Here is a 49423-nt window from a genome sequence, read left to right as displayed (position 1 = left end):
AAAGCCGCGATGAACCAAAAGTTTTGCTACTTCACCGTATAGCTTCTGCCCTAAGTTATTTTAGCCGTTCAAATTATGATCATAGAGATCTGCATCCAGAGAACATACTCCTGCGTCAAGGCTACGATATGGATACCAACCCCGAACAGCCAGATCCTAGAGTTGTGATATTGGACTTGGGGAATTGCCAAGTTCAGTCTACGACTCGTTGGTATATACGAGATGACTGTGATGAAGACGCTGTAATCCAAGACAACAATAGACGATTACTAACTTCCTTTGTATCTATGCCACCCGACTTTCTTGTAGAAGGTAAGAATATCCAAAACTATGATACATGGGCATTTGGTATTTTCGCATATAACGTTTTATTTGATGAACTACCATTTGAGATAAAAGATATTAGTGACCTTACTAAGCTACTCATAAATGCATACTATCGTTCCAAATTTGCCAAAAACATACATACTCTTCCAGTATCATTACGAAAGATCTTGGAACGGATATTATCACTGGAAGGGAAAAATAGACCGCCTTTATGGGCGATAGTAAAATTACTATACTGGGTTAGAATCGAAGAACCTAAAAATGAACATCCATCAGGTTTCATTGAACAACTATTAAACAATGATGGAAATGATCCAAGACACAACCCGATAGATGAGTGCTACTAATTGAGAACAATGAAAAAACGGCAAGCAGATAATACTGCCTACCGTTTGTAATAAACTCAGTTACCTAGTTAATCAACCCATAGCCATCAACCAATTCACGATCAACTAGTTTAAAGTTTGAAAGCTCTAGATTGAGCCAATGAGTTTCAGGGATGTGTTCCATTAAAATAACTTGAATACCTCCCTTATCTTTCATTGCTTCGACATACATATCAATTTCTTTCAATGCTAGATCTAGACTGGCGATGTCATCAGAGTTCTCCAACGTATAAGGAGTACTTACCTGATCAAAAATTAAGAAATGTGCAAGCCAAGGAACAGAGTTCTCTCTCGCTACTTTATGCAGAGCCATAAAGTAAGATAAATGCAAGTACAAGTAATTGGATGCACTGCCAATATCAATCATCTTCTCGACCGCTTCCCCTTCATTCAGAACCAGATTAATAGCACGTTCTTTCTCTAAAAACACAGCTTGGCTGTTCTCATATCCTTTTAGTTTCAGTCGGCTTAAATGCAGGTTGATATACATATTAAGCTTACCCATAACAAATTCACGTTTAGACTCGATATCTTGAACATAACCACTAAGATCTTCAATTTTCTTGTCAATTTTGGAAAGCTTCTCTTTGTAATCAATTGGAATCGAGCGTTCAGAGAAAAGCTCTACTTTCACAGATAGCTTCCCCTGATATCTATATATCTCTTTAGGGGAAGATAGTACCTTGTTAGTAGCCTTAAGCTTACTTATCTTTACCTTTAGTTCGTCCAGTTCTTTCTTCAATACTTTAGCTTTAGCATTTACATCAACATATAGCGGTGACTTCTTCCTTGTTTCCCAACTGTGTTTCACTCCTGATAGCTGTTCTTCTAACGCAAGCAAAAGATCGCTTGTGTGAGTTCCCGGGAGTGTCTCACTATACCTATCAAGAATGTAATCAATCGGAAGGATAGAATCGCCACTTTCCTTTAAAAGAGATTGGTACTTGCTAAAATCTTCATTGAATCGCTTAAACTGCTGTAGTTTCCGATTTAGCTCTAACTGTTTAGATTCAAGATCTTTGAGTTTGATACCCGCCTCGCTAAATTGTTCTATATTCGATTCGGCTATCGACTTTAAACTGCTCAAAGTTTCTTTCATATCTTCGTTAGGTTTTTCGAGAAGCCCAAGAGAAATTGCTTCTTCTTCTAATTGCTCTACATCTTCCTGAAAATGAAGCTGCTTTTTCTGCATCACTTCCGAGCGTTGCTCTAAGCTTGAGCGATTCCGTTTGAGCTTCTCAAGACGTTCAGTGATAATTGCACCTTCACTATCCACAACGCCTAACGCCATACGAAATGTTCGCTCTATACGTTCGATAGTTTTTAGATCTCCAGGCCTATTATATAAATAGTCAGGTGCAACTAGTGCATTTTGATCTTGATAGCAATAGCTCAAAAAATTACGGAAAGATACTTTAGAACCAGCCTTTACGGTCCTACCACCATAGGGAACTTTCAGCTCACCATCCAAGCCAAAAGACTTATCTAGCACTTTCTTTAGCGTATCAACTTTCATATTGTTATAAGGAAGTTCTGGTATTTGGCCTTGATCTGAAAAATAAGCTTCCTTTGTCTCACCTGCATGGTAGGCAGGTCTCGCAATAGTTATATCACCATCACTTGTTTGTAATTTCAGTCCATACCACGAGGACTTATCATCAATATTATGCTTGGATATACCGTCCGCCTTCGAGGAAAGCAAACAGTAGTCAATAATATGGAGAATTGAAGACTTACCCTTGCCTGACTCACCAGTAATTACGTTAACTGAATTAGTTGATAACTCAAGGTTACGGAGATTACCATTTTTCTGCCAGATTAATATATTTTTTATTTGAATAGTCATATTTTCAATCTTAATAAAGAGTATAATTCTTCAGGTTCTGAATGTAGAAACGTTGACAAATTTTCCGATGCCAAAGCAATATCATCAAGCTTCTTACCTAAATAGTTATCCGAACTAATCGTGTCGTTTGTGGATGTCAGGACGCCATCTTCAATAGAGAACAAACCAAGCTCTATCCCCATCGAAATAGCATTTGTAGTAATTATTAGATAGTCAGTAAACTTTTCATTAAACCCAATAAAGTAATCACTTTTCGAAGTTACTAATTCTTGAGCAGATAGAACCGATGTTCCTTTTCGTTTTAGATAGTTTCTTATTTTTTTATCAAAAGCCAAAGGTATTACTAAATAGGCATTGGCTACATTTAACGAGCCAAGATAAGATAGCACTGACTGTATAGCTAACAACCCAATAGCTTCATTATTTAACACCCTATTCATTTAGTGCCACCGTAGACTTTTTTCCAATCCTTTCGCCAACCAATCCAACGCAGATCAGATAACTCCATACCTTTTCCAATAACCATCGGCTGCGCTAAGATGGAGTTAGACACAACCAAATTTGTATCTTCCAAGTTATATAAACAGTTTCTAGCAAGAGTCATGTGATCTTGCTCATTACTAATATCTTTCCCGTTATAATTCCGTTTATGTAGAGTTCGCCAAGATGAATATAACTCTTCATTTATCGCCTCATCTTCTGTCGTGCTAAATTCACCATCAGAAATCATTTTCTGAATGAACATAGATGTAGCTGCATATTCCATTGCATATACAATAACATCATCACTATCTATATTTATCTCTTCCAACTGCTTAGAAAACACACCATCTTTAGGATTGATATTATTTACATTTTTAAAACCATGGTAACTCGAAAAATCAACTTTTCTGTCTTGGGATAGTTTAACAATTCGGTCAAACTGAAATTCCTTTCTAAACATATCAAAGTCAATGTTCAGTTTATTGCCACCTTTAATTAATTCATATTTCTTTTTTCTATAGACACCAATCAAATGACAGACGACATCTAATGACTTATTATTGTCAATTGAGAAGTATTCTATTTTCCTTCTTAACCTTTCAAATATATCTGCTTCAGAAAAGATAAAAGTTATCTTATTAAAGAGATTTTCTTTTTCTTCTGATGTTAAGCTATGAATATAATCTACATACTTCTTTATCGGATTCACTGCTGCTTCTTTATCTTTACTAGCCTCTTTTTTATCTATATCTTCCTTAATCAACGAAATAGTGCCTTCGATATCCGATAAATTTATGGTTGTTTCATTTATTTTTTTAACAAAACCTTCTCTTACAGTTATTTTTTTATTAGTAAAGAAGATAAGTTGAACATCACCTTCAGGAAGGTGTTTCAGCGCATTACTCCAGTTATAAAGAGTTTTCCATAAGTCTACATCTCTATTTGTCACAGAGTCAGTATCATCCACCGAGTGCTTAACTTGGATTAATGCTTTTTCTCCACAAATTCTCTCTTGATGTACATCATCGAGAACTTCAAGCCCAACAAACTCACCTTGTTTCATATCAATAAGATATTCTAAACATACAAGATCTTGGTAATCAAAACCCAGCTGATTTTTATCAGCCGCTACCTGTTCAAAAAAATCACCTGCCATCAAAGCCTCAATAGAATCAATTCATAGGATGAGGTACGTCTATCGTACTTTCTATACAAAAAAATCATTCACATCATACTATCAAAGATGCATATTACCTATAAAAGAGCCCATAAAATCTGAGACTTATCATAAAATGTATGACACTAATAAAAAGGCGAGAAGCAGAAGTTAAAAATGTTTCTCTCTAAGGTAATTCAAACACTGAGATAAAGGTTAACATGGTATAGTTCGCACATGTGATTTTGGAACCTACAAAAGATGTACGACAAACAATTATTAGAACCAATCAATAACTTCCTAAAATGCTCAACCCCTGACTCTTGGATTGAAGAAGCTCGTAAGCCAGAAAACTTATCCGTGATTTTGCGGGATCATTTACTATGCGAATTAAAAGCTTCACAGAGTGCGGTTTTCCTGCTTAAACGCTATGTCTTAACCGAAGAAGGTAAAGAGCAGATCACTCAATTGGTTGAGCCATATGAGCACTTTGCTTACAAAGGCATTGGCAGCCTTGAAACACTCAAAGGCAAAAGCAACATTTCTAAATCAATCAAACCCAAAGATGACTGTGCCTACGGGCAGGATATGATTGATAAGATGGTTCTACTGATTAGAGAAGAGCTACACCACTTCTACCAAGTGTTAGAAATCATCGAAGAACAAGGTTTAGAGTACCGCCCAATTACAGCAAGCCGTTACGCTAAGGGAATGATTAAACATGTTCGCACTTTTGAACCAGCAGCTCTTATCGACAAGCTGATTATTGGTGCATTCATTGAAGCTCGCTCTTGTGAACGATTTGCCAAGCTTGCGCCGTTCCTTGATGAGCCAATTCAGAAATTCTACATCTCATTGCTACGCTCAGAAGCAAGACATTATCAAGACTATTTGGAACTCGCAGAGCAGATTTCAGGTGAAGATATTTCAGAACGTATAGAACACTTCGCTAATGTTGAAGCTGAATTAATTACCTCTGACGACTCAGAATTTCGCTTCCACTCTGGTACACCCAAACTGACTGCGTAGCATAAAAAAACAACAAAACAGGTAGCAATATGCACGGTGACTCTTCTAAAGGCCGAGTCGTGCATATTGCTTTTTTGCCAAAACTTGACTTTTCCAAAAATTAAATATCACCATGTTTTAATTGAAGAATTCAGGTGATAGCAGTGCATTTTGGTCAGGTTTCTATCGATTTTTTAGTAATTTCAATATTCCCAAGATTTGCGTGAACTTAAAGCAGCTCAAAGTGCTTTGTTCCTTATCCGTAAATATGCGGTAGATAAAGAAAGCGCGAAGCAACTGAATGAGTGGATTTTGCCCTACGAGCAATTTGCTTACCGTCGTATTGGAGACTTGGAGTCTCTACGTGGTAAAAGCAATGTATCAAAGCAAATTACAGCGAAAGAAGGCTGTAAGTACGGTGCTGACTTGATTGATAAAATGGTATTGCTGATCAAAGAAGAACTGCATCACTTCTACCAAGTGATGGAATTGATGGTAAAAAAAGGCGTGACTTATCAACCGATCGAGGCGGGCCGCTACGCTAAGGGTTTAATCAAGCAAGTTAAAACTTACGAGCCTGATGCTCTGGTTGATAAGCTTATTATCGGTGCATTTATTGAAGCTCGCTCTTGTGAACGCTTTGCTAAGCTGGCGCCTTTCTTAGAAGAAGACATGGAAAAGTTTTACGTATCTCTACTTCGTTCAGAAGCTCGTCACTATCAAGACTATCTTGAACTAGCGGAACAAATCGCAGGCAAAGATATCTCTGAGCGTATTGCTCATTTTGCGCAAGTTGAAGCAGAACTTATCACTTCAGAAGACAGCGACTTTAAGTTTCATAGTGGCGCTCCGGTTTAAGTTAAGCCAAACTAGCTCTGCTTCTCGCAAACAAACAAGAAGGCCAGCAATTTGCTGGCCTTCTTCATTCGTGTCGCTGTATCGCTATCTAAAAATAGACTTAAACTTAAGCTAGCGTGCCGTTGATTTCAGCAAGTACTGCTGCTGGGTCTGCTGCTTGAGTAATAGGACGACCAATAACAAGGTAGTCTGAGCCGGATTGAATCGCTTGAACTGGCGTCATGATACGCTTCTGGTCACCAACATCAGCGCCTACAGGACGAATACCTGGAGTCACTAGTTTGAACTCCTGACCAAGTGCACCTTTAAGCAAAGAAGCTTCTTGTGCAGAACATACAACACCGTCTAGGCCTGAGTTTTTAGTCAAAGACGCTAAGCGCATCACTTGTTGCTGTGGCTCTAGATCCAGACCGATACCCGCTAAGTCAGATTGCTCCATACTGGTTAGTACCGTCACACCGATTAGCAATGGACGATCTTTACCATATGGTTCCAAAATTTCACGAGAAGCCGTCATCATACGCTCGCCACCGCTCGCGTGTACGTTCACCATCCACACGCCCATTTCAGCGGCAGCACGTACCGCTTTTGAACATGTGTTCGGGATATCGTGGAACTTAAGGTCCAAAAACACAGAGAAACCACGTTTATGTAATTCACGAACAAATTCAGGGCCAAACAGAGTAAACATCTCTTTGCCAACTTTTAGGCGGCAAGATGCAGGGTCAATACGATCGACAAAGGCTAACGCATCCGCTTGGTTATCATAATCCAATGCTACAATAATTTTTTGGTCGTTCATTTCATCTCCTAACGCAGTTAACTTTCTACAAAATATTTATACCAATCAGGCCATAAATAACAGTCATAAAAATGCAGCCCGAAAGCTGCAATTAATAATTTGGTCTTAAAATGACCACAAATCTATTCACCATCAAGCCCACGAATAGGCTTGATCGTTCCCCACCCCTTACATGAAGGGCAGTGCCAATACATTGAGTGAGTTGAGAAACCACACTGACGGCATCGGTAATGAGGCTTAACTTTGAGTTGTTCACCAACCATAGATTGAAGCGTTGTTAAGCTGTCTTTGGCTCTACCTTCTTCCGCTTCCTCTAGGTGATAATCAATTAATCGATAAAAACCTTTCATGGTTGGGTTTTTAACAAGTTGCTTTGTCAGTAGCTCTTGAGCAGAGCCAACATCTTCATGGTCGGCAACGAGTTGAGCCAGCATCAACTCAGCGGAAACACCGGCTTTCTTCTGAATACACGCTTTAAGGAACTCGACCAACTGCGCTTCTTGTCCAAGTTTGTGGTAACACTCAGCAAGCGTTGGCAGGACTTCACTAATGAAGTCGATATCTTGCTCGAGAACTGACTCTAAATAAGTAATTGTCTTGTGATAATCTTCATTGGCTAAATGGAATTTTCCTAAAGCAATACTGGCTCGAACGCATTTAGGGTCTTCTGAAAGGGCCTTCTTGAAGTGCTGAAGCGCTTTGGGGCGGTTGCCGTCGGCTTGTTCTTGCATCGCAAGCTCACACCAGAAGTGTGCAACCATCGCACGCGTCTTCATTTTCTTCTTGCTCAGCTTAACTAAGATATTCCCGTAATGAATCGCTTTATTCCACTCACGCGTTTGCTGATAAATGGCAACCAACTGCTGTAAAGCGCCTTCTTTATGGTCAGGCTCTTCTACAAGCTGTTCGAAAATTTTCTCTGCGCGATCAAGAAAGCCTGAGACCGTATAGTCTTTAGCTAATTGTTGCAATGCGAGGTTTTTTTGATCTAGGGTAAGCCCAGACCGAGAGATAAGATTTTGGTGAATACGAATAGCGCGGTCGACTTCGCCTCTTGAGCGGAACAAGTTGCCCAAAGCCAAGTGAGTATCGATGGTTTCATTGTCTACTTGAAGTAACTCAATGAAGTGATCAACCGCTTTGTCAGATTGGTCTGACAGTAATAGGTTCAAACCCGTCACGTATTGGCGGGAGATCTGGTGTGATTGCTTTTGTTTTTCTTGCTGAGCATTACGATTACCCATATACCAACCATAAGCGGCTGCGATGGGCAAAAGTAAGAACAGTAACTCTAACATCAAATATGGCCTTTAAGCTTTAGTTTCAGCAGCGACCTGCTTTGATTGCTTATTGAGTTGCTTCTTCAAGCGATGAATTTTTAGTTGAGATCGCATGTGCATATTTCCAAAGACTAACCAAGCAAGAGCAAAACCTGAAACGAATACAACACCTAGCAAGCTTGACAGGTGGAAGTCACCTTGCGCTAGCAAATAATTGAAATTCACAATGGTTTGGTTTTGAGAGCCTAAAGCCAGTGCCATTAGGAAAAGTGCGATAACAGCGACTATTTTTATAATTTTCATAGTTCATCACTCATTGATTAGTTAGCTGTACGATTATGCAGGAAAATTACTAATCAGACCACCATATTATGGTCATAAAAAAGCGGCATACATTATAGTATGCCGCTTTTCTTAATTCCGATAAGTAGCCTACAACCCTGAGTTTACTCGTTCGCGTAGCTCTTTACCTGGTTTGAAGTGAGGAACGTATTTACCTTCCAACTCAACCTTGTCACCAGTTTTAGGATTACGTCCAACACGAGGTTCACGGTAATGCAGAGAAAAGCTGCCAAAGCCGCGAATTTCGATTCGATCACCACTTTCTAGTGTTGAAGCCATGTGCTCTAAAATGTCTTTTACAGCGTCTTCAATTTCTTTTGCAGAAAGATGCGTTTGCTCAGCGCACAGTCTTTCAATCAATTCAGACTTAGTCATAGTTACCCTCGTTGGTTTTCTTTTTAGAAATTATAGACCTATAGGAAAAATAAGCAAAAAAAAAGGAGCCTTACGGCTCCTTTCTTGGCTAGATAGCTATAATTCTCTTAACGAGAAGCTATTATTCGCCTTTAGCAGCTTTGAATGCGTCTGCCATTGCGTTACCGAACGCGCCTTCATCAGACTTGTTCAGTGAAGCCATTGCTTCTTGCTCATCAGCTTCATCTTTAGCTTTGATAGATAGGTTGATTACGCGGTTCTTACGGTCTACACCAGTGAACTTCGCTTCAACGCTGTCGCCAACGCTTAGGATTAGAGATGCATCTTCGATACGGTCACGAGAAACTTCAGAAGCACGTAGGTAGCCTTCAACGCCTTCGATTAGCTCGATAGTAGCGCCTTTAGCGTCAACTGCAGTTACAGTACCGTTTACAAGAACACCTTTCTTGTTGTCAGCAACGTATGCGTTGAACGGGTCGTTTTCCATTTGCTTAACGCCAAGAGAAATACGCTCACGCTCTGCATCTACTGCTAGAACAACAGCAGAGATTTCGTCGCCTTTCTTGTATTCACGTACAGCTTCTTCGCCGGCAGCGTTCCAAGAAATGTCAGATAGGTGTACAAGACCGTCGATACCGCCTTCTAGACCGATGAAGATACCAAAGTCAGTGATAGACTTGATCTTACCAGTAACTTTGTCGCCCTTAGCTTGCATTTCTGCAAATGACTGCCATGGGTTAGCTTTACACTGTTTCAGACCTAGAGAGATACGACGACGTTCTTCGTCGATATCAAGAACCATAACCTCAACTTCGTCGCCAACATTAACAACTTTAGAAGGGTGGATGTTCTTGTTAGTCCAATCCATTTCAGAAACGTGTACTAGACCTTCAACGCCTTCTTCGATTTCAACGAAGCAGCCGTAGTCAGTTAGGTTTGTAACACGACCAGAAAGCTTGTGACCTTCTGGGTAACGCTTAGCGATTGCTACCCATGGATCTTCGCCTAGTTGCTTAAGACCTAGTGAAACACGAGTGCGCTCACGATCGAACTTAAGAACTTTAACTAGGATTTCGTCACCAACGTTAACGATCTCTGATGGGTGCTTAACGCGCTTCCAAGCCATATCTGTGATATGTAGAAGACCGTCAACACCGCCAAGATCAACGAATGCACCGTAGTCAGTAAGGTTCTTAACGATACCTTTAACTTCAGTACCTTCTTGTAGAGTTTCAAGAAGTTCGTCACGCTCAACACTGTTTTCAGATTCGATAACAGCACGACGAGAAACAACAACGTTGTTACGCTTCTGGTCTAGCTTGATTACTTTGAACTCTAGCTCTTTGTTTTCTAGGTGAGCAGTGTCACGGATAGGACGTACGTCTACTAGAGAACCTGGAAGGAAAGCACGGATACCGTTAAGTTCAACAGTGAAACCGCCTTTAACTTTACCGTTGATGATACCAACAACAGTTTCAGCTTCTTCGCAAGCTTTCTCAAGTACGATCCAAGCTTCGTGACGCTTAGCTTTCTCACGAGAAAGTTGAGTTTCACCGAAACCATCTTCAACAGCGTCTAGAGCTACGTCTACTTCAGCACCAACTTCAACTTCAAGTTCGCCAGCAGCGTTCTTGAATTGTTCAGCAGGGATAGCAGATTCAGACTTAAGACCAGCGTCTACAAGAACGTAACCGTTCTCGATAGCTACTACAGTACCTTTAACGATGCTGCCTTGTTGGAATTCAGTTTCAGATAGAAACTCTTCAAAGAGTTGAGCAAAAGATTCAGTCATTATTTAATCTTCAATAATTAAACGTCCATGGGTATCCTACCGCATGGGGTTGATAAATTCGCCGGTCATCATCCTTGCGACCAACGTTCGTACTAGCTCGGCGAAATTACCCAGCCAGTTTCGATTCAATATAGTGTAGTGCTTTTTCGACTACCTGCTCAATATTCATTGAGGTGGAATCAAGCACTAGAGCATCCTCTGCAGGGCGAAGTGGCGCCACTGGGCGATTACGATCTCGATCGTCTCGCTCTTGGATCTCGCTCAAAAGGTCGTCAAATTTAACATCTAACCCCTTCTGTTGCAACTGTTTAAGGCGACGACTCGCGCGCTCTTCAGCACTTGCATCTAAAAATATTTTCGCTTCAGCTTCAACAAATACAACGGTTCCCATGTCACGACCGTCTGCAACTAAACCAGGAGCTGCGCTAAAAGCACGTTGACGACGAAGCAGTGCTTCACGAACGCGAGGTAAAGCAGCGACTTTTGAAGCCGCCATGCCCGTCTCTTCTTTACGAAGTTCACCAGACACATCTTCGCCTTCTAAGATAACCTTCACTAGCTCACCTTCAGCGATAAACTGAACATCTAAGTGAGTTGCAAGCGGTACTAAAGCATCTTCTGATTCAGTATCCACGCCATGGTGAATTGCCGCTAAAGCCAATACGCGATAGATCGCGCCTGAGTCTAGAAGATGAAAGCCTAGCTTATCTGCTAGTAACATACACAGGGTACCTTTACCTGCACCACTTGGTCCATCAACCGTAATCACTGGGCTTTGAGAAGGCATCTTTTACTCCACGTTTTGTCGTAAGTTTTATTCTGTACTAGCGATTCGCCGCTACTTTATAGGCGGCATATTATAGAGAAAATTTGCAAGTCGAGCGAGGTAAATCTCAGATAATTCTGAGGTGATGATGCAGAAACCCATGCAACCAACTCAATATCCGTTAACTTAGATAAATAAGGCTGTCACTCGCTTCTCTTTAGGCATAAAAAAGCCTCGCGATAAGCAAGGCTCATGATTTTGCATTTTTGTAGAGCAAAGAAGTAGTCGCTAAAAGGCGCTTAGCCAATAATAGCTCGAACCGCTTCTAGGTCTTCTGGCGTATCAACACCAGCCGCAGGTGCTTCTGCCGCAACGTCTACATGGATTTTTTCACCGTACCAAAGTACACGTAGCTGCTCTAGGCACTCAATACGCTCAAGGGTACTTGGTTCCCAATTGATGTAAGTATTGATAAAACCCGCACGGTAAGCGTAAATGCCAATGTGACGAAGCAGTGGAGATTCAGCAGTTGTACCATTGTTCGCGTAAGCATCGCGATCCCAAGGAATAGTAGCTCGGCTAAAGTACAGGGCATACCCATCTTTGTCGGTCACAACTTTTACGGCGTTAGGATTAAACACTTCGTCAGCATGAGTAATTTCCACACCGAGTGTTGCCATCGGAGCTGTACTGTTCGCAAGGTTGTTCGCTACCTGATTAATGATCGCAGGTGGGATAAGTGGCTCATCACCTTGAACATTCACGATAATATGATCATCTGGAATCTTCATAACTTCAATCACTTCAGCGAGGCGCTCAGTGCCTGATTCATGATTAGGTGATGTCATACAAACGGTCGCGCCAAATGCTTTGGCCGCTTTTTCAACTCGAGCGTCGTCGGTAGCGATAATAACGTTATCGGCACCCGCCTTCATTGACTGTTCGTATACCCATTGAATCATCGGCTTTCCACCAATGTCAGCCAGTGGCTTCCCTGGTAAACGGCTCGATTGGTATCTTGCAGGTATAACAACCGTATAAGACATTACTTACCCTCATCCATTGAAACGGTACGAGCTTCAGGTTCCAAAAGAACAGGAATACCCTCTTTGATTCGGTAAGCAAGGCGATCAATTTTACAAACAAGCTCTTGCTTATCTTTGTCAAAAGTTAGTTTACCTTTACATACAGGGCAAGCAACGATCTCAAGCAGACGGTGATCCATAGTATTCCATAACCTCTTTTATTCTTTTTAAAATTTGCTGTTGCGAATCTTCATTGAACTGCGCAGAAACTGGAAGATACCACCAGTTGTCTTGCGCATAGTCTTCGCATTTAACAGCGTCTTTTTCTGTCATAATCATGTTCATACCTTTTTTTGCTAAGGCATGAAGTTCATCTTTATCAAAATCTTGATGGTCGGCGAAGCCCTGCGTGTAGACCACATCACCATCAAGATCTTCCAATGTTTTAAAAAAGCGTGGCGGGTGGCCGATACCAGCAAAAGCCACCAGCTTCTGTAATTCTGCCACAGACCTTTTCTGACCCGTTTTCAGGTTAACCGCTTGGCTTGGAAGTAAAGACATCGAGAACTCTCGCCCGTGCGCTTCACCGCCATTGTTAACCAAAAAGTCTACGTCATCTAAACGAGATACAGGCTCTCTTAATGGCCCCAAAGGAATTAGGCACTCACTGCCAAAGCGTCTCGCACCATCGATAACAGCAAACTCAATATCACGCTCTAGCGCATAATGCTGAAGGCCGTCATCTGTAATAATGACATTCACCCCTTCGTTCAGCAAAGCCTTCACCGCGTTGGCACGCACAGGGTCAACCGCTACAGGCGCACCAGTTCGCTTACGGATCAAACGAGGCTCATCACCAGAATGTTCTGCTGGCGTGCTTTCATCCAACACTAACGGATAGTTTGGTGCTTTCGCCCCATAACCTCGAGAAACAACACCTGGCTTAAAACCGTGAGCCTGAAGCATCTCTACCAACCAAATCACAACCGGTGTTTTGCCATTGCCGCCAGCGGTAATATTACCAACAACAATCACGGGTAAAGGCGGACGATAGGTCTCTTTCTTCCCCGATAGATAAGCGTTACGACGTTGACCGCTGATCATTTTGAACAACAGACTCAATGGCCACAATAGCGGCCAGAGAAAGTATTTTAATGGGTGATTGTTAAACCAAATTTTTTCGATCACAACAAGACCTAATCTTATCCGCTGAACTGAATTCGGTGTAGTTGTGCATAAGCGCCATCAAGGGCAATGAGCTCGGCATGTGCACCTCTTTCTACAATATGCCCATCATCAACCACTAGAATCTCATCAGCTTGCTCGATAGTAGAAAGTCGGTGTGCGATAACAAGTACTGTTTTGTCTTTCTGCAGCTCTTCTAACGCAGATTGAATCGCTCTTTCTGACTCGGTATCCAATGCAGATGTCGCCTCATCAAGGATCAGAACAGGTGCATCTCTCAATAGAGCACGTGCAATCGCGATACGCTGTCTTTGACCGCCAGAAAGACTCGCGCCATTTTCGCCAACAACCGTATCGATGCCATTTTCCATGCCTTCGATAAACTCGCTTGCATGCGCAAGTTTAGCCGCGTGTTCGATCTGTTCACGTGAATACTGTTCTTCAGCTGCGTAAGCGATGTTGTTCGCAACCGTATCGTTAAATAGGTGCACATTCTGGGAAACAAGAGCGAAGTGCTCACGTAGATTTCTTAATTCATAATCACGAATGTCGTGACCATCAAGTTCGATAGAGCCAGAGTCTACGTCATAAAAACGAGTAAACAGGTTTGCAATGGTACTCTTACCCGAACCTGAACGGCCGACAAGTGCGACTGTCTTACCTTTCGGTATATTAAAACTGACCTTATCAAGCGCTGCTTTCTCTGCACCTTGGTAAGTAAATGTCACATCTTTTACGGCAACTTCACCCGCTACGGTTTCAGGCTTCAAGGTACCCTTGTTTTGCTCCGTATCTAAATCCATCAAACCAAATAGAGTTGTACTCGCCGCCATACCACGTTGGAATTCAGACGTTACGTTAGTCAGAGCTTTTAGTGGGCGTAGTAAACCAAACATCGCCGAGAACACAACGGTAAACGTACCTGGAGTAAGCTCTGCTTTAATTGAATCAACACTAGCAAGGAATAGAACAACTACGATTGCAAGTGATGCAATCATCTGAATGATTGGGTTAGCGGCCGCTTGCGCAGTGATTAGCTTCATACTTTGTTGACGCATTTGGTTACTAACTTCATCAAAGCGGTGTCTTTCTAGATCTTGTCCACCGTACGTTAGAACCACTTTGTGCCCTTTCAGCATTTGTTCTGCCGAAGAAGCGACGTGACCCATACTGGTTTGCATGTTCTTAGAGATCTTTCTGAATCGCTTCGATACGATACTGATTGCCCATGCAACAAGAGGGGCGACAGCGAACAACACCAAAGACAACTGCCAGCTATTCCAGAACATCAGCGTCAACAGGCCAATAATACTTGCGCCTTCACGGACAATACTGACTAATGCTTTACTGGTTGCCGCAGAGACTTGCTCTGAATCGTAAGTAATTCGAGATAGCAGCGCACCAGTCTGTTCTTTATCAAAAAAAGAAACTGGCATATGCATAAAATGGCTGAAGATTTTACGTCGAATTTCCATGACCACATTGCCTGAAACCCAGCTCAAACAATAGGTTGAAACAAAGCCACTGATGCCACGAACGAACATCATGACAAAGATAATGAGAGGGAGCGTACGTAAAAAGTCAGATTCTGCATTACCAAAGCCTTCATCGAGTAACGGCTTTAGTAAAGAAATCATATAGGTATCAGTGACAGCATTTATAATAAGCGCAATAACCGCAACACCAAGGCCGGCCTTATATAGTCGAATATAAGTCCAAAGTCTTTTAAATGTGACCCAGGTAGTTTCATCTGTTTGTGTTGACATAGAATCGCTTAATTTTCTCACAATAATCTTCCTATTCTACTCCCTTACGAAGCATCTGCCTATACCACTGTCTGCCTTGTTGTTCTCTAATCTCATGATATTGCCAACCTTCTTGACCAATACTGATGGTTATTTGGCCGCTTTCTCCAGTATCAAGCCAAGCACTCCCTGCGTCGTGATAACGTTCAATAACGGATTCACTCGGCATCCCCCATTGATTGCCTTTGGCCAAAGAAGCGATCGCTAACTGAGGTGAAACTGCCTCAATAAAACGAGCGAGCGAAGACGTATTGCTGCCATGATGCGGAACAAGCATAACTTCACTTCGAAGCCGTTCGCCTTCGCGTGCAAGTAACCACTCACTGACCAATTCAATATCACCAGTAAGTAACATCGAGAACTCTAGAGCGGGGTCAAAAAGCCTGACCACGCACGAATGTGGGTTATACGCCCTCTTCACTTGTTTGGGAGGCCACAAGACCTCAAAAGCAACCCCTTGCCAAGTCCATACTTCTCCTAAAATACATGCTTGAATATTTGACGACTCTTGAATCGTAGATTGTCCTTGTTGACTGATATTCTGACTGGCTCTTACCCACTTAGGGTTGTAATTTTCAAGTAACGCCGGATAGCCACCAGCGTGGTCAGAATCGAAATGACTCACTATCACACCCTCCAACTCATGAATTCCCCTCTGATTCAAAGTAGGAATAAGTAAGGATTCGACAATGGAACCTCCCAGCCATGCGTTACCAAGATCGTAAACAACAATCTGATTGTTCTTTTCTAAGAGCAAAGACAACCCGTGACCAACATCCAAGATATCGATAGTTAGTTTGTCTTGTTGAGGCTTGCCGAACTCCCACCACAGTACAAACACGGTAATAATCAATATAGATAGTGCTCGTTTGAAATATCGACTGACAAAACCGAAAAACAAGATGAGGAATACAGACAACTCAATCGTGTGATTATCCACTTGAAACCAAAATCGTTCAGAGAAAGGAAGGCTACATACGAGAGGCTCAAGCGATAAGTCGACCAACATCCATAATTGTTCAGACAAACCATTGTTGAATGTAGTTAAGCCAACGCCACCTGATACTGGCGCCAATATTAAGCTAAAGAACATTGCCAGGAACAATAGTGGAATAACCACCATCGACACCCAAGGTAAAAGGAGCAAGTTGTAGAAAACAGAGACTAAGCTGACCCCATTAAAGAACAGCATCGAAAAGGGAGCAATCAGGAATGTCAGCATTAACTGAATCTTGAAGAGCTGCAGTACTCGGTCGATAAATGTTGAGTTTGAATCGGATGACTGACTATTTAACGCAATGTAAAGAACAGCACCTAACGCACTAAAAGACAACCAGAAGCTACTCGACAATGCTGAAAATGGCCAAATTAGCAGAACCACGCACAGACTTAAGGCGACATACCGAAACAAACTGATATTTTGCCCACGCCACAAGAAATAGCTGGCAATAATACACATCACCAAAGCTCTCAAGGTGGGCAGCGTGAACCCAGCAAACCAACTGTAGAAATAGGCTAAGCCGACTCCGAATGTTGTGGGCAACCAAAGAAGTGAAGATGATAGTAACCTGAATACCTTTCCTACTTGATAGCCGATACCAAAGGCAATCCCAATATGCAGCCCCGAAATAGCCATCAAGTGAATCAAACCACTGCTTTTAAGTAAGTGCCAACGCTGGGAGTGAATAAGGTCTCGATAACCAAAACTCAAAGCCATAATGAGGTCTTGATTTGCCAGTTGACTTAACCTTTCAAGACTGTTTTCAAACCAATAGGACCGTAAGTTGCTATTGGCATGAATGCGATACTTGGTATCAGATCTGTAAATTGCATTGGCAACCACACCTGCACTAAACAGATACTTTTCTAAATCAAAGCCTGCTTCATTGAGCTTGCCCCATACAGGCTTTATATACACAGATAAATTGACATCATCTCCGAGTGTTAACTTAAAGGGAGTAAACAAACGTAATTTTATCAATTGAGGAAAGATTAATTTTTCGCCACCAATTGATCTGGCTACTATTACGCTTTCAAAACCGTGGCTATTTTCACTAAAAAGGCTAACAACTGACGCATTTATGGTAGTATTCTGCCCTGATTGGAATAATCGACTTGTCTGCATTTCAATTACATTCCCTAGGCAGATAACTAGTATCAAGGCTGTTGCTAGACCTCTTGCACTCCGGAAAACGCTATACTTTGTTGATGCTAACAGTAACAACAGCATCAATGGTGCCCAAACCCAATGAGGCATCACAGGCCAGAAGCTGGCAGACACAACTGTCGCAGCAAATGAAATCAAGAACCAAGTGTTAAACAAGAGAGTAGCTTCCTCCTATGCCAAGAAAGTTTATCAAACGATTTATGCCTGACCATGAGCTAATCAAGCGTCAGAAAGCATTGAAAGTTTTTGGCAATGTTTTGTACAACCCCAACTTATGGTGCCTTAATCGTCGCTCTGCGGCTGGCGCATTCGCTGTTGGGTTATTCATGGCGTTTGTCCCTCTACCAAGCCAAATGATTATGTCTGCAGGCCTTGCTGTCGCATGTGGCGTTAACCTACCTTTGGCTGTCGCACTTGTTTGGATCAGTAACCCGGTCACTATGCCCGTTCTCTTCTACTTTGCTTATAAAGTTGGGGCGTTTGTTATGCATGTACCACCTCAAGCCTTCCATTTCGAATTGTCTTGGGACTTCATCTTGGCGCAAATGAATACGATCGGGCCTCCTTTCTTACTGGGTTGCCTGATTTGTGGCGTGGTTTCAGCAATGACTGGCTACTTTGGTATTCGCGGGTTATGGCGTTACTCAGTAGTAAGAAGTTGGAAGAAGCGTCAAGCAAGGTACTGACCACTTTTCCTTGTCGTTCAATCTATCTTTGTATGCGCTTCACTTAAACCGCACACAAGTTAAAGTCAGATGGACCACAGAACTCTGCAATATTGGGATGTAACCACAGTCGTAAAGAATGCAGATTGAATTCAAAAAAAAGGATCCCATCAGGGATCCTTTTTGTGTATGCCATTTGTCTATCATGCTACATGAAGTATTACTCAGCGCATTACTTCGAGCTAAGCACCGAGGCAGGGTTTAACTTGGCTGCTCGTGATGCTGGGTACCATGTCGCCAATAGGCTCAATACAATCGCTGTACCGGAAACCACAACAACATCCGTCATATCGAGTTGTGATGGCAAGAAGTCGACAAAATAGATGTCACCGGACAAGAACTGGTGATCAACTAGCCTTTCAAGCCCTTTGATAAGTGTCGTGAGATTAAGCGCCACTAACACGCCTATTACACTGCCCACCAAACTACCTAACACACCGGAGAATACGCCCTGCCAAACGAAAATGCGTTTCACAAGGCCGTCCGATGCGCCCATGGTTCTTAAAATCGCGATCTCTGATGCTCTGTCTTTTACTGCCATCATTAATGTCGAGACAATATTGAAACAAGCAACACCAATAACCAGTACCATCACCAGATACATAATGGTGCGAACCAACTGAATATCTCGATACAAGAAGCCAAACTTCTGTTGCCAGCTTCGTAGATACACATACACATCAAGCTGGTTACCCACCTCACGCACAATAGAGTTCGCGTTCAGAACATCGGTCACTTTTAAAGAAACCCCTGTCACTGCCTCGCCTAGGTTTGCGTAAACTTGCGCATCGCCGATCGGGATCAAAGCTAAGCTGTGGTCAATTTGGCCATTAAGCGTCAGCAAGCCAACCACTTTCACTCGAACACGTTTAGGTGCTTGAACCTTAACCGACCCATTCACCGTCGGGATCATCAGAGTCAGGTAATCACCGACTTTCGCGCCAAGTACATTGGCCACACCAGAGCCCAAAATGATTTGTTGTTGCCCTGCCTTAAAATCGCTCCAAGCTTGCTTATCGATAAAACTCGATAGGCTCGATACTTGTTGCTCAAGTTGTGGGTCAACGCCGCGAACTTCAATTGCTTTCAACTCTTTGCCTTTTTCGGCAAGCGCGGTAATTTTCACATAAGGCGCAGCAGCAACGACTTTATCGTGCTTTACCGACTCCTCAATCACATGCTCCCAGCGAGTTACTGGTTTATTCACGCCCTCAAACTCACCGTGAGGAATGACAGAAAGTACTCGTGATTGAAGCTCTCGCTCAAAACCATTCATTGCAGATAAGCCGATAATGATTACCGCGACACCAACAGCAATACCAATTGTCGAAGACAAGGAGATGAACGACACCATTTTGTCTCGTTGTTTCGCCCGGCTAAATCGGCCGCCTATCAATAGAGATAAAGAAGAAAACACTTAGCTCTCCTCTTTTTCTACGTTGACCAGTAAACCATCTTGCATGTGAAGTTGGCGATCCATCTTACCGGCAAGTTCACCATCGTGAGTCACAACCAAAAAGGCAGTATCGTACTCACGGTTCAGTTCGCGCATTAAGTCGTAAATAGAAAGTGCTGTGTTGTGGTCTAGGTTACCAGTCGGCTCATCCGCCAACACTAGCGCAGGCTTGTTCACCAATGCACGAGCAATTGCCACTCGTTGCCTCTCACCACCTGAAAGTTCTGAAGGTCGGTGGTCAACACGATGACTTAGCCCCACTTTATCAAGTAGCAACTGTGCTTCTTGTTTAGCTTTCGCTGGCTTCTCTCCACCTATCAACAACGGCATTGCTACGTTTTCTAACGCTGAGAAATCAGAAAGAAGATGATGGAATTGATAAACAAAGCCAAGATGCTGGTTGCGAAGCTTAGCCTGCTTATTCGAACTCAAAGACGCTAAGTCTTGTCCGAGAAAGCTGACACTACCATCAGAAGCATCATCCAACGCCCCTAAAATATGCAATAGCGTACTTTTACCTGAACCGGATGTACCAATGATTGCGACTAGCTCACCCTTTTCTATTTCGAAGCTGACGCCCTTGAGAACCTCAGTATCTAACGAGCCTTCACGGTACGTTTTACGGATATCATTACATTGAAGAAAATTACTCATAACGAAGGGCCTCAGCAGGTTTCACAGACGATGCACGATAAGAAGGGAAGACAGTGGCAATCAAGCTAAGTGCAATAGCCAGAACCACAACAACGGCGATTTGAATTGGGTTAATTAAAATTGGCAACTGTCCACCAAATGAAAACAGAGCAACACCCATCGCCTCTAAAATAGTATTGAGGTTCGAAGCTAAAATCACGCCCAGGATGCCACCAGATAATGCGCCGATCACACCACTACTTGCACCTTGAACCATAAAGATCCCCATGACTTGACCATCACGCATACCTTGGGTTTTTAAGATGGCGACTTCGGACTGTTTCTCCATCACCACCATAATAAGCGCAGAAATAATGTTAAACGCAGCAACACCAATGATCAGCCCAAGCATCAAACCCATCATGTTTTTTTCCATTCGAACGGCTTGGAATAGCTCGCCACGTTGGTCTCGCCAATCGCTCCACACCCAACCTTCCGGTAGCGGGGTATTCGATAAATTTGCCACTTCAAATGGGTCATCAAAAAACAGTCGCCAGCCTGAAATCGTATCAGACTTATAACGCATCAATCGCCCTGCGTCTTTGATGTCGGTAACCATCAATTGAGCATCGATATCCGAACCCGTGTTAAAAATGCCAGCTACGGTAAAATTTCGCTGGCTTGGAATACGTCCTAACGGCGTGTATTGGCTGGCACTGGTCACCATTAAGCGAACTTTGTCGCCCATAGACACTTTCAAGTTTCTTGCCAAGGTATGACCAAGGAAAAGCTGATACTGACCAGATTTGAGTGAAGACAGTCTGCCAGCAATTAAATGATTCTGAAGAGGGTCATCTGAATTTGGCTCAATACCGATTAACAAGCCCGCAGATAACTGAGCAGGACTTTGGATCACCGCTTCACTGCGAACAATAGGTTCTACGTGGCCATTGAGCGACATTTGCTCCGCAAAGCTAGGTGCTTGAGCAGAAAGTGACGTTGTGCCTCCTTGCTCGTAAACGACGGCTTGAGGAAGGACACCAAGAATTCGGTCTTTTAACTGCGCTTCGAATCCATTCATTACCGACAAAACAGTAACCAGAGACAGCACACCAATGGTAATTCCGGCTGTCGACATATAAGAAACAAAACGGCTAAAGCGATCACCTGAACGGCCTTTCAAATAACGCAGGCCAACAAACAATGAAATAGGATGAAACATACTTTGAACCATCTAAAGGAGATGCGGGTTAATGTAACGGGTATTGCCGTTACTGTGTAGGGGTTAATTGAAAATATAGAGTGAATTAACTCAATTAGTTAGGCTTGAAAAACAGAACCTTGTCAAATAGCTAACTTTCAAACAACTATTTGAGACTTTCAATTAACTGACCTTGATTACTGCGGCCACATAGCGATAATCAATAGATCACTTCAAGGAACTAACGCATGACAGAACAAGAGTTTTTTACCGTTCACCACAGCCTTACCGCTAATATTGAGCCAATGGACAGTAACTTCGCTTTACCTTCTCAGATTCAGTTCGAATCAGAGATCCCTGCCCCTTTTGTAGTGGCAAGTGAATTTAGCCAATTGGATCTATTAGCTGACAGTGCTCGCAACGAACTGAAAAACAGCGACTTGAAGAATGTCATCAGTTTATTGGATGCACAGAACTCTAAATTAAACCTCTTGTTGAGCTTTATGTTATCGCAACAAGATGATGAACAATTTCGTACCCATACGTATTCATTTGGCGCGAGTCAGTTCTCGTGTTTTTCCAAAACAGATATCGAAGCGGGTCGCTTAGTTAAAGCCAAGCTCTTTATCGAGCACCCTGCCGCCGCTATCTATTGCTACGCGGAGGTCTTCGCTAGCGAACCTAAAGATTCAGGCTTCGAAATCAAATTCAAATATGCTCATCTTCGTGATACTGACCAAGACTTGTTGATCAAGGCTGCGCTCCATCAACAACAAAAGCTCTTACGTCAACGCTCTCTAGAACGAGATAACAAGTAAATAGACATGACAAAACAATCCATTTTCACACTACCTAAGCTCAAAGGTGCCGGTGACAAAAAGCACATCGGTAACCTAGTTGGTTCATCTCTCGCGCTTACTATCACTAAACTAGCGGAGCAGCATAACAACCATACTTTACTTGCAGTGCCTGATCCTCAGATCGCACTCAAGCTTCAATCTGAAATTGAACAGTTTACGGCACATGAAGTCGCACTATTCCCAGACTGGGAAACACTGCCTTATGACAGTTTTTCTCCGCACCAAGAGATCATTTCAGATCGTATAGCACGCCTTTACGCACTGCCAACGCTAAAAGATGGCATCACGATCGTTCCGATCAGCACGTTATTGCAACGCCAGTCACCGCGCGACTTCTTACTACAACACACGTTAATGGTGAAAACAGGCGATCTCTATTCACTAGAGAAATTACGTCTGCAACTCGAAAAGTCGGGCTATCGCTATGTTGACCAAGTGTTTGGCCCGGGTGAATACGCTAGCCGTGGTTCTATTCTCGACCTGTTCCCAATGGGCAGCAAAGACCCGTATCGTATCGACTTCTTCGATGACGAGATCGACACGATCCGTACTTTCGATCCTGAAAACCAGCGCTCTATCGAAGACATCTCTGAGATTCGACTGCTGCCTGCTCACGAATTCCCAACCTCGGAAACAGCGATTGAAGATTTCCGTATTCGTTGGCGCCAACAGTTTGATGCGCGCCGTGAACCAGAATCGGTTTATATGCAGGTTTCTAAAGGCACGTGGCCTGCTGGTATTGAGTATTGGCAACCGCTGTTCTTCGAGCACACCGAAACCTTGTTTGATTATGTTTCCGATGAAGCGCAAATCCTCGTTCTAGGTGATGTCGAGACCGCAGTAGATTCGTTCCTAACCGACGTTTCTCATCGATACGAACAACGCGGTGTTGATCCATTACGACCGCTGCTCACACCTGAACAACTGTGGTTAAAGAAAGACGAACTGTTCGCACACTTCAAACAAAAGCCACAGGTCAATCTGAGCTTAGATTCAATTGAAGAAAAAGCTGGGCGTACCAACCTTCCAGTTACGTCTCTACCAGATCTCAGCGTTCAACATCAGAATAAAGAACCGTTGTCTAACTTAAGAAAGTTCACTGAAACCTTCGACGGAAAAGTGGTCTTTTCGGTTGAGTCTGAAGGCCGCCGTGAAGCTCTAAGTGAATTGCTTCGAGGCATCAAAGTTCGTCCAAGCGAAGTTGAAAACCTCGACGCGGCAATTAAAGGTAAAGATAAGTTCACCCTGATCCTAGGTTCTGCTGAGCATGGCTTTATCCACGAAGAGCAAAACATCGCCCTTATCTGTGAAAGTGATCTCTTGGGTGATCGCGTTGTACAGCGTCGTAAGAAAGACAAGAAAAGCGTAAACAGCGACACCGTAATCCGTCACTTAGCGGAACTTAAACCGGGCCAACCGGTTGTTCACATTGACCACGGTATTGGTCGCTACATAGGCCTGCAGACCCTAGAAGCGGGTGGTATGAAAACCGAATACGTAACACTTGAGTATCAAAACGATGCCAAGCTCTACGTACCAGTTGCATCTCTGAACTTAATTGGCCGCTACTCTGGTGGTGCTGAAGATTCTGCACCGCTACATAAACTTGGCGGTGAAGCATGGCAGAAAGCTCGTAAACGCGCCGCAGAGAAAGTCCGTGACGTCGCAGCCGAACTGCTCGATGTTTACGCCAAGCGTGAGCTTAAGCCGGGTTACAAATTTGTGCTCGATCGTGGTCAGTACGCAACCTTCAAATCTGGCTTCCCGTTTGAAGAAACCGATGACCAAGCGATGGCAATTAATGCGGTAATGTCTGATATGTGCCAAGCAAAAGCCATGGACCGCTTGGTGTGTGGTGATGTTGGTTTTGGTAAAACAGAAGTCGCAATGCGTGCCGCGTTCGTGTGTACCGATAACAGCAAACAAGTGGCCGTGTTAGTACCGACAACGTTACTTGCTCAGCAACACTTTGAAAACTTCCGCGACCGTTTCGCCAACTTGCCGATTCGTGTTGAGGTTCTGTCTCGATTCAAATCAGCCAAAGAACAGAAATCGATCATGCAAGATGTCGCCGACGGTAAGGTCGACATCTTAGTGGGTACTCACAAGTTACTTTCAAGTGACCTTCAGTTTAAAGACCTTGGCCTGTTGGTTGTCGATGAAGAGCACCGCTTTGGTGTGCGTCAGAAAGAAAAAGTGAAAGCAATGCGTGCGGATGTCGATATCCTAACGCTCACCGCGACGCCAATTCCACGTACATTGAACATGGCAATGAGCGGTATGCGTGACTTGTCAATCATCGCAACACCACCAGCACGACGCTTAGCAATAAAGACCTTTGTCCGTGAGAGTGATGACGCGATCGTCAGAGAAGCGGTACTTCGTGAAATCATGCGTGGTGGTCAAGTTTACTTCTTACACAACCAAGTCGACACGATTGAAAAGACGGCTGAGTCACTACAGAAACTGATTCCAGAAGCGCGTGTCACCGTGGCTCATGGCCAGATGCGAGAGCGCGAACTAGAACGAATCATGAATGATTTCTACCACCAGCGTTTTAACTTGCTAGTGTGTACAACCATCATCGAAACCGGTATCGACGTACCAACAGCCAATACCATCTTAATGGACAGAGCCGATAACCTTGGTTTAGCACAGTTGCACCAATTGCGTGGGCGTGTGGGTCGATCTCACCACCAAGCCTATGCCTATCTGCTAACACCTCCCCCGAAAGCAATGACCAAAGATGCGGTTAAGCGATTAGATGCCATAGCTTCACTTGAAGACTTAGGTGCAGGCTTTACACTAGCAACCCATGACTTAGAGATTCGTGGCGCGGGTGAGCTGTTAGGTGATGAACAGAGTGGTCAAATTCAATCGGTTGGTTTCACCTTGTACATGGAGATGCTTGAACAAGCAGTTGAAGCATTGAAAGAGGGGCGAGAGCCATCGCTTGATGACCTACTGCGTGAACAAACTGAAATTGAGATGCGCCTGCCTGCGCTATTGCCTGATGACTACATCCCAGACATCAATACACGTTTGTCTACTTATAAGCGTATTGCGAGTGTGAGTGACACCGACGAATTGGCAGAGTTGAAAGTCGAGCTGATTGATCGCTTCGGCCTTCTGCCGGATGCTACCAAGAACTTGTTGTCAGTTTCAGAGCTAAAATTAGCCGCGGCGTCTATCAAAGCGAAGAAAATTGAGGCTCATGATAAAGGTGGATTCTTAGAATTCTACCCGGATGCTGACATAAACCCGACCTACCTTGTTAAACTGTTGCAATCTCAACCGCAAAAGTTTTCAATGGAAGGACCAACAAAGTTCAAGTTTACGATACCATTGGTCGACAGACGGAAACGAATTCAATTTGTTAGTGATTTATTGGGCGAATTCAGACAGAACTTGCTTCCTTCGGCATAAGACCCAATCCACTTGCACATATAAATTATCCAGCCGGTAGTTCGGCTGGAAGACGGAGTAAAAATGAAAAGACTGATCCCACTGCTACTATTGTTCGTCTCACTGCCAAGTTTGGCGCAGAGACAATTTGATATAGAAGTGATCATTTTTAAGCGTGCTGTTGATGCAGAAAAAGTGAATGAATCTTGGCCAAACACACAGCCTCAGATTTCACTTGAGCGCGTAGGTTCATTTCAAGATACCCAATACCGAGCGAAGAAAGGCGTGCAGATGCTGCCTTACTCGGAATACAAGTTAACACCTCAGAAAGATAAGCTACGCAAACACGCAGGCTTTGAAGTTCTGATGCATACCGCTTGGCGTCAAGGCGACCAAGGCAAAAGCTCGGCACCGGTTTTCCATATTCAAGCCGGTAAAGACTTCTCTAAACAGTTTAATGCCGACGGTTCTGAGAAAGGTGCAGTAACTGCATCAAATCCGAATGGTTTTCAAGAAGAGACTATCGATAAGCCGCTTTACGAGTTAGACGGCAAGCTGAAAATCTACGTTCAGCACTATCTATATGCTGAAACGACATTGGATTTAAAAGCGCCGAGCGTTCGTGAAGTGACTCTACAAGAGCAACAAATCGAGCTAGATTCACCTGTAAGTGGTGCAGAAAGTAACGTGCAAGTGGGTAATCTAACGGAGATTTCTCCGACGGTTGAAGTCCAAGAGTTTCTTAAGAGCTACCGCATGGACCAAAAACGTCGTATGCGCAGTACAGAAACTCACTACCTTGACCACCCACTTCTTGGAATGGTTATTCAAGTTCGACGCGTGGCGCAGTAAGTTACTTGCCGATTCGGCTATAATTATATAAATAATTCAATCCGCCCTCCTAGTGAGGGCGTTTTATTAAGTGCTATCTATCTTTATTCTGCACTGAATCCTTTGTTCAGTACTTACATGTAATTCGGTATTTCTTATGAGCCCTGACTTTCAGATAAATACTCAACACCTCAACCTAAAAATCATTGAAGCCTCAGACGCTCAAGAGTTTTCGCAGCTGGTTAAATCCTCCCCGAGTTTATTGCCATGGCTCGACTGGTGCCACGACGAGTTTTCGACCGTCGAGGCCGAGAGATTCATTCTTGCGACTCGCTTAAACTGGGTTAAAGCCGATGCGTTTGGCTTTGGTATCTTCGAACGAAAAAGCGAAAAGTTAGTCGGCATGGTGGCCATAAATGAGCTTTACCACACCTTTAATATGGCAAGTTTAGGTTATTGGGTGGGTGATCAATTTCAGAGAAAAGGGATAGCCAAGGAAGCAATGCTTGCCCTATTTGAATTTTGCTTCGCAATGCTCAAGTTGACGCGTTTGGAGATTGTCTGCGATACAGAGAACCTACCCAGCCAAAAGCTGATCGAGAAATGTGGCGCTGAACGTGAAGCCATTGCAAAGAATCGCTTTATCTTTAACGGTAAACCGAAAGATGGCGTGGTTTATTCTGTGTTACCTCCATTATCTTAATCGCTTAATAGAGTAACAATCCGAAATAACACGTACTCGACACGATCGAAAAAGAGCTCCGAAGAGCTCTTTTTTATTATCAGCGTAATGACCTTAGAAGGCTTACCTGATTAGTGAAGCTTTAGGTTTGGACGAAGGACACGGTTAATACGACCCACCAACATCATCAGTGATGTTTTGATTAAGCCGTGAAGTGCCATCTGGTGCATTCGGTACAAAGAGATGTAAACCACACGAGCAATACGTCCCTCAACCATCATCGAACCTTTAGTCAGGTTACCCATCAAGCTACCTACTGTAGAGAAACGGCTTAGTGAAACCAGTGAACCTTTATCTTTGTAGATGTAGTCTTTCAGGTCACGGCCGTTAAGCTTAGCAATGATGTTGCTAAATGCGCAGCTTGCCATTTGATGAGCCGCTTGCGCACGTGGTGGAACAAACGAACCATCCGCTTGTGTACATTGCGCCAAATCACCGATAGCAAAGATGTTGTCATCAAGCGTAGTTTGCAGCGTGTTTTTGACAACCAACTGGTTGATACGGTTCGTCTCAAGACCACCGATATCTTTCATGAAATCTGGTGCTTTAATACCAGCAGCCCATACCATGATCTGTGCTGGGATCTTCTCACCATCTTTGGTCGTTAGACCGTCAGCATCAGCTTGTGTAACCATTGTCGTTGTACGCACGTTGACGCCAAGCTTAGTTAGCTCAGAATGTGCTGCGCTGGAAATACGAGGAGGTAGAGCTGGAAGAATACGCTCACCCGCTTCAACAAGGTTAACGTTCAGCTTGCTTGAATCTAGGTCACCAAAACCGTATGTACGAAGCTCTTTTACAGCATTGTGAAGCTCAGCAGACAGTTCAACACCAGTAGCACCCGCACCAACAATCGCGATGTCTACCGTACCTTGACCATTCTTAGCGTGCAGCTTTAAGAACTGGTTGTTCATTTCTGTACGGAAACGGTGTGCTTGCTCTGGGCTATCTAGGAAAATACAGTTGTCACGAACACCTGGGGTATTGAAGTCGTTTGACGTTGAACCTAACGCCATCACAAGAATGTCGTATTCAAGCTCACGGCTTGGCATCAACAACTCACCGTGCTCATCAGTCAACTCGCTCAACGCAATCACTTTACGTTCACGATCGATATCCTTCAGGCTGCCCATTTGGAAATCAAAGCAATGGTTTTTTGCGTGTGCGCGGTAGCTTAGCGCATCAACACCTTCATCCAGTGAGCCAGTGGCTACTTCATGAAGCAATGGTTTCCATAGGTGGCTTGCTTTGCGGTCTACCAGAGTAATCTGGGCACGTTTCTTACGACCTAAAGTACGGCCTAGCTTAGTTGCTAGTTCTAAACCACCAGCACCGCCGCCTACTACGATAATTTTTGTCACAATGACAATCCTCTACAAAATGAATAAATGGGGTTCGGCTCGATTACTCCAACCGATAAATTCTATGTATCTACTCGACCTTAATTCCAAAGGCTGCGGCTTATTTGATGACTGTGATAATAAGTAACAACAGCTCACTGAGTAGTTAGAGGGATTACAAGCAACAAACATTGGTTTGTCACTTTGCTCACGTGGATGAAAAAGGTGTCTACCTGAGAGGCAGAGCACAAATTATGGGCAAGTTTTATCACTTGCTCTCAATTTTTTTTGACATTTATCAAAATATTTTGCTTTAGAACATTATATATAGCAAAAAGATGACCGCAACAAAAATCCTTACCCACAATGAGGATTCGTGACTGATTAGTTAACGTTTGCGCAAACTCATCGATAAAATCTATATGTCTAAAGTAACACTTGCTAATTTAGATAAAAAAAACAGCACTCAATTGAGTGCTGCTTTATAAAATGGCGGTAATGATTAAGCGTTTTTAAACGCTTTCATTGCCTGCAAGTGTTGAGAGATCTTTTTGAACTTATGATTCTCTTTTTCGTCCCAGATAATTTCGTAGTAATCTTCTAGAGCGGAAGCTGTTTTCGTATTGTCGTGAATTTCATCTTCACGAGAAAGCACCACTAAACAACGTCCTTTGTTCTTCATACGATACTGAGCGACACACTTAGTCGCGATGTCTTCGTACTCTTCAGGACGATCAATTCGACCTACCATGTTGTTCTCAGGGTACAGATTAGGGTTGAACACCACCTGCTTAATCCCACATAAGAAACCAATACGCTCAGACCAAAAACCACCTAAACCTACACCACAAATGATTGGATGTGGATCATCGGATTGCTCTATCACTTTATGCACTTCTTTTAGCAAATGCTGCATATCGTGTTTTGGATGCAAAGTACTGTAGTTGATGAAGCGAACGTCATCATCAATGAATTGCAACTGCAGTATTTTTTCGTGATTGCCTGGGCTTGTTGAGTCGAAGCCGTGTAGATAGATAATCATTGTACCTCCCCCATTGAATATTGGTACGTTTTGATCAATCTAACACGAAAAACAAGGTTTTAAAGGGAAGACCTCTGAAATTATATTTTTCACTTCCTAAACGTGATCATAGCTACATAAAGTGTGACTCAGAGCCTCGGCTTCACGTAGATAACTGTCATCGCCCCAAAGCTGATGAGCAAGTAAATACCACAGCATCGCCATCATTTGGCTTCTTGGTAACCATGCATCTACCCCATCAAGCCAAGGTTGGGCATCATGGATACCTCGTAGCTGACAGTACTTGTTCACAGTTTCTGTAACTGGTAATCCGGCAACAGCAATGGTCAGCGTAAGATCAAGTCTTGGGTCCGCAAGCGCTGCGTATTCCCAGTCAATGATCTTAATCCCATCTTGGTTCTTCACAAGGTTATAGCCACCGAGATCAAAATGGCACAAAGAAAGTTCAACACTTGGAATGCTTGGGGCTACGCGCCACTCTTGATAAATCTTAGTGCAGAACTCTGTCTTATGAACCGCATCAAGTTGAAGCCAGTAATGGTCAACTCGAGCCGTATAGCTGAATGGTTGGAGAGGCAGTCGCGCGGTATTAACCAGATGCACCGAAATCAGCGTCTTCAGTAAATCATCCTGCTCTAGTCCTTCGTACAACGTCTCACCCGCGATCCATTCAACTAATAAGCCTTGCTCATTGACCACTATCGGACTTGGCCCGATATCTAGGCGTTCAATCGTAGACAGGACTTGATACTCTTCATGGCGAGAGATAAAGAATGCTTTGGTGATGGGGGTAATTGGACGCCAAACATAGGCGGTGCCATCAGCTAAAACCAATTTCCAACACCGATTAGTCAAACCACCAGTCAATGTCTGTGCTCTCATTGGAGGCTCAGAAAAGTAACCATCAAGAGAGCTCAAACTGGTATCAAGAAGCTTTGCTTCAGACCAAGAAAAAATCGCCATATTTATTCCCTATAAACGTCTTAATTTCCCTACAAAAAAGACACTGACCAAAAGCCAGTGCCTCTTCATTAATACCAATCACAGCAAATAACATGCACTGCGTTGAGGCATGACTAGCCAAGTAAACTTAATTAAAAGCCCAGTAAGCTTTTAGATTGTTGCTTACGGATTTCAGTCTCGTCAGCCCACTCAATCAAGCCAGACTCAAGGTCCATTAGGCGCATGGTCATTTTGTAGTATACGTCTTCGTCGCTGCCCGCTTTCTTAACGATGCTTGATAGGTTGCCGTACAACATGTACTGAGCACCAACCATTTTACCAAATTGAATTGCTGAGCTTTGATTTACAAGCTCATCATTGTTTTGGAAGTTCAATTGCTCACGAACAGACTCTACACGGTCCATATCAACGAAACGGAACTTACCAGAGTTCAGCATTTTAGTACTGATGGTGTCAGTGATTGACTCAGTATCGATGTGCTCACTTGTCTTGTTCTTGATTCGCTCTACGAACACGATTGGACGTTGCTCACGAGTAATGTAAGACACAGAGCCAGACGCCATCATGCTATCGACCATTTCACCCGCAATCGTTTGAAGGTCAGTTGAACCAAAATCGATTGTCGTGGTTTCTACTGATTGTGCATCACCGTAGCTTACCTTGTTTGAACAACCGCCTAAAATAACCGCTAAACCTAGTAGCGCAATGACACTCTTTTTCATTTTGTTTCCTTAACTAATCACGGAGCGGGGTTACCCACACTCTTAAATTTTTGTATTTTCGAATCCTTAGACCCGTTCATCTCGTCTTTGCTATAAAGCTTGGATCTACTCTAAATATGAGCGGTTCCAAACGAAAGTTTACTGCTCTCTGAACTGAACTCTAAACTGAGTCGCTTTCGGATTTACCGACACTTCCGACAACGAGATACTTTCAAAGCCACGAACAATCGCTTGCTTCCAAGGACCTTGCTTTAAATTGACCTCAAGACCAGCATCGTCGTACCAGTAAAAGCGATAAAGGATATGTTGATCGCCTTTATAGTTACTGTTTAAACGCACGATTCCTCTCGTGTGACCGTCGACGAGGTCAGTTCGGATATCTTCAACCTGTAAGCGGCTACCCAATACCTTATCACCAAAGAAAACGTTCTGAGTTTGACTATCTACCCTTACGCCAGCTGTATTATCAGCACAACCAGCCAGAGCCATAACCGCTGCTAAGCTCACTAACCACTTTTTCATTACAGCCTCCCTAGCTGTTTATGCCACATTGTTGCATTGTTTCCTTGTCGAGAAATCCACACCAAAGTGGTCTGTCCTTCTCGAATATCAAAGTCATACGTTTTATCACCCGCTTCTAACGTATATTGACCACTGTTCGCTACAAACGTGCTGGTCTTTATTTCCGCAGGTAAAGATTGCCAGCTTCGAGTGTCTGGTTGCTCTGTGAATGCATTCCAGACATTGAACAAAATGTTACCGACATCGTTACCTTGAGCTGCTTCTTTACGGATGCGGTCTTTCGCGACCACACGTAACGCTTGGCGAATAACAATGCTCGTCATACGTTCAGACAAATCGTTCTGAGCCATCGCATTCACATCCGTAATCAAATGCTCAGACAAAGGTTGCCCGCTGATTCGTAGCGCAGAAAAACGTTCTGCGTTTTGGCGCGGGTAATATGGCAGCGCCAGAGAATATATTGCGCCCTGATCGCGACTGTCATAAATAGGTAAATCTAATCGCCAACTGTCCATCGCTTGAACTGCACTTTGTTCTTGAAGCACAATTACTCGCCCTTCGCTTGCCCCTAACTTAGATGACTGTTTGTAGCGCTTTTTCAGTGTTGCTAAATCTTGTCGCATGCCTAAGCGAGCAGCTGTTGCCATGGTTCTATCGATGATTTCTTGGTTCTCAGGCATGATGGCCAAAGCACGTCGATAGTCCACATAAGCGCTATTCAGATCGTTAGATGCTTCGTAAAGCAGGCCAGACAAAAACATCAGATACGCATTTTGCACAGATTGCAGCTTTTTACCCGCATCAGGATAATTCGCAAGAATACTACCCACGTTGGCAGACAACCCTTGAGATTTTGCGTCGCTAGCAGCACTTTCTAACTCAGCTTCACGTTGTTTCTTGGCTTGTTCCTGAACTTGGTTAGCGCGACGCATTTCGATCACCGCACCTTCTAAGTCATTTTTCTTTAAATAATTCAGACCAAGATATAAATGCAGAAAGCCCAACTCATAATCGGCTGGCACATACTCGGTAATATTGTCATTCACAGCCAACGCGCCGACACTGGTTGCGCTGTCTGATACAGAGATCACCGCTTTACTTTGCTGATCTTTTACTGCCTGATCGGCTAGTTCGAGCGACGACTTACTCTCAGGATATTTTTGATCAAGTAGATTAATTCTACCTTTTTCAAAGTTATCAAGAATGTCACCTGCTACGTAATCTGGTAACTCTTGTTGAGCCGTTGAATAATCCCCAGACTTGACGGCTTGGTATATCTCATTGTTTTGCGCGCTGTAATGACTGAACAGGCTCCCTGCCGACATATTCGCACAACCCGCTGTCAACGCCGATAACAGGGCAATGGAAGCGAATCTAAACTGGTGCTTCACTTATCGTCTCCGTGCATGTTTAAAATGCCAACTTTGTTAAAAGGATCTTAAGCAAGTGGATACCTTGCTTTTTAGGCTCTACCTAATCGATGCCGATATTCAGACAACAGATAAAACTAAAAGTTGGCATACAAACAACAAATTTTTCAACTCGCTGTTTATGTTAATTAACCATTAACTTGTATTAACGAGATCATTAACTGTTTCGTTAGCTTATTAACCTTTTAATTAACTCATTAAAAGCGGGCCAAGCGGGCGGCCACCAACCAAATGCATGTGAATATGGTAAACCTCTTGGCCACCGTGAGAATTGCAGTTCACAATAAGACGATAGCCATCTTCTGCAATGCCTTCTTCTTTTGCTAACTTACGAGCAACAGTAAACATACGTCCCATCATTGCTTCATCTTCCGCTTCAACATCATTCGTTGTTGGGATCAGCTTGTTAGGAATAATTAGAATATGACTAGGGGCACGAGGGTTAATATCGCGAAATGCGGTTACTAAATCGTCTTGGTATAGTAGATCTGCTGGGATTTCTTTATTGATGATCTTACTAAAAATGGTTTCTTCAGCCATGTGTCTCTCCGATAAAACATTTATTTTTTAATGCTTTGAGTATGCGCTATGCCGCATCAAACCACAATAAACCTGCTTTAAAGCATAATAAAAAACACCGTTCAAATCAAAAAAAACACGCCTTACCTCTCAAGAACGGCATATTGGCTAGGACAAAGGACTATTTTTGACGTGTGCGTCATAAAATGCGTAAGCCGAGCTCAATAGAATTCTGATAATTTTGTTAGTTTTGTTTTGACCTGGTATTAGGTCCACATTTATTTAGGGAGAAAGTCATGAAGGGATCTGTGATCAAGCGTATGTACGCTGGTTTCGCACTGATCATCATCATGTTCGCAGTCACGATAACCATCATGATGAGCAGCATGAATCAGATACATAGCAATTTTGAGAGCGTCTCAAAAGTCTCATTGCCGCTGGTTGCGCTTTCAAACCAAACAAGTGTCCAATTACTTTCCGCTGACAAGTCATTTAAAGACTTCTTAACCACACAAAATTCTGAGCGTATGTCTGCAATGCGTACAGAGTTTGCTGCATCACAAAACGCTTTTTCTGAAGTTCTAGGTAGCCTAGAAACAGCAAGCCAAGACAATACCTCGCTCACTGAGCGCATCACGCAATTAAGAGCGATGGAAGAACGTTACTTCACCGAAGCAGATGAAGCGATGAACAATTATATCGCTATGTTTGAGGCGCAAGAGCAAGTACAAAAAGCATCACGTGATTTCCAACGCTTACATTCAGAATTGACCGTTGGCATGAAAGAGTACGTTGCCGACCAAAAAAGTATCTCTGTAAAAGTGATGGCAAAGAGCTACTTTATTAAACTACAAGACGCGGAGGTGATTACCTCGGATGCACTAGCAAGTTCTGATGTTGCCTTCGTACAAAAAGCCGTTAACCAAAACAAAAAGGCCGTTACCCACCTAAACTACGCGTACCGTGGCTTAGCGACACAATTGCCTGCGATAAAAAATGTTTTTGATGAATCGGTTAAAAACTTCACCAAAGACGTGGGGCAAAAAGGCGGTGTTTTAGATAAACATAATAATTATCTGAAAGCGAAAGAAGCCTTGTACATCAACATTGCTAATCTAGCCGTTGAGGTCGACCAAGCAATGGCGGTACTGGATTCTTTCAACGTCACAGCGGAAGAGCAACTCAACTCATCATTAGCAGATGCGAGCAGCATCTACGACAACGGTCTATTCAAAGCGATTGCAATTGGCATTGTTGTCACCGTATTCGCTGCAGCAATTGGTTACCACATTGCACATAGTGTAAGAGAGCCACTAACGCGTATCCTAGGTACATTAGAAGGCCTGACTGAAGGAGATATGACTCAGCGTATCGATATTCGATACGACAACGAATTCAGCCGAGTAAGCCGTCACATCAATACCTTAGCCGACAACCTGCACAATATTCTGGTGAAACTGAATGACGCTTCAGATGACCTAACCAATACTGCAAGCGTAAACCAAAAAACCTCTTCTGAGACACAGGCTCAATTGAACAGCCAGCGTGAACAAACAGCAACCGTCGCAACGGCAATGACACAAATGTCTCACTCTGTACAAGAAGTAGCAAACAGCGCGCAAAGCTCGTTAACTATGGTTCAACAAGTAGAATCGGCTTCTGAATCAGGTCGTCAGGTCATGAACACCAACATCAGTACCATCAATCAACTTGAGGTGCGCCTGACTGAATCCGTGGGTGCTGTAGGCGAGCTACAACAAATGAGTAGCCAGATTGGCTCTATCCTCGATGTTATTCGTGGTATTGCAGATCAAACCAACCTACTTGCACTCAACGCAGCAATCGAAGCCGCGCGCGCAGGTGAACAAGGCCGTGGATTTGCTGTCGTTGCCGATGAAGTCCGAGTACTGGCACAAAAGACAACTCAATCGACGTCTGAAATTGAGACCATGATCAGTAACCTACAATCAAGTTCTAAAACAGCAAGCAATGTGATTGAAAGCTGCATGAGCGATATGGATATGTCGGTTCAACAAGCTTCAAGTGCTAATAGTGCTATGGAAGAAATTCAGGCATTGATTCTAGAAATCAGTCGAATGAGTACGCACATTTCTCAAGCCGCGGCTGAGCAGAGTGAAACTTCGGGTGATATCGCGCGTAACATTGAAGACATCAACCAGATTGCTGATAAGAGTTATCAAGCGATGTCATCAATTGCAGAGGCAAGCCAAAACCTAACCATTCTGGCAAACCAGCAAGGCGATTTAGTTCATCAATTCAAGCTATAAGTAAACGAAGAACCAATAGATATTCACCTGAAATGTTGGGATATCTAACCCAATAGTGATAACTAATTGAACAAGGGCAACTTTTATCAAGGGTTGCCCTTGTTTTTTATGAGCTTTGTCATTATATGATTATAAAGGCTTGCTGCTTCCCGTTTTTCTTTCACCTTTATGAGCGAGCCGCTATTAAGGAATTTATATGGCTGTTCATGTTGGCATTATCGATCAAGACCCCATTCGGTTGATCACCCCACTACTCGACAACCGAACGATCAGCACTCACATCGTGTTCATCGGTGACAAAAATCAAATCAGTATCTATCAACGCTTAGACAGCGTTTTGCAGAAGCGTGATATTACGAGTGAATTTTTCGAGATTCCAACTATCGTAAACACCTCTGCAATTAAAGAATCGATCCAAAACCTTGCTGAAGACTTAAAAGCTAGGGGACAAGAAGTGAAGCTCAACGCAAGTTGTGGCCTTCGTCACCGCCTACTGTCTGTCTACGAAGTATTTCGTACTTACCACTGGCCAATCTTTGTTGTTGAACCAAACAGTGACAAACTGTGCTGGCTTTACCCGAATGGTAAAGAAGACGCACAAGTTCAAGACCGCATCACTATCGATGACTACTTAACGGTATTCGGTGCTCGTGGTGAATTCAGCGATGTACAACTGTCTCCGCAACTTGACCAAAAACTGTATGAACTGGGTGAGCGTTGGGCAAGTAATGCATTAGAATTAGGCCCAGGCCTTGCTACATTGAACTACCTTGCAACCACCTGCCGTAAAGAACAAAGGCTTGACGTGGGCTTGTCTGAGAAGCAACAAGGTTATCGCGAGCTGAACATGCTATTGAGCGATTTAGTCGAAGCTAAGATTGCCACTTATGACAATGGTATTTTGACGTTTGCCAATGAAGACGCGCGACGCTTCTCAAACGGCGAATGGCTTGAAACATTGGTTCATAGCACCGTTAAGCAGATCCAAGATGACATGCCGACCATTCAAGATCGCTCTTTGAATGTTCAGGTTTATCGTCAGCTCGGTGAGCGCGAAGTTCGTAATGAGCTTGATGTTGCTTCTGTAGTGAACAATAAGCTGCACATCATCGAGTGTAAGACCAAAGGTATGCGAGATGATGGCGATGATACCCTGTACAAGCTGGAATCGCTCAGAGACCTGCTAGGTGGCCTACAGGCCCGTGCAATGTTGGTGAGCTTCCGCCCTCTTCGTCATAATGACATCACACGAGCCGAAGATCTTGGCCTTGCATTGATTGGCCCTGACGAATTAAAAGATCTTAAAACACATCTCGCGGCATGGTTTACCGCCGCCGGTGGTGATGAAGATTTAGAGTGCTAATTTAAGAAACTCGAACATATCGAATTCTCAAAAAACAAAAAGGCGAATGACCGTTTAAGTCACTCGCCTTTTTTGTTTTCCAGCCATTTATCTGCTTCGCTCCATTTTCATCTTCAACTATCTATGCCTTTAATTTCTTTGCTCCATAAAAAATGGCCGCATCATTCGATGCGGCCATTTTCAAAATTTGAAGTCGTTTTAAGACTTAAAGCACTTAAAAACTTAAAAACTTAAAGCACTTTAAAACTAAAAGCACTTTAAAACTAAAAGCACTGTTACGACTTAAAGCATTTTACGAGCAGCTTCTACAACCACTTTGATTGAGCGCGCTTCCGTTACTTTTAGTGTCTCGTGATCAGGTATCTCTTTTTGAGTACGGTTGATGATCACACCAGCAACACAACCTGCTTTCAAACCAGAACTTGCACACATTGTTAGTAGCGTTGCAGATTCCATTTCGAAGTTAAGAACACCCATGTCTTGCCATTCTTGCATAGAACCTTGGAAACGCTTAACCACGCGACCAGAGAACGTGTCGTAGCGCTCTTGACCTGGGTAGAAAGTGTCACTTGAAGCGGTTACGCCCATGTGAACGGCTGCGCCTGATTCTTCAACTGCTGCTTTCATTGCTGTAGCAACTTCGAAATCAGCAACTGCTGGGAACTCCATAGGAGCGAAGTGCAGGCTAGCGCCGTCTAGACGAACAGAACCCGTAGAAACAATCATGTCACCCACGTTTACGTGAGGTTGGATCGCACCAGTAGTCCCAACACGTAGGAAAGTACGAACGCCAAGCTGAGCAAGCTCTTCAACTGCGATAGAAGTAGATGGGCCGCCGATACCTGTTGAACATACAACAACTGGCTTACCGTCTAGCTCTGCACGGTAAAGCGTGTATTCACGGTGACTCGCAAGAAATACGGGATTCTCCATCTCTTCTGCAATTTTTTGCACACGAGCAGGATCACCAGGAATGATCGCAAGAGTAGCACCGTTAAGATCTGCTTCAGTAACACCTAAGTGGAAAACAGCTTGAGACATAGTTCGCTCCTTTTGGCTTATTGGGCTTTTTACCCTTATTTAAGCTCATAGTAAATTCGTGGGGTACGAACACACTCTAACCAAGCTCATAATGAAATGAAGTGACGAGCATCACACCAATGATCGCAACAACATTTAAGGTTTCACTAAAAACCGATTGGCATCACAAAAATAAGCAATCCGAACGGCTGCGTTGCATACTAATGAGACAAAAAGCGCCTTTAACGTATGACCGCTAAAGGCGCTTTTATGCGAGATGCTTTTTATATAAGACGCTTTTAAAATTAAGAGCGTCTATGTCAGAGAGCTGAACTTAATCCGCTTTAGACTTGAATCGAAGCAGGCGCAGTGCGTTGAGTGTCACCAGAGCTGTCGCACCACTATCTGCAAGAACGGCAACCCAAAGCCCGGTAATACCAAGCAAACTGGTCACCAAGAACACACCTTTCAAGCCGAGTGCTAGTGCTACGTTTTGACGAATGTTATTCATAGTCGCTTGCGACAATTCAATCATCGCGGGCAGCTCAGTTAAACGGTTGTGAGTCAGTGCTGAATCTGCCGTTTCAAGTGCAACATCAGTACCACCACCCATAGCAATACCGACATTCGCCGTTTTCATTGCTGGCGCATCGTTGATGCCATCACCGACCATAGCAACGTGTGACTGTTGAGATAACTCTTCAACATAAGACACCTTGTCACTTGGAAGCAGGCTCGCTTTATATTGCATACCAATCTTGCTACTGATCGCTGCAGCGCTTCGTGGGTTGTCGCCAGTCAGCATGATAGATTGAATACCTAAGTCATTAAGTCGCTCAATCGCAAGCTTAGCATCACTGCGTAACGTATCTTGCCAAGCAATCAAACCAATCACTGTCGTAGCTTGTTCTGTTGACTCTTCTAGATCTTTAAGCTCAAAAGCAACCACAACCGTCTTGCCCTCGCCTTCTAATGCTTCTACCTGAGAAACCACATCGGGTCCAAGAGCGAACGTGACTTTAGACGGTGATAAAACCTGATACTTAACACCATCGACATCGCCTTCAACACCGCTACCAATCAGCGCTTTCTTGTTGTGTGACTCAGGGATCTCAACATTCAACTCTTTGACTTTAGCGACAAGCGATTGCGCCAAAGGATGAGTCGAACCCACTTCAATCGCACCCACTACGCGTAGCATTGCGTCTTGCTGCCAATCAGATAGAGGTTGGATATCGGTAACCTGAGGCTTCCCCTCCGTCAATGTCCCCGTCTTATCAAAAGCGATGGTTTGAATTTTACCAAGCTGCTCTAGTGCCGCGCCGCCTTTAATTAATGCGCCACGTTTCGCCGCTGCTGCTAAACCAGAAGTAATTGCAGCAGGTGTCGAGATAACCAACGCACACGGACAAGCAATCAACAATAGAGCTAGACCTCGGTAAACCCAGGTTTCCCAAGGCTGCGCGAACAGCAATGGTGGGGTGATGATGACCAACAGAGCCACTAACATCATTAGTGGTGTGTACCAGCGACTAAACTTATCTAGGAAACGTTCAAGCGGTGCTTTACGAGATTCTGCTTCTTCAATCAAGTGAAGAATACGGTCGATCGCGTTCTCACCCTGTTTTGACGTGATGGTGATACGAACGACTTTATCGACCACCACAGCGCCCGCCATGATGCTGTTACCTTCGATATGTTCGACAGGAACAGACTCACCCGTTAGCGCACTTTCATCAAAGCTTGCTGCGTCGGTAATCAGTTGACCATCAGCAGGTAAACGAGAACCCGCCGCCACTTCAATCACGTCACCAGGAACAAGTTCACTTACTCCAACGTCAACACGATCACCGTTGATAATCTTGGTGGCATTTTCTGGCACCAATGCCATTAGCGCCTGAACGCCACTTCTTGCTCTGGATGAAGCAAACGCTTCTAAGCGCTCACCAATCAAGAACAACAATAGAACCATCGCCGCTTCCGCAGTTTCGCCAAGGTACAAGGCACCGAGCGCGGCCACACTCATTAAGGTTTCGATTGCAAAAGGCGTACCTGAACGTGCCAACTGAACTGCTTTCTTGGCCACTGGATACAAACCAAGCAAACAGGTTACGGTAAACAAACCTTCACTTAGTTGAGGAGAAGTACTTTTCAACAGTGCTGCGAAGAGCATAGCGGCTGCAATCGCTATAATTTGTAAATTAGGTTGGATATGAGCTTGCCAAAAAGTCTCGGGGTGCTGTTTTTCTTTTTTAGAACCAACTTCCGAAAGGGGGAAGCCCGTTTTGATAGAGACCTGTTCAATGGTGTCGGCAAGACTTTCATTGTCGAATTGCACAACCAGTTTTTCGGTAGCAAAGAGAACCTTCGCTTGAATAACACCTTCAATGTTTCTAACGGCTTTCTCTATTTTTTTAGCACAAGCTGGGCAGTCCATTCCGGCAACCAACCAACTTTTAGAAAATTGGGCATTTAAAGTTTGAGTAGAGGACTGACTGTCTTCTTCTCCACTGTCTGAACCACAACAATCATCTCCTGACGATGAAGACGCAGTAGCAGAAGAGCTGCAACATGAAGATGAAGTACCTGCTGCGGTAATGCTTGAAATTTTAGGGCTAGAGCAACTTGCTCCAGTCGCTTGTGGTTGAACGTCCACTTTTGTTGAGCGGCACGCTGCGTGTTTTGCGCACATAATGTATCTCCTTAATACTCAAAAGCCTTGAGGTTGTTGCTCATTCACGAGCAACAGAGCCTTAAGTACAACAAAAGTATAAACCTTGGAGATAACTCCAAGGTCAAGAACAAATTGTCCAAGGCTAATAAGAAATTTACAAACCAACTAATCTATATTGGAGTGTCGCTGTTATTGCGACTTGAGCTCTTTACACTCTTCTCTGTTCGCCGATACATCATCAATAAGAACCGCATCATGTGAACAGAATGGTTGAGTATTCAAGCTGACTATCGACACATCGTCTTCTACAGGATCAACTTGGGAACCTTGCATAAGCTCGGCAATATGATAGCGAAGCACTAGGGTACCGAGTATTCCGAACAAAACATTGCCCAAGGCTTGCCCGTACAGCACACCCAATGCGCCATACCATTGCGAGCCTAAGTAAACGAACGGCAATGTACCGAGAGTGGCTTTACCCAGATTCAGTGCTGTCGAGTAAAGCGGTTTACCTAGGTTATTAAAAGACGTGTTGGCAACAAACAGTGCGCCGTTGAAGGTGAAGGTCAACGCTACATAGGTACAGAATGCGGCAACAATAATTGCTGCATCACCTTGTAGGCTAAAGCCTTGGATCACATAGTCTTGGACAAAGTATAAGAGAATACAAACGGCGATGGTGTACGCCGTAGTGACCAACAATGAGTTGTTGAGTGTTTCTTTTACTCTGTCCATTCGCTCTGCACCAAAGTTTTGCCCAATGATAGGGCCCACAGCGCCAGACAAAGCAAAGATAACCGCAAAACAAACCGGCGTCAGACGACCTATCACGGCAAAGCCCGCGACAAAATCCTCTCCGTATTGTGCAATCCCCGTCGTTACAATCGCATTACCGATAGGCGTTGCGGTATTGGTGATAATAGCAGGCAGCGCAATAGCCAATATTGGTCGAATATTAATGCGCCATTGTACAAGAGAAGGGGGAGCCACCAGCTGGTGACTGCGAATCAAAGGGTAAAGCGAGAAAAAGAGCACCGAAAAACGAGCAAAGACAGAAGCGATAGCCGCCCCTTCGATGTTCCAACCAAAACCAAAAATAAACAAAGGGTCGAGAATCGCGTTAACAATGCCGCCCGACAAGGTCGACCACATCGAACGTTTGGCATCCCCTGCGGCTCTCAAGCCTGCACCCGCAGCCATCGCTAGCGCTAGAAATGGCCCGCTTGGCAATAAGATCTGCAGGTAAGCTTGCGCCCGCTCTGCGGCAACCCCCTTTGCACCAATCGCAGCAAGCAGCTCTGGGATATAGGCGAACATCACCGCAGTAATCGTCAAACTGATGACAAAAGCGGTCAGCATAATACTGGTGGCGAGGTTTCGAGCGTGTTCTTGATTCTTTGAACCAATAGCTTTGGAAACCAACGCACCCATAGCAATAGAAGTACCGATCGAAACGGAGGTAGAGAAAAATGTCAGTGTGCCTGCAAAACCAACAGCCGCGGCCAATTCGACTTGTCCCAACATACTGATGAACAACATATCGAGTAAATCGACCACGAATAACGCCATCAAACCAACAGAGCCAGCCCCCGACATCACCAATATGTGGCGCATCGTTGAACCTTCTACAAACTTCGCAGTTTGATTTGACATGAAACCTCCAAAAGTTGGAACACCACAAAATAAAGCTCTATAAGCTAGTCAGCCACAAACTAGGGATCTACAAAAAAGATCCACCAAGAAAAGCTCTACAAAGAAAAAAGGCGCTAGTGCGCCTTTTCAATTGAGGGTATTGAGAAAAATAATCGTTCTTAACACACCACTATACATGATGTTTAAAACTATACCTGATGTTTAAAGCATTCATCTAAGTTCTTGCCGATTGCTCTCAAAACATCGGTTCGAGTGATCATTCCCACTAGCTTTTTGTTATCGAGTACTGGATAAGCTTTGGGTTTTCCAACTTGCATCATATCTGCCAATTCAATAATGGATAATTCTGGTGATACCGAGAGAACTTCTTGGTACATACAATCACCTACAATATGCGTGTCTTGGCAGAAATAGCTCACCTTCACTAACTTCTCGAGTAAATCTTGTTCAGAAAGGAAACCAATCACTTGTTCATTATCATCAATGACTGGACCACCCATATGATGGCTGCGCATTACTCTGTCTAACGCGAGACTTAACGGCATATCAGGAGTGAATGTCACAACCTGCGGCGTCATGTAATCTTTCACTTTAATAGAATGCATTGCGTTCTCCCTAAAATACGTTTTGTTATCGATTTTTCTATCGTGTTACCTTAATTGTTGTCTAAAATCTTGATTTTACTAAATGGATTTCAACAATTTTATTGATAGGCAAAACCTACCAAAGCAAAAAACGAGGTAACAAAAGGCTTGCACGCATGCCTATGAAGCAAAAATTTAAACACCGCTTACAAACTCTTACCTTTGATTCCTCCCATAAGCTAGCCTGAATACATAAATACTGTAACCTTCATCACACTAATAATAAAAAACTCAACTTAGGTAATTTATGCAACACGACAACAACATGTACGCGTATGTTTATGCAGACAACGAAGGTACAGAGAACACACTTATCGCTACTGTCGACAACCAAGAAAAGCCCCTAATCTCAAGTTGTTTTAATGAGATAAAGCGCATGTCTAACTTAGCTATTGATCTTGCAGCAGAACACAACTTGAAAGTGAAACTGGTTGAGTACGGAAGAGAACAAGAGATCGACTTCGGCCTATTCCTAAAATAGCGCAGCCATAACACATGTCTTGATCGACAAGCTCAAGCAGCATGTTCAACAGCACAGAACACCGTTGTAGTAACAAGTTATGAGCAGGCGATCACCTTGACCATGATCGCCTGTTTTATTCAACAGCGAATACCAACCACGATAGATGCCCAAAAAACACGCACAAAAAAGGCCAGCATTCGCTGACCTTCTCATTCACGGTTTAAATCGCTATACGTTATTTGCTAACTCTTAAAGACTGGCTAGTAGCGACTAACGAGTGCAATAGGCTTCCCACAAACGCGCTGCCTTTGAGTAAGCTTCAGCCTTATCGTGCGTTTCTGCGAATAAAATTGCCGTCATACTATCCACAACACTATTCGCCATCAGCTCCATCTCATCTTCCGGTGTACCCAGTACACATTCAGAAGGTAGAGGCAGCTCAGCATTCATCGTGCCTTCCCAGTAGAAAGATTCCACCTTTTCAGGAGAACTCATCCAGACAGTTTGGCTTACCTTGGGGTTGTATTCTGATTCGCCATTCATGCCTTTAAATGAAATCACCGAGTGGGATTTATTGCCAATCACATGCTCAACTTCTGCATGAAGCTGTGGGAATCCAGGGTGAAAGCTGCCACGCAAGCCTAAACGTCCGCCACCAGGGTTCAACGCACGAACAACGGTATTAATCGGAGTTCTCAGTCCATAACGATGTTTCCAACCAATCATAGTTTGAGCTTGTGGGGCGAAGTTCGCCAAAGGCAAGTAAGCAATACCATCGGCTTCTAGAATCTGCTTTGCGTCTTGCGGATCTTGCGCGCTGCGAACACCGACACATTCTAAATACGTCTCGACATGCGTACGACCACTTGGTTTGTCCATGTAGCCATGCATTAATACTTTATAGCAGTTGTCAGCTAGAATTTTTGCTGCCAACAAGTTCCAAGGCTTTCCACTGGCGTTATCGTTACGCTTACCTGCATAACACGGCCAATCGATATCAGCACCTAAGTCTGGCACTCGAGATTGAAACGCTTTTACAAAGCCTGCGATCTCTTCATTGGTTTCATTCTGCACACGAATCAACATCAGTAGCATAGCCATTTGGTCGTCACCGACCTCTCCGCTTAAATACTCATCCATGATGCGGTAGGCTTGTTCGAACGACAAAGGCTTACGACCTCTTTCCCCTCGTCCAACTGTACGAATACACTCTAAAATACTACTCATTGATTGTTTATTCTCTTCCGTTGATATCAATAAAATTCGAATACGTTTTCGATTCTATGACACCCGCTGTTCATTGCAAAGCGATTCAGGTGCTAGCGTGCTAATTACCAATACACTGATTGGTATTCTAAAAGTAAACTTACTGGTGTAAAATTAGCGTATGCAATGCTAACCGCGACATATTGAGTAATATCCAGATGACGGTAAAAAAACACTAAGCCAAAGAAAACGTGAATCTATCGTGGCCGCTGCCATCGCAGAGTTCACCGAGCATGGCTATAAAGCCACCAGCATGGATAAAATATCGAGCCGCGCGGAAGTATCAAAGCGCACGGTTTACAACCATTTTGCCAGCAAAGAACTGCTACTGGATGAGATTTTAGACAGCATTTGGAGCAAAACATTAGCAGCGACTCAGTTCCCCTATCAAGCCGAACAACCGCTAGATGAACAACTTACCTCTATAGCCAACCAAGAACTTGAGCTTCTCGAGTCTGAAGGTTTTATCGACTTATCTCGCGTACTGTTCTCTGAATATTTTCATAACGCAGAACTCGCGCATCAAGCGATGGAAAAATATTCTCAAGCAGAAAGCGGCCTGACAACATGGATAAAAGCGGCATTGGCTGATGGTCGTTTGGTTGAACTCGACCCATTGTTTGCATCCACTCAGTTTATCGCCCTGTTGAAATCTTTTGCATTTTGGCCACAGATCATTGGTCATGCGCCCTCTCCGGATAAGCAGCACAAACAAATAATCATTAATTCCAGCGTCGAGATGTTCCTTAAACAGTACCAAGCTTAATAAAAGTTGAGCTCTGCTAAGTTTTGTTGGGTTTAATTAGAGATGCGCAAACGAGTGATGTATCATGCGCTCGTTTCACGCTTTCTTGTTTAACGGTTGCAGAATGTGATTCATACCAACCTTAATTCGGACACAAAGACCAATATTTCATGCCAAAGTTGATAAGCAAAATTTGGGTACATGCTTTTATGCTATTCGCTATGTTAGTGGCCACCATCAGTGTGGACAGTATCGCGAACGCCAATGCTATGCAGGTGACTCCAAATCTATCAACCTTATCGCAGAACACCGATTCCTCATTCGACACCAGTGACTCATTCCCATATTCCAGCGCGCAACCCAATGTGGAACACCACTGCTGTGGCTCTGTATGCTTACTTAAAATGCCACCGTTGATTGTGTCAGAGTCTTTTGATACCCAAATTGGTTCATTGGCTTTGATCGAGAAAGAGCCTTCACACAAGGCAATCATGTCGCCACAAGCTCCTTACCGCCCTCCTGTTTCTTAATTGTTTGTCCCTGTTTGGCAACGCTTGCCAACGTATTACTAATACAGCTCTATCGCTGTAAACAATGACATCCAAATTTAGGAAATAAACACATGAAAAAGCTATTTAGCCTATTCGCAGCTCTGATCATGAGCGCTTCAATTAATGCCGCTCAGTTTGAAGAAGGTACTCACTACAAGATCCTCGACGTAGCGAAAGCAGATAAGCCTGTCGTTACCGAGTTCTTCTCGTTTTACTGCCCTCATTGCTACAAATTTGAAGGCGTCATTGAGTTCCTTAAACAAGATCTACCAGAATCAGCAAGCTTTCAAAAAGTGCACGTAGCGTTTATGGGCAACGACATGGCTGTGCCTATGGCAAAAGCTTACGCGACCATGATTGCACTCGACGCTGAAGACAATATGGTTCCAGCAATGTTCGCCAAAATTCACGAGAAGCAACAGACTCCAAGAAACGAAGCGGAACTGCGCCAGATCTTCATTGATAACGGTGTCGATGCGAAGAAGTTTGATGCGGCCTACAACGGTTTCGCAGTTAACTCAATGCAGAAGCGTTTTGATAAGCAATTTGATGCGAGCACATTAACTGGCGTTCCGGGCGTATTAGTTAACAACAAATACATCGTAAAACCGGATCAAATCAAGAGCTACGAAGAGTACAACCAGCTGGTGAATTACCTTCTAACGCTTTAATCAAAAGCAATAATCTTTAAAACCTCAAAAGCCAGCGACCTGTTCGCTGGCTTTCTTGTCTATACAAGTGAAGTGAACGCGCGATGGCACGCTCGAAGATCATTCAGATCGCCCTTGAATACACGTCAGAATAACTGTTCACTGGCATCCGCCGTTATTTCTCATATACTGCACCCTATTACGTCATCCACTACTCTGTAGTACTCAAAATATTAGTACTCGAACATTGGGCACCTTTATGATTATTCTGACCACTAACTTTGGCGACATCGAAATTGAACTTAACCTTGAGAAAGCGCCAGTAAGTTCAAAAAACTTCCTTAAATACTGCCAAGAAGGCTTCTATGAAGGCACCACGTTTCACCGTGTGATTGAAGGCTTTATGATTCAAGGTGGTGGACACACTATCGACATGACAGAGAAGCCAACACACGCACCTATCGTCAATGAAGCAAATCGTGGACTAAAGAACGTGATTGGCTCTGTGGCAATGGCTCGTACTGATGCTCCACACTCCGCAACGGCGCAGTTCTTTATCAACCTTGACGACAATGATTTCCTTGACCATACCGCGACCAGCAACGCAGGTTGGGGTTACGCAGTGTTTGGCAAAGTATCGGCAGGCATGGACGTGGTCAACAAGATTGCGCTTGCACCAACCACTACTCGCTGGGGACACGAAGATGTACCTTGCGAAGATATTGTGATTGCCAAGGTCACGATTCGCGATTAATTCAAAATTAGCAGTCAATTCGCTTTTTTATCAAATAACGAAGCAATGTTGGTGCTAATTGCATTGGTATTAGTTACGATGACAATAGTTGTAATGTCATCATAAGAATTAGGTACTGACGGATGTCACAAGAATTTGATAGACAAAATAGCTTTGGTTGGATGATCAACGTGATCGCCAATAAAGCGAGCAAAGATTTCGACACAGAATTGAAAGAACATGGCTTAACCATCGCGCTCTGGCCAACCTTGATGTGCCTATGGGAAGAGGAAGGTATTACTCAGCGTGATATCGCGGCAAAGTCCAAAGTCGAGAATTCAACGACGACTCGCACACTAGACAAGCTAGAAAAGCTTGAGCTGGTTGAACGCAGAGCCGATCCAAACAGTCGTCGTTCTTTCAGAATCTACTTAACGGAAAAAGGGAAAGCACTCGAAGAACAGTTGATTCCAATCCCTACTCGTTTAAACAAAGAACTGATGAATGAGTTGGACGCTGAAGAACAACAGCAGATGATCAAGCTACTTCAAAAGATGGTCGCAGCAATCTGATCTTACTGTGACCGGAGCTTACTGCTAGTACATGCTTAATGAGCTATAAACATGCGCTAACAACCAACGAGCACTCGGCCTTGCGCCGAGTGTTTTATTTTCGTATCGATTATTGCCCTATCGTTATAGATCAATATACTAATCCCAATAAGAGTATTTAATTGGCGTGATATTGAAAAGGAATACAATGAAAGGAATATTATTGGTTCATCGCGGCTTTCCGGGGAAAGCCGCTTTTATCTTCAAGAAAAAGTAGTCTGTATCTCGATAACCATATCCCATTCGCTTGATTAGCTTTATCTTGTTGTTTATCCCTTCAAGCGTGCAGGTGTTTAACGGATAACTTGCCGATGCGATAACCCCGTGAAGATATGGTCTGAGTTTTCGTGCGAACTCTTTTAATGGCTTAATCCCACTATCTTGCACTTGTTCCCACCACGTGTCCCAGAGCCCCTTAGCGTGCCCTTCTGATTCACAATACCAAAGCTCTTTGAGTTGCGCTCCGAGTATATAAGTGGTCATTAAGTCCTTATTGATATTCAATATTTCAGTAAGATAGCTATCTTGGCGCGTATTTAAGTTACCTCTATTTTTCAACAGTACCCAGCGTGAGCGCTTCACCCATTGTCTCGCTTTTTTATCTTGCTTGAGTTTGTTGGCTTGGTCGACTCTGACTCTATCCATCACCTCACGACCGAACTTAGCGACAACATGGAACAAGTCGTAAACGATTTTTGCGTTCGGGCAGTGCGCTTGAACTTCAAGGTCAAAAGCCGTATTCATGTCCATCGCGACCGCCTCGATATT

At 43.6% G+C, this 49423-nt stretch carries 45 protein-coding genes and 1 pseudogene; 16 read left to right on the top strand and 30 right to left on the bottom strand.

What is annotated here, in order from left to right:
* Positions 1-674, top strand: a 674-nt coding sequence (locus AB4407_RS17610; RefSeq protein WP_372121464.1) for a protein kinase domain-containing protein, incomplete at its 5' end; no start/stop codon positions are given.
* A gap of 64 nt (positions 675-738) precedes the next feature.
* On the opposite strand, the gene AB4407_RS17605 is transcribed toward AB4407_RS17610, so the two are convergent.
* From AB4407_RS17605 to AB4407_RS17595, 3 genes are read right to left on the bottom strand one after another with little or no spacing between them, the layout of a single operon-like run.
* Positions 739-2559 carry a DUF3732 domain-containing protein gene (locus tag AB4407_RS17605; protein ID WP_372121463.1) on the bottom strand — a complete coding sequence of 607 codons (1821 nt, stop codon included), beginning with the start codon at positions 2557-2559 and terminating at the stop codon, positions 739-741.
* Positions 2556-2999: a three component ABC system middle component gene (locus tag AB4407_RS17600; RefSeq protein ID WP_372121462.1), complete on the bottom strand. Its 444-nt coding sequence runs from the start codon at positions 2997-2999 to the stop codon at positions 2556-2558. Before AB4407_RS17600 ends, AB4407_RS17605 begins: the two co-directional genes overlap by 4 nt.
* Positions 2996-4198, bottom strand: coding sequence for a hypothetical protein (locus tag AB4407_RS17595; RefSeq protein ID WP_372121461.1), 1203 nt, complete (start codon positions 4196-4198; stop codon positions 2996-2998). Before AB4407_RS17595 ends, AB4407_RS17600 begins: the two co-directional genes overlap by 4 nt.
* Positions 4199-4459: 261 nt before the next feature.
* On the opposite strand from AB4407_RS17595, the gene miaE (AB4407_RS17590) reads away from it, so the two are divergent.
* Positions 4460-5227: a tRNA isopentenyl-2-thiomethyl-A-37 hydroxylase MiaE gene (gene miaE / locus AB4407_RS17590; RefSeq protein ID WP_372121460.1), complete on the top strand. Its 768-nt coding sequence runs from the start codon at positions 4460-4462 to the stop codon at positions 5225-5227.
* Positions 5228-5425: 198 nt separating this feature from the next.
* Positions 5426-6064, top strand: a pseudogene (gene miaE, locus AB4407_RS17585) (tRNA isopentenyl-2-thiomethyl-A-37 hydroxylase MiaE); the annotation flags it as partial.
* 106 nt (positions 6065-6170) lie between these two features.
* On the opposite strand, the gene pyrF reads toward miaE (AB4407_RS17585), so the two are convergent.
* From pyrF to AB4407_RS17530, 11 genes are all read right to left on the bottom strand, one after another.
* Complete coding sequence (pyrF, locus tag AB4407_RS17580; RefSeq protein WP_372121459.1) at positions 6171-6866, bottom strand: orotidine-5'-phosphate decarboxylase; 696 nt, start codon at positions 6864-6866, stop codon at positions 6171-6173.
* Positions 6867-6988: 122 nt separating this feature from the next.
* On the bottom strand, positions 6989-8164 hold the full coding sequence (gene lapB / locus AB4407_RS17575; protein ID WP_122046370.1) for a lipopolysaccharide assembly protein LapB: 1176 nt from the start codon (positions 8162-8164) through the stop codon (positions 6989-6991).
* A gap of 12 nt (positions 8165-8176) precedes the next feature.
* A complete protein-coding gene (locus tag AB4407_RS17570; protein WP_012604397.1) occupies positions 8177-8449 on the bottom strand; it encodes a LapA family protein in 273 nt (90 codons plus the stop codon).
* Positions 8450-8578: 129 nt separating this feature from the next.
* Positions 8579-8863 (bottom strand): integration host factor subunit beta, encoded by a 285-nt coding sequence (ihfB, locus tag AB4407_RS17565; protein ID WP_010439923.1) that lies wholly within the window; start codon positions 8861-8863, stop codon positions 8579-8581.
* 121 nt (positions 8864-8984) lie between these two features.
* Positions 8985-10655, bottom strand: a complete 1671-nt coding sequence (rpsA, locus tag AB4407_RS17560; protein WP_012604398.1) for a 30S ribosomal protein S1 — start codon at positions 10653-10655, stop codon at positions 8985-8987.
* A gap of 106 nt (positions 10656-10761) precedes the next feature.
* Positions 10762-11442: a (d)CMP kinase gene (gene cmk, locus AB4407_RS17555; RefSeq protein WP_009847140.1), complete on the bottom strand. Its 681-nt coding sequence runs from the start codon at positions 11440-11442 to the stop codon at positions 10762-10764.
* A 278-nt stretch (positions 11443-11720) separates the two neighbouring features.
* Positions 11721-12467, bottom strand: coding sequence for a 3-deoxy-manno-octulosonate cytidylyltransferase (gene kdsB, locus AB4407_RS17550; RefSeq protein WP_372121458.1), 747 nt, complete (start codon positions 12465-12467; stop codon positions 11721-11723).
* Positions 12467-12646: a Trm112 family protein gene (locus AB4407_RS17545; RefSeq protein ID WP_372121457.1), complete on the bottom strand. Its 180-nt coding sequence runs from the start codon at positions 12644-12646 to the stop codon at positions 12467-12469. Before AB4407_RS17545 ends, kdsB begins: the two co-directional genes overlap by 1 nt.
* Positions 12627-13634 carry a tetraacyldisaccharide 4'-kinase gene (gene lpxK, locus AB4407_RS17540; RefSeq protein WP_372121456.1) on the bottom strand — a complete coding sequence of 336 codons (1008 nt, stop codon included), beginning with the start codon at positions 13632-13634 and terminating at the stop codon, positions 12627-12629. The genes AB4407_RS17545 and lpxK overlap by 20 nt, the downstream gene beginning before the upstream one ends.
* Before the next feature lie 14 nt (positions 13635-13648).
* On the bottom strand, positions 13649-15397 hold the full coding sequence (gene msbA / locus AB4407_RS17535; RefSeq protein ID WP_372121455.1) for a lipid A ABC transporter ATP-binding protein/permease MsbA: 1749 nt from the start codon (positions 15395-15397) through the stop codon (positions 13649-13651).
* 31 nt (positions 15398-15428) lie between these two features.
* Positions 15429-17561 carry a DNA internalization-related competence protein ComEC/Rec2 gene (locus AB4407_RS17530; RefSeq protein ID WP_372121466.1) on the bottom strand — a complete coding sequence of 711 codons (2133 nt, stop codon included), beginning with the start codon at positions 17559-17561 and terminating at the stop codon, positions 15429-15431.
* 215 nt (positions 17562-17776) lie between these two features.
* Here AB4407_RS17530 and AB4407_RS17525 point away from each other — a divergent pair, with 215 nt between their 5' ends.
* Positions 17777-18289, top strand: coding sequence for a DUF2062 domain-containing protein (locus AB4407_RS17525; protein ID WP_372121454.1), 513 nt, complete (start codon positions 17777-17779; stop codon positions 18287-18289).
* Positions 18290-18500: 211 nt separating this feature from the next.
* Here the strand turns inward: AB4407_RS17525 and lolE are convergent, their stop codons facing one another.
* The 3 genes from lolE to lolC are packed head-to-tail and all read right to left on the bottom strand — an operon-like array spanning position 18501 to position 21639.
* The gene (lolE, locus tag AB4407_RS17520) at positions 18501-19745 is read right to left on the bottom strand and encodes a lipoprotein-releasing ABC transporter permease subunit LolE (protein WP_065679610.1); all 1245 of its coding nucleotides are present in this window, start codon (positions 19743-19745) and stop codon (positions 18501-18503) included.
* Positions 19746-20438 (bottom strand): lipoprotein-releasing ABC transporter ATP-binding protein LolD, encoded by a 693-nt coding sequence (lolD, locus tag AB4407_RS17515; protein WP_009847148.1) that lies wholly within the window; start codon positions 20436-20438, stop codon positions 19746-19748.
* A complete protein-coding gene (lolC, locus tag AB4407_RS17510; RefSeq protein ID WP_372121453.1) occupies positions 20431-21639 on the bottom strand; it encodes a lipoprotein-releasing ABC transporter permease subunit LolC in 1209 nt (402 codons plus the stop codon). Before lolC ends, lolD begins: the two co-directional genes overlap by 8 nt.
* Positions 21640-21866: 227 nt before the next feature.
* Here lolC and AB4407_RS17505 point away from each other — a divergent pair, with 227 nt between their 5' ends.
* From AB4407_RS17505 to AB4407_RS17490, 4 genes are all read left to right on the top strand, one after another.
* The gene (locus AB4407_RS17505; RefSeq protein ID WP_009847150.1) at positions 21867-22436 is read left to right on the top strand and encodes a hypothetical protein; all 570 of its coding nucleotides are present in this window, start codon (positions 21867-21869) and stop codon (positions 22434-22436) included.
* Between the two features lie 6 nt (positions 22437-22442).
* Positions 22443-25904, top strand: a complete 3462-nt coding sequence (gene mfd, locus AB4407_RS17500) for a transcription-repair coupling factor (protein WP_372121452.1) — start codon at positions 22443-22445, stop codon at positions 25902-25904.
* A 63-nt stretch (positions 25905-25967) separates the two neighbouring features.
* A complete protein-coding gene (locus AB4407_RS17495) occupies positions 25968-26735 on the top strand; it encodes a peptidoglycan binding protein CsiV (protein ID WP_372121451.1) in 768 nt (255 codons plus the stop codon).
* A 136-nt stretch (positions 26736-26871) separates the two neighbouring features.
* Entirely contained in the window at positions 26872-27417 is a 546-nt protein-coding gene (locus AB4407_RS17490; RefSeq protein ID WP_012604406.1) for a GNAT family N-acetyltransferase, read from the top strand.
* A 110-nt stretch (positions 27418-27527) separates the two neighbouring features.
* On the opposite strand, the gene AB4407_RS17485 is transcribed toward AB4407_RS17490, so the two are convergent.
* The 7 genes from AB4407_RS17485 to hinT form a co-directional block, all read right to left on the bottom strand.
* Positions 27528-28817: an NAD(P)/FAD-dependent oxidoreductase gene (locus AB4407_RS17485; RefSeq protein WP_372121450.1), complete on the bottom strand. Its 1290-nt coding sequence runs from the start codon at positions 28815-28817 to the stop codon at positions 27528-27530.
* A gap of 481 nt (positions 28818-29298) precedes the next feature.
* Complete coding sequence (ycfP, locus tag AB4407_RS17480) at positions 29299-29838, bottom strand: alpha/beta hydrolase YcfP (protein WP_372121449.1); 540 nt, start codon at positions 29836-29838, stop codon at positions 29299-29301.
* Positions 29839-29934: 96 nt separating this feature from the next.
* A complete protein-coding gene (locus AB4407_RS17475) occupies positions 29935-30801 on the bottom strand; it encodes a phosphotransferase (protein ID WP_372121448.1) in 867 nt (288 codons plus the stop codon).
* 131 nt (positions 30802-30932) lie between these two features.
* Positions 30933-31523, bottom strand: coding sequence for a penicillin-binding protein activator LpoB (gene lpoB, locus AB4407_RS17470; RefSeq protein ID WP_009847157.1), 591 nt, complete (start codon positions 31521-31523; stop codon positions 30933-30935).
* A 138-nt stretch (positions 31524-31661) separates the two neighbouring features.
* Positions 31662-32045: a YcfL family protein gene (locus AB4407_RS17465; protein ID WP_009847158.1), complete on the bottom strand. Its 384-nt coding sequence runs from the start codon at positions 32043-32045 to the stop codon at positions 31662-31664.
* A complete protein-coding gene (locus AB4407_RS17460; RefSeq protein ID WP_372121447.1) occupies positions 32045-33436 on the bottom strand; it encodes a COG3014 family protein in 1392 nt (463 codons plus the stop codon). Before AB4407_RS17460 ends, AB4407_RS17465 begins: the two co-directional genes overlap by 1 nt.
* Before the next feature lie 228 nt (positions 33437-33664).
* Complete coding sequence (gene hinT / locus AB4407_RS17455) at positions 33665-34015, bottom strand: purine nucleoside phosphoramidase (protein ID WP_009847160.1); 351 nt, start codon at positions 34013-34015, stop codon at positions 33665-33667.
* A gap of 275 nt (positions 34016-34290) precedes the next feature.
* On the opposite strand from hinT, the gene AB4407_RS17450 reads away from it, so the two are divergent.
* Both AB4407_RS17450 and AB4407_RS17445 read left to right on the top strand, forming a co-directional pair.
* Entirely contained in the window at positions 34291-36282 is a 1992-nt protein-coding gene (locus tag AB4407_RS17450; protein WP_009847161.1) for a methyl-accepting chemotaxis protein, read from the top strand.
* Positions 36283-36478: 196 nt separating this feature from the next.
* A complete protein-coding gene (locus tag AB4407_RS17445) occupies positions 36479-37645 on the top strand; it encodes a DUF1887 family protein (protein ID WP_009847162.1) in 1167 nt (388 codons plus the stop codon).
* A gap of 282 nt (positions 37646-37927) precedes the next feature.
* Here the strand turns inward: AB4407_RS17445 and udp are convergent, their stop codons facing one another.
* The 4 genes from udp to AB4407_RS17425 form a co-directional block, all read right to left on the bottom strand.
* Entirely contained in the window at positions 37928-38686 is a 759-nt protein-coding gene (gene udp / locus AB4407_RS17440; RefSeq protein ID WP_009847163.1) for a uridine phosphorylase, read from the bottom strand.
* Between the two features lie 313 nt (positions 38687-38999).
* A complete protein-coding gene (locus AB4407_RS17435) occupies positions 39000-41357 on the bottom strand; it encodes a zinc/cadmium/mercury/lead-transporting ATPase (protein WP_372121446.1) in 2358 nt (785 codons plus the stop codon).
* 171 nt (positions 41358-41528) lie between these two features.
* Positions 41529-42992: an MATE family efflux transporter gene (locus AB4407_RS17430; protein WP_372121445.1), complete on the bottom strand. Its 1464-nt coding sequence runs from the start codon at positions 42990-42992 to the stop codon at positions 41529-41531.
* 188 nt (positions 42993-43180) lie between these two features.
* Positions 43181-43597, bottom strand: coding sequence for a CBS domain-containing protein (locus AB4407_RS17425; protein WP_009847166.1), 417 nt, complete (start codon positions 43595-43597; stop codon positions 43181-43183).
* A 286-nt stretch (positions 43598-43883) separates the two neighbouring features.
* On the opposite strand from AB4407_RS17425, the gene AB4407_RS17420 reads away from it, so the two are divergent.
* On the top strand, positions 43884-44117 hold the full coding sequence (locus AB4407_RS17420) for a hypothetical protein (protein WP_372121444.1): 234 nt from the start codon (positions 43884-43886) through the stop codon (positions 44115-44117).
* Positions 44118-44369: 252 nt separating this feature from the next.
* On the opposite strand, the gene AB4407_RS17415 is transcribed toward AB4407_RS17420, so the two are convergent.
* Complete coding sequence (locus AB4407_RS17415) at positions 44370-45356, bottom strand: glycosyl transferase family protein (RefSeq protein WP_372121443.1); 987 nt, start codon at positions 45354-45356, stop codon at positions 44370-44372.
* A 208-nt stretch (positions 45357-45564) separates the two neighbouring features.
* Here AB4407_RS17415 and AB4407_RS17410 point away from each other — a divergent pair, with 208 nt between their 5' ends.
* The 5 genes from AB4407_RS17410 to AB4407_RS17390 all read left to right on the top strand — a co-directional run bounded on the left by AB4407_RS17410 (position 45565) and on the right by AB4407_RS17390 (position 48616).
* Entirely contained in the window at positions 45565-46131 is a 567-nt protein-coding gene (locus AB4407_RS17410; RefSeq protein WP_372121465.1) for a TetR/AcrR family transcriptional regulator, read from the top strand.
* 149 nt (positions 46132-46280) lie between these two features.
* Positions 46281-46640 (top strand): hypothetical protein, encoded by a 360-nt coding sequence (locus AB4407_RS17405; protein ID WP_372121442.1) that lies wholly within the window; start codon positions 46281-46283, stop codon positions 46638-46640.
* Between the two features lie 92 nt (positions 46641-46732).
* Positions 46733-47332 carry a thiol:disulfide interchange protein DsbA/DsbL gene (locus AB4407_RS17400; RefSeq protein ID WP_017104118.1) on the top strand — a complete coding sequence of 200 codons (600 nt, stop codon included), beginning with the start codon at positions 46733-46735 and terminating at the stop codon, positions 47330-47332.
* 238 nt (positions 47333-47570) lie between these two features.
* Entirely contained in the window at positions 47571-48065 is a 495-nt protein-coding gene (locus AB4407_RS17395; RefSeq protein WP_372121441.1) for a peptidylprolyl isomerase, read from the top strand.
* A 122-nt stretch (positions 48066-48187) separates the two neighbouring features.
* A complete protein-coding gene (locus tag AB4407_RS17390) occupies positions 48188-48616 on the top strand; it encodes a MarR family winged helix-turn-helix transcriptional regulator (RefSeq protein ID WP_017101603.1) in 429 nt (142 codons plus the stop codon).
* Positions 48617-48823: 207 nt separating this feature from the next.
* Here the strand turns inward: AB4407_RS17390 and AB4407_RS17385 are convergent.
* Positions 48824-49423 (bottom strand): transposase (locus tag AB4407_RS17385; protein WP_372121440.1); only part of this gene is annotated, 600 nt, incomplete at its 5' end.

The organism is Vibrio sp. 10N.261.46.E11, assembly GCF_041472735.1.
Lineage (GTDB): Bacteria > Pseudomonadota > Gammaproteobacteria > Enterobacterales > Vibrionaceae > Vibrio.
Note: the sequence above shows the minus strand (reverse complement) of the source record. Positions and strands in the feature narration are given on the sequence as shown.

Coding starts and splice junctions, on each gene's coding strand:
- AB4407_RS17400 (WP_017104118.1), top strand. CDS start 46,733: ATGAAAAAGCTATTTAGCCTATTCGCAGCTCTGATCATGAGCGCTTCA.
- AB4407_RS17435 (WP_372121446.1), bottom strand. CDS start 41,357: ATGTGCGCAAAACACGCAGCGTGCCGCTCAACAAAAGTGGACGTTCAA.
- rpsA (WP_012604398.1), bottom strand. CDS start 10,655: ATGACTGAATCTTTTGCTCAACTCTTTGAAGAGTTTCTATCTGAAACT.
- AB4407_RS17395 (WP_372121441.1), top strand. CDS start 47,571: ATGATTATTCTGACCACTAACTTTGGCGACATCGAAATTGAACTTAAC.
- ihfB (WP_010439923.1), bottom strand. CDS start 8,863: ATGACTAAGTCTGAATTGATTGAAAGACTGTGCGCTGAGCAAACGCAT.
- AB4407_RS17405 (WP_372121442.1), top strand. CDS start 46,281: ATGCCAAAGTTGATAAGCAAAATTTGGGTACATGCTTTTATGCTATTC.
- AB4407_RS17545 (WP_372121457.1), bottom strand. CDS start 12,646: ATGGATCACCGTCTGCTTGAGATCGTTGCTTGCCCTGTATGTAAAGGT.
- AB4407_RS17445 (WP_009847162.1), top strand. CDS start 36,479: ATGGCTGTTCATGTTGGCATTATCGATCAAGACCCCATTCGGTTGATC.
- AB4407_RS17475 (WP_372121448.1), bottom strand. CDS start 30,801: ATGGCGATTTTTTCTTGGTCTGAAGCAAAGCTTCTTGATACCAGTTTG.
- hinT (WP_009847160.1), bottom strand. CDS start 34,015: ATGGCTGAAGAAACCATTTTTAGTAAGATCATCAATAAAGAAATCCCA.
- AB4407_RS17390 (WP_017101603.1), top strand. CDS start 48,188: ATGTCACAAGAATTTGATAGACAAAATAGCTTTGGTTGGATGATCAAC.
- AB4407_RS17605 (WP_372121463.1), bottom strand. CDS start 2,559: ATGACTATTCAAATAAAAAATATATTAATCTGGCAGAAAAATGGTAAT.
- AB4407_RS17530 (WP_372121466.1), bottom strand. CDS start 17,561: ATGCAGACAAGTCGATTATTCCAATCAGGGCAGAATACTACCATAAAT.
- AB4407_RS17425 (WP_009847166.1), bottom strand. CDS start 43,597: ATGCATTCTATTAAAGTGAAAGATTACATGACGCCGCAGGTTGTGACA.
- miaE (WP_372121460.1), top strand. CDS start 4,460: ATGTACGACAAACAATTATTAGAACCAATCAATAACTTCCTAAAATGC.
- AB4407_RS17595 (WP_372121461.1), bottom strand. CDS start 4,198: ATGGCAGGTGATTTTTTTGAACAGGTAGCGGCTGATAAAAATCAGCTG.
- cmk (WP_009847140.1), bottom strand. CDS start 11,442: ATGCCTTCTCAAAGCCCAGTGATTACGGTTGATGGACCAAGTGGTGCA.
- lolD (WP_009847148.1), bottom strand. CDS start 20,438: ATGAGTAATTTTCTTCAATGTAATGATATCCGTAAAACGTACCGTGAA.
- ycfP (WP_372121449.1), bottom strand. CDS start 29,838: ATGATTATCTATCTACACGGCTTCGACTCAACAAGCCCAGGCAATCAC.
- msbA (WP_372121455.1), bottom strand. CDS start 15,397: ATGTCAACACAAACAGATGAAACTACCTGGGTCACATTTAAAAGACTT.
- AB4407_RS17495 (WP_372121451.1), top strand. CDS start 25,968: ATGAAAAGACTGATCCCACTGCTACTATTGTTCGTCTCACTGCCAAGT.
- AB4407_RS17490 (WP_012604406.1), top strand. CDS start 26,872: ATGAGCCCTGACTTTCAGATAAATACTCAACACCTCAACCTAAAAATC.
- AB4407_RS17525 (WP_372121454.1), top strand. CDS start 17,777: ATGCCAAGAAAGTTTATCAAACGATTTATGCCTGACCATGAGCTAATC.
- lolC (WP_372121453.1), bottom strand. CDS start 21,639: ATGTTTCATCCTATTTCATTGTTTGTTGGCCTGCGTTATTTGAAAGGC.
- kdsB (WP_372121458.1), bottom strand. CDS start 12,467: ATGTCTTATACGGTTGTTATACCTGCAAGATACCAATCGAGCCGTTTA.
- udp (WP_009847163.1), bottom strand. CDS start 38,686: ATGTCTCAAGCTGTTTTCCACTTAGGTGTTACTGAAGCAGATCTTAAC.
- AB4407_RS17420 (WP_372121444.1), top strand. CDS start 43,884: ATGCAACACGACAACAACATGTACGCGTATGTTTATGCAGACAACGAA.
- AB4407_RS17505 (WP_009847150.1), top strand. CDS start 21,867: ATGACAGAACAAGAGTTTTTTACCGTTCACCACAGCCTTACCGCTAAT.
- lpoB (WP_009847157.1), bottom strand. CDS start 31,523: ATGAAAAAGAGTGTCATTGCGCTACTAGGTTTAGCGGTTATTTTAGGC.
- mfd (WP_372121452.1), top strand. CDS start 22,443: ATGACAAAACAATCCATTTTCACACTACCTAAGCTCAAAGGTGCCGGT.
- AB4407_RS17600 (WP_372121462.1), bottom strand. CDS start 2,999: ATGAATAGGGTGTTAAATAATGAAGCTATTGGGTTGTTAGCTATACAG.
- AB4407_RS17430 (WP_372121445.1), bottom strand. CDS start 42,992: ATGTCAAATCAAACTGCGAAGTTTGTAGAAGGTTCAACGATGCGCCAC.
- lapB (WP_122046370.1), bottom strand. CDS start 8,164: ATGTTAGAGTTACTGTTCTTACTTTTGCCCATCGCAGCCGCTTATGGT.
- pyrF (WP_372121459.1), bottom strand. CDS start 6,866: ATGAACGACCAAAAAATTATTGTAGCATTGGATTATGATAACCAAGCG.
- AB4407_RS17570 (WP_012604397.1), bottom strand. CDS start 8,449: ATGAAAATTATAAAAATAGTCGCTGTTATCGCACTTTTCCTAATGGCA.
- AB4407_RS17450 (WP_009847161.1), top strand. CDS start 34,291: ATGAAGGGATCTGTGATCAAGCGTATGTACGCTGGTTTCGCACTGATC.
- AB4407_RS17465 (WP_009847158.1), bottom strand. CDS start 32,045: ATGAAAAAGTGGTTAGTGAGCTTAGCAGCGGTTATGGCTCTGGCTGGT.